Here is a 56,067-nt window from a genome sequence, read left to right as displayed (position 1 = left end):
AATAAAGCGGATAAATCCGCTATAATAGTCCGAGCGCCCCCGGCACAGCCCAATAAAGCGGATAAATCCGCTATCATAGTCCATTCGCTCCACGCTCGCCGGGTTGTGTTAACCGAAGCGAATAAGGACTTTTTTAATTCGAAAATGTCGAAAATCGACAAAATAGCGCCTCTGCCGTCTATCATAGGTTGTTAGGAGAGGCGAACTCGCAGACATTAACTTCCAATCACTCGCAAGGGTGATTTTGTTGTGATTTAGAAAACTATGCATGGCTTCAAACGGAGGATAAAGGAGCAGCATCTGCATAAGTAGAATCGATTGGGAGTCAAACGGATAACCGTGATACAAACGGAAGCCAACGAAAGAACGAAAGAACCAACGAAAGAGTTGACATCAAAATTATAGATATGGTATATAAAAGGAGGGATTAGCACTCCTGATGAATGAGTGCTAACACGAAGTGTCGGACAAGCCGACGACGGAGCCCGATTACATAGTTCCACTATTGAGAGGAGAGCGCATTCATGGTTATGAAGCAATTCCAGGCGGAATCCAAACGACTGCTGGAGATGATGATTAATTCGATTTATACGCAAAAGGAGATTTTCTTGCGGGAGCTGATCTCAAACGCGAGTGATGCCATCGACAAAATTTATTACAAAGCGTTGACGGACGACAGCCTTGTTTTCAATAAAGAAGATTATTTCATTAAAGTGACGGCAGATAAGTCCGCTCGTACGTTGACTCTGACGGATACCGGCATCGGCATGACGCAGGAGGAGCTCGAGAATAACCTCGGCGTTATCGCGAAGAGCGGATCGCTGGCGTTTAAGCAGCAGAACGAAGCAAAGGATGGCCACAATATTATCGGTCAGTTCGGCGTAGGCTTCTACTCCGCATTTATGGTGGCCGACGAAGTAAAAGTAACGACTAGGGCGCTTGGAAGCGACCAGGCATACCAATGGGTCTCCGAAGGCGCCGACGGTTATGTGATTACGCCAGCTGAGAAAGCTTCAGTCGGTACCGAAATCGTGCTTCGCATCAAGGAGAATACGGAGGACGAGCAATACGACGAGTTCCTGGAGCAGTATCGTCTGCGCGCGATTATTAAAAAATATTCCGACTTTATCCGTTATCCGATCAAGATGGATATGACGAGCCAGCGTCCAAAGGAAGGCAGCGAGGGCGAGTTCGAGGAAACGATCGAAGAGCAAACGCTCAACAGTATGGTACCGATCTGGCGCAGGAACAAAAACGAGCTGACGGACGAGGATTACGCCGCATTTTATGCGGAGAAACGTTATGGCTTCGACAAACCGCTTAAGCATGTTCACATCAGCGCCGACGGAGCCGTCGTGTACAACGCGATTTTGTACATTCCGGAGAACGCGCCGTTCGATTATTACACGAAAGAATATGCCAAGGGGCTTGAGCTGTACTCCAATGGCGTTCTGATCATGGACAAATGCGCCGATCTGCTGCCGGATTACTTCAGCTTCGTTAAGGGGATGGTCGACTCCGAGGACCTGTCGCTCAACATTTCCCGCGAGCTGCTGCAGCATGACCGCCAGTTGAAGCTGATCGCGAAGAACATCAAGAACAAAATCAAAAGCCTGCTCCAAGGGATGCAGAAGGATGATCGCGACAACTACGAGAAGTTCTACAAAGCGTTCGGCCGTCAGCTGAAGTTCGGCGTTTACAACGATTACGGAATGAACAAAGCCGATCTGCAAGAGCTGCTGCTATTCCACTCCTCCAAGGAGAACAAGCTGGTCAGCCTCGAAGAATACGTATCCCGCATGCCGGAAGATCAGAAGTATATCTATTACGCGGCCGGCGAATCGATCGCGCGGATCGAAAAGCTCCCGCAAATCGAAGTCGTGCTGGAGAAAGGTTACGAAATTCTGTATCTGACGGACGACATCGACGAGTTCGCGATCAAAATGATCATGAACTTCAAGGAGAAAGAGTTCCGCTCCATCTCCAGCGGCGATCTTGGTTTCGAGCAGGACGAAAAGGACAAGGAGTCCGATACGGAAGCGGACACGAACAAGGAATTGTTCGACAGCATGCAAGAGCTGCTCTCCGGCAAAGTGAAGTCCGTCAAAGCTTCCAAACGTCTGAGAAGTCATCCCGTCTGCCTCTCCGCTGAAGGCGAGCTTTCCATCGAGATGGAGAAAATCCTTAAAGCGATGCCGGACAGCGGCGACGTGAAAGCGGACAAGGTTCTGGAAATTAATGTTAACCACGACGTATTCCAATCGCTTAAGAACGCACACGGCTCTGACAAAGAGAAGTTCAATTTGTATACGCAGCTCCTATACAACCAAGCTCTGCTGATCGAAGGACTTCCACTCCAGGATCCTGTGGAATTTACGAACGATATTTGTAAAGTGATGGTGTAACATCGCGGAGACTCGCACTAACATCATAAATAGGGCTCGCTTGAAGCATCGACGGCACTAAGGCGGGTCCACAAAACAAAAAGAGCTCATTTTCTACGAACCAAAGTAGGAGATGAGCTCTTTTTTCGAAGAAGCAGCATATGCCGAAAAGACCATTTCCCCGGCAATAATTGTCGTTAGGCGGCGCTGCGCTTAGCTGCAGGAATCGGCTTTCTGTTGCCAATCCGCAGTTGCACGATCATCATCACGATGGCGATGGCGGCGAGTCCCGCGAAGGCGAGCGCGAAGCCGCCGGTTGCGTCATGCGTCCAGCCGACAAGAATCGGTCCCATCGCGCCGATCACATAGCCGCCGGATTGGTTTAAGGCAGACCAGGAGCTCGCGGATTCCGCGTCGGAGGTTTCCTCGATCGGCAGCATCAGCGCGATCGGGAACAGTCCCCCGGCGCCAAGACCAAGCAAGATCGTGGAGAACCAAGGGTTGCCGGACATAGCGAGCGTAGCCAAACCAATCAGCTCCAGCGATCCGCAGGCGAGCAGCCATACCAGCCTTCGCGGGAACCGGGACATGAGGAACGGAATAAGCAGGCTGACCGGTATTTGGATGAACGTAAACAAGGTCAACATGGCTCCCGCGAAACCGGCGTCGTAACCCATGCTTTCCACGGTGGGGGCCAGCCATGCAGTGATGGAATAAAATTCGAAGGCCATCAGGCCAAAATAGAGCGTGAGCAGCCACGCGCGTTTATTGCGTATTGGCAGCTTAATGCTGCCAGACGATGATGTCTGGGATACGAGGCCAATACGATTCTTCCTGGTCAGATAGATCCATAAAGGCAGAGCGATGAAAGCAAATAAAGCCCATATTGCGGCAGACGATTGCCAGGACCCTTCGAAAGCGGTTTGCAAAGGTACGGAAAGTCCGGCGCTGACTGCGGCGCCAACGACGAGCGCCATGGAATAGATGCCGACGATGGAGGAAGCTTTGTCGGCGAAGTTTTTTTTGATAAAGCCGGATAGAAGCGGACCGGCCACCGCGATTCCGATGCCCGCAGCAAACGCGCTGGCAAGCAGGATGCCGGACGAAAAGGCAAAGTAGCGGGCGGCCGTGGCGATTCCGATGAGCGTCACCGCGATCATGATCGTGCGCTCCAATCCCCACTTCCGGCTCCAGATAACGGCGGTTGGCGCGAACAAGCCCATGCACAGAACCGGAATGGAGGTGAGCAAGCTTGCGATCGTGCCGCTAATGCCAAGCGCTTGCCGAATCGTCTCCAGCATGGGAGCGAGGGAGGTAATGGCAGGCCTCAAATTAAGGGAAGCGAGAAATAACGCTAGAAGAAGCAATGTTGTTTTGCGCATGATGGCGGTCCTCCTGTATTCATTCATTGTGGAATATGATCTAGTGTATTGCGATATGACCGATTAATCAATACAATGAAAACTATGATGATGATAAGTTTTGACAATGATTGAGGGGGATGACGATGGAGTTTCGTCAGCTGGAATATTTCCTGGCGGTCTGCGAGGAATTGCACGTGACGAAAGCGGCGGAGAAGCTGGGCGTATCCCAGCCGACGCTAAGCTTGCAAATCCGCGCCTTGGAGAATGAATTCGGGGTAACGTTATTCGATCGGATCGGCAAACGAATCGCCCTTACCGAAGCGGGGAGAATGCTGAGAGAGCAGGGCGGAGACATCTTGCGAAGGATGCAATATGCAAGAGACTCCATCCACGATCTGAGAAGTTTTCGGCTGGGAACGGTATCCGTCGGCGTCCTGCCTTCGGATTTGGATTACCGGATCACCCAGCTCCTGATCGAATATTATCAAGAGTACCCTCAAGTCAAGCTTAGCATAACGCCATCAATTGAAATCGAGCAGCTTGTCCTGACCGGACAGGCGGATATCGGCGTCGGGCTTATGCCCGTGAAGGATGAGCGGCTCGTAATGATTCCGGTGTGTACGGAGGAATACGGATTAGTGGTATCGGAGCATCATCCATTGGCAGACCGCCATACGATTGCGTTTGCGGAGCTGGAGGAGGTCGGCATGGTAATGTACCCGATCGGCGCGATTGGAAGAACGCTCGTAGACGTGACCTTTAAGTCGCACGGCTTCGTTATGAAAACGATTATGGAGACAGGTTCGGTCACATCCATTCTGCAGCTTGTAAAAGCCAATATCGGCGCGACCGTGCAGCCCATTGCCCTGATCGAAAGCATAAACGATCCCGCGTTCCGGTGTATAAAGATCGAAAGCGGAGCGCCTGAGAGACATCTCTGCGTCATCTATCAATCGGACCGTTATTTAGGTCAAGCGGCCAAATTGTTCATTCAGAAAACGATTGCTTATTTTGGTGGTCCAAAAGAGTGAGAGCTATTGAATCGGGGATTTTGGCTTGTTATAATGGTTCGAAAAATAGCTAAGAAATCGAGGCGGGCAGTAATGACGGACAATAAATATTGGGTGCCGGCAATCGAGAGAGCAGATCGTGTGCTGCGACTCGTGGCGGAGCATCCAGGCAAGCTGCGGCTTATGGAGTTATCCAAACGAACAGACATTAATAAGAGTTCGATGTTTTCTGTGCTTAACACGCTCGAGAAATTAAATTGGATTCGTAAAGACAAAGACGATACGTATTGGCTGGGCACAGCGATGGGTGCATTCGTGAGCGGATACGTTCAATATCATGATCTAATCGACGTCTTTCATATAGAAGCGGCGATAACGAAAACCGTCATCGAGGAGACGGTACAACTGGCGGAGCTTGCAGGCACAGAGGTTCTGTATTTGGCCAAAGAAGAGTATCCCGGTCCCGTTAAGCTGATGTCCGAGCCGGGCATGCGGTTGCCGGCACACTCGACGGCGCTGGGCAAAGTGCTTTTAGCCGCAAGATCTCCCGGGCAGGTAGCGGAGCTGTATAGCGCCTATGCCTGGCAACAAAAAATGACTCCGAATACGATCGCCGATCTCGACACGTTGGAGAAGGCTCTGGCAATCGTAAGAGAACAAGGGTACGCCGAGGATTTGGAGGAAGCGGTACAAGGTTTCTGCTGCGTCGCTGTTCCGATCACACGAGGCGGACAAGTGGTTTCTGCCGTCAGTTGTTCGATGCTCAAGCATCGGTGGGAGACTAAAGGGGCCGAAGTGCTTAAAGAACTTAAGCAATTATCGGCTAGATTATCGTTTTGACAGTAGACCCATATAGACGGGCGTTTTAGGCCTTTGCCCGGATGCGGCTAAAGTAGGCGTTAGCCCGGTAGCGGATAAACCTGCATCAGCAGGCGTTTGCCCGTTGCCTCAAAGGCTGAGGGTAGGGATTCTTGGATTGCGAAGGCAGAAGGTCATTCGTGCAAAAGGAAGCGGCAAGCATGATCAATAGGTTATAAACGGCATTAGCGCAACGAGCGCGGCGAGCACGGCGTTCAAATTGATCTTTGCGGTTGGCGTCGTCAAGAGTCGGACAGGCGCTATGCAAGCAAGCAAAGAACGCCCATTGCTCCTGTTGCATTGCTTCAGTTGCGAGTTAAGGGAAATGAGGGGGCTTATTTGGGGAATTCTGCCCTTATTTTAATGCTAATGGAACTGAGCGCCGCTATTCGCCTGTTTTACTGGTGATTCCATTTAAATTGAAAGCAATAAAGGCGCTCAGTTCCGCTATGGATCAAAAAGCCCTCTTTTCCGACGAATAACGTCTCTCAGTTCCGCAAGCTTCCACCGGCTTTCCAAGTTCCTCTGCGAATAATAATGTCTCTCATTTCCCCAAGCTCTTATTCTGGTCTTTCATAGTCCTCTGACGGCCCCAGCAGCCCTCCCATATTCAATTGATACGTTCGAAATCTTATGTTTCCGCCAACGACTGTTATTTGTTGCCCCTCAACTAAACGATGAAGCAACATTCGCGCATAACGGTCAGTAATTCGAAGATGTACGGCGAGTTCATTCGGTGTAAACGGCCTGAGCTTCCGTCGAGCAAAGCGTACGGTTTCCGCTTCCAGGCCATTTAACCCGGCATCCACATTGATTGATAGAAACTTGCCAACGAACGATAATATTAACTGCTTGCAAAACTCTGGTTCATCACGGATTGATAAATATGCGACCGGCAAATAGACCCAATCATCGAGCGATAACAAACTTTGTCGTTGACATAAGTCTTTAAATCGACGTGTATCCAAATCTCTGGCGTGGGATCGATAATCTTGTATTTCAATATTGCCCTTGACACCGCCCCGCAAAAAGGCAAAGTCAAGATAACGGTAGCCGTTATTAAAATCACGGACCTCCCATTCGGGATATAAATGATCGAAATTACCGACAACAGGATACCAGATCAGCCGGAGCATCTCAAAGGATCCATGACTGAGTCCTTTCTGTAATAATTCTTTTCTACGATGTTTTTTCTCCTGATTAATCTGCTTCTGCAACCATAATTCGTATTCTTTTTTAAACACAAACCCATCCTCCCACTATTAAGTATATAATCTTATGTTTTCTCGCTTAAACATAAAAATGCCGCTTCGATACACTTAAGTATCAAAGCGGCATGTGCTTCACGACCGTTGGCCTTAGTATAGCATTGACATTTGTTCAGATTCAAGAGAGAGACTTATACAGAGAGGGTCTTATACGGATTCGCTCAACCTGCTGATCTACGAGGCAGCCGTTTGGAACGGTCTCTTTTTTATTGTGGAATCGGAATGACTGTGTTACTATTTTATTATATAAAACAAGGTTTATTATAATAAACAAAAAGGAGATGAGAAGGTTATCATGAGCATAATGGGACATCGATTGCAGCATAAAACAACGTTGATTACAGGTGCGGGATCCGGGATCGGCAAGTGTTCCGCAATCGCCTTTGCCATGCAAGGCGCGACGGTCATTGTTAACGATCTGGATGAAGGCAAGGGAGAAGTGACGGTTGAGGAGATTCGGGCCGCCGGAGGCTCGGCATCGTTGATCGTTGCGGACGTGACGGATCCGTCCTCGGTAGAAACGATGGTCGAACAAGCGATCGAGCGTCACGGCCAAATCGACGTGTTGTTTAATAATGCGGGCATTAGCGGAGTGGGCGCCCTGCACGAAGTGGAGCCGGATGCCTGGGACCGAGTCATGAGAGTCAACATAAGAGGCGTATATCTCCCGAGCAAGTATGTACTACCCTCCATGATGCAGCGCAGGTCCGGAGTAATTATCAATATGTCTTCTTGCGTGGCGGAGATCGGACTGGCTAAACGCGCTTCATATTCGGCGACCAAAGGGGCGGTGCTGGCGCTAACGAAATCGATGCAAGTGGATTACGCGTCTTATGGCATTCGCGTTAACGCTTTGCTTCCGGGCACGATTTTGACACCATTTGTCGAGAATTACCTCAAGCAATCGTATGACGATCCCGAAGCGGCCATTGAGTCTCTCAAAAAACGTCAATTAAGCGGCGAGATGGGGCGGCCCGAGGATGTGGCGCACGCAGCAGTGTTTCTGGCCTCCGAGGAGTCCAAGTTTATGATGGGATCGCCGCTTTATATCGACGGCGGTGCCGTATTTGGCAAAGATGCTTAGCGATAGCAAAACACAATCATAACTTGACAAGGGAGCGAATGGATAATGAAACTGTTAACCTTTTTCGAGGATCAGACGTATAAGCTTGGCGTACATAGCGGGGAAGGAGAGGGAATCCTGGACATAGCTGCGGCAGTGGGCAACGTATCAGACATGGACGTAGAAGACGGAGTACCTGTCACGCTGCAGGCGGTTATCGAAGGCGGTGCGAATGCAATGGATAAGCTTCGGACCTTTGTCGAGATTGCTCACCGCGCGGACAACCGTTTTGCTTATATTCGCCCGGAGTCGACCCTTACGCTTGGACCTTGCGTAACTCATCCTAACAAAATGATTTGCGTCGGACTCAATTACCGCAAACACGCGGAGGAAACAGGCGCAGAGATTCCGACTTATCCCGTCCTTTTTAATAAATTCAGCAATACGCTGGCAAGTCAAGGAGATGAGATTCCGCTGCCGAAGGTATCAAGCGAGGTCGACTACGAGGCGGAGCTGGTAATCGTGATTGGCAAACAGGCCAAAAACGTGGCCAAGGAAGACGCGTTGTCTTATGTGCTTGGCTACTGCAACGTTAACGACCTCTCCGCCAGGGATCTGCAGTTCCGTACGTCGCAATGGCTGACGGGTAAATCCTGTGACAAGTTTTCGCCGCTCGGTCCTTATCTGGTAACGGCGGATGAAGTCGGCGATCCTAATCAGTTGGAGATCAAATGCATCGTTAACGGAGAGGTTCGCCAAGCCTCCAACACGTCAGACATGATTTTTTATTGCGATGAGATTGTCAGTTATATCTCGCAGCTTATGACACTGGTGCCAGGGGATGTCATCTTGACGGGTACGCCTGAAGGTGTTGTGCTTGGCAAGCCAGTCGATGAGCGCGTTTATTTGCAGCCAGGCGACGTCGTGACGATCGAGATCGAAAAGCTGGGTTCGCTAACGAATACAATGGTAGCTGAAATCGAGCAATGATCGCGGCGCCTGTAAGCCGAGAAAATCGGGTTACATCCTGAAGGGAAGCGCCAATGCGAGCTGCACCCCGAGAAATGGGTTGCAGCCTGCCGCGGAGCGCCATTGCGAGCTGCACCCCGAGAAAATCGGGTTGCAGCTTCACTTTGTGGCGGAAATGATGAGAAACATCGGTCGACGTAGCTCGTCCCGCATGCCGGGGATGTCCAGCTTATCCTCTGCCGGCTTCGGTTCCGCGACAGCCGTCACGACGAAGCCGGCTTGGATGACCGCGTTTATATAAGTTGCCAGCGTCCGGTGGTATTTCACGACGTTATCGGTCAGGAATGAGGTGATGCGTTGTCCTTCCGACTGATAGTTATCCAGCGGCCAATACAGCGCCTTGCCATCCTCTCCATACTCCCAGCTTTGCTCTGAACGGGCGGTGAAGACGGGATGTTCGACCGAGAAGAGGAACGTCCCTCCAGGCTTCATGCAATTGTAGATTTTCTCGCAGATTGCTCCAAAATCCTCTACGTAATGAAAAGCCAGAGAGCTGATGACAACGTCGAAGCGATCTGGCGGGAACACGATATCCTCGACAGGCAGCCTCATATATTGTATGCCTGTTCCTTGGGCCAACGTTGACGCCTTCTCCAGCATTTTCGCCGAAATATCAATGCCGGTTACGTCGCTTGCGCCTTGCTCATGCGCGTACAGGCAATGCCAACCATAGCCGCAGCCCAGATCCAGCACGCTTCGGTCACGAAGCTCGGGAATCAGCGTTCGCAGCACATGCCATTCTCCGGCTCCCTCCAAACCTTTCAAGGACCTCTCCATCTTGCCGTAGGCATCAAAAAATTCCGCTTCGTCGTATTTGTTTTGTTTCATTAATAAGGCCTCCTTCATTACAAATGGGAAGTTCGGGACATGCTAGAGGCTTGATTTGAGCGACGGCGAATGTTCCGGCAGCTATAACCCCGGCACCGGCTCAAGCCTAGCCAATCATATGCGATTTTCTGTATTCGGACGGCGTGCATTTCATACGGCTCCGGAACACCTTTACGAAGTAGCTGATATGATCGAAGCCGACGTCCATGGCGACAGCCGCGATCTTGGCGTCAGGCTGGAGCAGCAGCTCGGCCGCCTTTTTGATTCGGTAACCGTTCAAGAATTCGACGGGAGTTTGATGGGTCATGCTTTTGAAGAAGCGGCTGAACTGTCCTTCGCTCATCGGAATCTGCTCAGCCAGCTCGGCGATTCGGATCGGTCGGCCGTAATGTTCCTGCATATAGCCGATGACGGCCTTGAGCCGTTCCAGCTTGATTTGAAGTTGTGCGTTGCCCCCGTGGTCGCTTCGGCTAACGAGCTGCTCCGAGGATGCGAATTGGTGCAGCATCAAATATAACAGCCCTTTCGCCGCGGCTTCGTATCCCGTCTGCTGTCTCTCGCTTGCGTCGATCAAGCCGGACAAGTAACCCAGTGCGGCATCGCTCCAGTCCGTCCCCAGCTTCAGATGGCGGGGGAAGGTGCGGGACTTGTCCCGCAGCGGAACGACGTAACGCTCCTGCACGGCATCGATCGCCGCGCTTGCCAACAGCTCCGTATCGAAGACGACGGCGCAATACGAGCACGGGGAATCCCCAAGCGCATGACCGGCATGTATATCCCCGCCGTCGATGTAGACGGCCTCGCCCGCCCGGACGGGAAAGTAGTCCGTCCCGACCTGAAACAGTACTTCTCCCTCCAGCATATAGAACCATTCCGCTTCCGCATGCCAATGACATTCCAGCACCGGCTCTCCGGGGGGGATGGGACCGATGCGGTATGCCGCCAGAGGGAACGCTTCCGTTCCATGCAGTCGATTCTCCTTGAGCGATTCCTTCTGCGAACGATCCATTATACATCCCCTCACTTGCATCAGAATCGTGCTATAAACAGGCATAATTCTGTTAGATGAAACGCTTACCAGTCAGTATACTGCAAGTATAACATAATTCCATTTTATTATTTGTAGAGGAAATGATGCAACTTCAAGACTTGTGAACAACAGATTAAAACATCTATGTCCGATAGGCGATTTAGTGGCAGAACGCTTAGTTTCGCCTAACTTCGGGTCTCGCGAAAGGAATCGGCATTGGCAGCGAAGCTTGATTGCTTTCGTGGGTAACGGGAACTTGCAATAAACGATTGTTCATCAAAATAAAGGCGGTGCTTTACACATGAAATTTACAGACGGCAACTGGATGATACGCAAAGGGTACGAGGTGCTAAGCGCAGTGCAGGCGCATGACTTCGAGAAATCGGAGGGACAATTGACGGCTTACGCGTCGCCCCGGCCCATTCTGTCGCGTTCCAACATGTTGGATACAATGCTGCTTACGGTCCAGTTCCACTCGCCGATCGAAGGCGTGATCGGGGTTAAGCTGATTAACCATGCGGGCGTGGTGGAACGCGGTCCCGCATTCGAGCTGGCTAGCGACGGCAGCCACGCGGTCATCGAGGAGACGGACGAAGCGGCAACGCTGACGACGGGCAATCTTAGTGTGCGCATTAGCAAGGGAGACACATGGCGCGTTGATTTTTACCGGGGCGGCGAGCGGCTGACGGGCAGCGCCCAGAAGTCCATGGCCTATATCAAAGCCGAAGGCGAAGGCAAGGCGTACGTGCGCGAAGAGCTTGATCTGGGCGTTGGCGAATGGGTATACGGACTTGGCGAGCGTTTCACCTCGTTCGTAAAAAACGGCCAAACGGTCGATCTGTGGAACAAGGACGGCGGCACAAGCTCGGAGCAATCCTACAAAAACATTCCTTTTTACCTGACGAACAAAGGGTACGGCGTGTTCATCAACCATCCGGAGCTCGTTTCGCTTGAGGTTGCGTCGGAAAAGGTGAAGAAGGTGCAATTCAGCGTCGAAGGCGAATCGCTGAGCTACTTTATCGTAGACGGGCCAAGCATGAAGGAAGTGCTGGGCCGCTATACCGACTTGACGGGTAAGCCGGCTCTGCCGCCTGCATGGTCATTCGGCCTCTGGTTGACGACGTCGTTTACGACCAACTATGACGAATCGACGGTTATGTCCTTTGTCGAGGGCATGGCGGAGCGGGATCTGCCGCTTCACGTCTTCCACTTCGACTGCTTCTGGATGAGAGAGTTCCACTGGACGGACTTTCAATGGGACGAACGCGTTTTCCCCGATCCCGTCGGTATGCTGAAGCGTTTGAAGGAGAAGGGACTCAAGATATGCGTATGGATCAATCCGTACATCGCCCAGCGCTCCAGACTGTTCAAAGAGGGCAAGGAAAACGGCTATTTGGTAAAACGTCCGAACGGCGACGTCTGGCAATGGGATATGTGGCAGCCGGGCATGGCGCTGGTCGACTTCACGAATCCGGCAGCCTGCGAGTGGTACGCCTCCTACCTGCGCGAACTGGTGGACATGGGCGTGGACAGCTTCAAGACGGACTTCGGCGAGCGGATTCCGACCGATGTCGTCTACCACGACGGCTCCGATCCGTTTAAAATGCACAACTACTACACGTACCTTTATAACGAAGTGGTATTCGACGTTTTGGTGGATAAGCTCGGCCAAGGCGAAGCGGCGTTGTTCGCGAGATCGGCTACGGCAGGCGGGCAGAAGTTCCCGGTTCACTGGGGCGGGGACTGCTATGCGGATTACGAGTCCATGGCCGAAAGCTTGCGCGGCGGTCTTTCCCTCGGCTTGTCCGGCTTCGGCTTCTGGAGTCACGACATCGGCGGCTTCGAGAGCACGGCGCCGGCGCATGTGTTTAAACGCTGGTTAGCCTTCGGATTGCTCTCCAGCCACAGCAGGCTGCATGGCAGCAGATCGTACCGGGTGCCATGGGCGTACGACACGGAAGCGGTGGACGTGACGAGATTTTTCACTAGGCTCAAGTGCTCGCTCATGCCTTACCTGTTCCGCACGGCCGTGCAGGCAAAGGAAGAAGGCGTGCCGTCCATGCGTGCGATGGTGCTGGAATTCCCCGAGGATCCAAGCTGCGAGACGATCGACCGCCAATATATGCTTGGCGACAGCCTGCTCGTTGCGCCGATCTTTAACGAAGAAGGACGGGTCACGTATTATTTGCCGCAAGGCACTTGGACGCATCTGCTTACGGGCGAGACGGTGCAAGGCGGCTCGTGGCGCAAGGAGACCCATGACTTTATGAGCCTGCCGCTATTCGTAAGGCCGAATACGCTTCTAGCGATCGGCGCGAACGACAACGTGCCGGACTACGAATATGCGGATGGCGTGACGTTAAAGCTGTTCGCTCTGGAAGACGGCAAGTCGGCAACCGCGACCGTGCACGATACGAAGGGCGGCGTCTCGCTAAGCGCCGTTGCAACGCGCAATGGCAATGAAGTCACCGTTAAGGTGGAGCGTTCGGCGGGCCATACGTTCGCGTTCGAGATCGAGGGCCAAGAAGGAAGCAAGGTAGAAGTGCCGGCGGGCGGCGCGAGCGAGAGCTTCGCAGTCACGCTGAAGGGCTAGTCTTACCCTTGGCAGACGGAAGCAACAAGGATAACCCCGCCGTTCTTGGGCGGAGAAGTATATCGCGATTGTAACGGACCGCAGGGACGTTATTGGTCGGTTGAAGCGCGCATAAGCGTTAATCGAAGCAATAGCGGCTCTGTTGTCCGTTTTTTTTTCGATAAGAATAGCGTAATCGTTTCCGTGCTGGCCATGTCTAATTTCCATATGATTTTATGTGGAATGAAAGCGGTATTGCGGTTGGTCGATGTTCGTTATGATGGACTGTAAGGGAAGTTGGACGGAGGTGGTGAAGGCGATGAAATTGTGGCATAACGAGCCTGCCGCGGATTGGAACGAGGCGCTGCCGATCGGCAACGGCAGACTGGGCGCGTTGGCATTCGGCGGTATAGGGACGGAGCGGCTGGATCAGCTTCGAACAGCTGGACGCGGAGGCACTTTCCGGGACGCGGGTGTTTGCCGGTCGAGTTCTCGTTGGTGCTATAGGCGGGAAAGCGGAGCCATCACGGTTATGCTAGAATGGAGGAAATATTAGCCGGCATGGCGGCAAGGAGACGATAGCAGCATGTTCATTGAATTTGTCAGGCGTCTTGCGAACCGTACAAATGATATTCGAATCAAGCCCAAGCTGATCGTCTCCTTCATTCTGGTCGTGTTCGTCCCGGTTCTTATCGTAGGCGTATTTCTGACTCTGGCGTTTCGCCAAAATGTGCTGGATCAAGCCACGCAGCAAGTAGGCAGCAACGTCGACAGGGTGAAGTCGCAGATTGCGAACATCGTCCGCATGCCGCTTGAAGTTTCGGATAATCTGCTCAGCGACGCTCGGTTGATGAACGTCGTTAATACGCAGTATGCTTCAACGTATTCGGTTGTAGAAGCATACCGGGAATACCGAGACATCCGCGATTCCGTCAAGCTGTATAACGAAATTCATAATATCCGCTTCTATTATACGAACCCGACGATGCTGGACAACTGGGAATTCCTCCGACTCACGCCGGAGAAGACGCGCGAACCTTGGTTCCATCAAGCGATGACCGAAGACGGCATCCGCTGGCAATACGTCGAGGACGAGACCAAGAGCAATCAGAAATATCTCAGTCTGGTGCGCAAAGTCAATTTTCCGCTATATCGGACAAGCGGAGTGCTCGTCATCACGATCGACCCCGCGGTGCTGGGCAGCATGATGCGTCAAGAAGCGTTCGACACCATGATTATCGAGGACAATGGCTACATCGTAGCGGCGAAGGACGGCGCGCTTGTCGGCAAGAACATCAATGACGCGACCTTTAACAGTCCCATAGCAGGCAAATCGGAGGGGACCTATGAATTTCGATATGACGGCAAACCTTCCCGCGTCGTGATCGAGAAGCTTATCCCGACTTCGAGCCGAAACGGACTGCGGGTCGTCTCCGTGTTCGCCGTGGACAGCATTGTCGGCGGAGCGAACCGGATCAGCTTGCTTGGGCTGGCCATCATGCTTGTCAGTCTCGCTGTTGCATGGGGGCTTATCTATTTGACCTCAACGTTAATCTCCAAGCGAATGCTGCTCCTTCACAAGGATCTCAACAAGGTGGCGATGGGCGACTTAAACGTCATCTCCTCCGTCAGCGGCAACGACGAGATCGGCATGTTGTCCCGTCAATTTAATAACATGGTCGTTAGCATCAGAGGATTAATGGACGAGGTTGCGGATTCCGAGAGCCAGAAGGCGCAGCTGCTGCTCCGCCAACGGGAGATCAAGCTCAAGATGATGGCGAGCCAGATCAATCCGCACTTCCTGTTCAACGCGCTGGAATCCATCTGGATGAAGGCTCATATGAACGGCCAAAAGGAAATCTCCGTCGTCGTTCGGATGCTCGGCAAGATGATTCGGCAAAACCTGGAGGTCGGCAATCGACGCATCGCGATCCGCGACGAAATCGAGGTCGTGCGGTGTTACCTGGAAATTCAGAAATTCCGTTACGGCGGCGACCGGCTTTCCTTCCTGCTGGACGTGGATGAAAGCTGCGCTTCGGTGGAGCTTCCGCCGCTCGTTATTCAACCGCTTGTCGAGAATGCTGTCGTGCATGGTCTCGACCATGTCGAGCAAGGCGGCTTCGTATCCGTCCGCGTCTATCGGAACGAGGAGGGCGTCGGGATCGAGATCAAGGACAACGGCTCCGGCATCGACGAGGAGCGGATGGGGAGCATTCTTCGTTCGTTCGACGATATGGAAGAAGAAGAACAATATCGGATTGGCCTTCGCAACGTACATCAACGGTTAATCATGATTTATGGCGAATCATTCGGGTTGCGAATAGAAAGCGTTCTTGGCGAGGGAACGTTTATTACGTTCAATATTCCGACGGGGGGATTACGTCATGCATAAGGTAATGATCGTGGACGACGAACCGATGATCCGGCAAGGACTGCAAACCTTGATCGAATGGGAGCGTCTTGGCTTCGAGATTGCGGGGACGGCCGCCAACGGCAAGGATGCCATCGAGCAGCATGCCTTGCTGCGCCCGGATCTGATTCTGATTGATATCCGAATGCCGGTCATGGACGGTCTGAGGGCCATCGAAGGCATCCGGCAAAGCGATCCCGATTGCCGCATTCTTATTTTAAGCGGCTATGCGGACTTTAATTATGCCAAGCAAGCCATTGTTCACGGCGTTAGCGGTTATGTCGTCAAGCCGATTGACGAGGACGAGCTGGAGAGCTATGTCGAGCGTGCCTCGCAGGAACTGGGCTTGCGCAAGGATGTCGGCTCGGGCCTGAGCGAACGTAATGCGTCGCTGCTTCGGGAAGAGCTGCTTCAAGGCTTGGCGGAGGGCAAGGCGCAGTTAGATTTCGATATTCCCAGCCTGTTCGGGTCGGAAACTTCGCTTGCGGGCAGCCGTCTGTTGCTGATCGAGTTATATAGTCGGGAGCATTCTCTCACGATGAAGGCGGTAGCGAAGAAAAAGCTGACGGAGCTGATCGAGGAGCGGGGGCTGGGTTGGGTATTTTCGACGGAACCGTATATCGGTCTGCTGCTCAAGAACGGTCCATGGCTGCGCGGCGACATGACCCCGATAAGAGAGACGCTGGAGGAAACATGCGGCGACCGGATTCGTTACACGGCTGTAGCGGGACCTCCTATGAAGGCGTTAACCCAATTGCCCGGCGCAAGCAGCGAGGCGAAGGCGCGGCTCAGGCGCCGCTTCTTGCTTGGTAGCGGAAAAATCTACAATTCGCAGGCATCGGACGAGAACGGGGCGAAGGCTAAACGCGAGCCGCTAAGCATCGAGGAGATGGCGCAAGTCTTATTTTACAGAGTAGATCTCGGCAATGGACACGACGTGCTGCAGCAGGTCGACGAGTTCGCGGAGGAGCTTGTCCGGCTGGGCGATTCCGAGCAGACGCTCAAAAGCAATTGGGCGCAGCTGCTGACGCTTATGCTGAACAAAGCCGCAGCCTTCCACCCACAGCTGTCGTTGAAGGACGATCTCTATATGGTAACGAGGCTGTACTTGGCCCACCACTACGAAGAAATGCTGGATGAACTTAAGACGCGGCTGACGGAATTAACCGCCAAGATCGGAGGCACAGACAGCAGCGGCACCATGAAGCGGGTTACTGACTTTATCGAGCGCCATTACAGCGAGCCGCTTCGGCTGGAGACGCTTGCCGAGCTATTTAATTACAACAGCGGATATCTCGGCAAGCTGTTCAAAAGCCACACGGGCGAAAGCTTTAACACCTACCTCGACAAGGTGCGCATCGAGCAGGCCATCAAGCTGCTGCGCGAAGGCCACAAGGTGCATCAGGTCGCGGAGCGCGTCGGTTATGCCAATGTCGATTATTTCCATGCGAAGTTTAAGAAGTATAAAGGCGTGTCCCCCTCGTCGTTCAAGAGCGGGGCGGAAAAGTAGTTTGCTTCGGTCGGGAGCGGAACGATAAACCGTCGTTGTACCGTGCTGAGGCTATGGTGCACTCGGATTAGAAAAATGCTGCCTCCGGCTCAGGAACCCTTTCTTGGCGGGAACTCTGGTGAGCTCGATGTCGGAAGCTAGCGTCCAAATCCGCGTGCCGAATCCGGCGCCACGAACGTAATCGGACAGAGGATCAGCCTCGTGCAAAAACTCCATTTTACCCCGTTGGGATAAACGGGTGCTTGTCAGTACCCGTCCGAGAAATCCGCGAACCGATTAAAAGCCTCCAGACCACTCCCAGTGTGGTTTTGGAGGCTTTTTGTATGCTAGAGTTGCCTGCGTCATCATCCAGTCGGATCTTTCGAGACCTGTGTCTTCTGCCGGGATCTGTAACGGAAGCATCGCCGATTTTGATATGATTTTATGACCGATATGGACGGTGTCGGGGGATGTGTATTTTCCGTTAAGATTAGGACAACAACAAAAGCAGGTCGCATGGCGTCAGCAGAGGAGGAAACATGCCAGATGAAAACAATGCCGTCCACGGAACACGGCCGCTCGTCGGCAGTCAATAAGCGTAAGCGTTTTCTCGGGAGGATGATCGAGCACCGGTACTTGTACCTGATGTCGCTTCCTTTCGTAGCGTGGATCATCGTGTTCAGTTACGTCCCGATCTGGGGCTGGCTGATGGCGTTCCAGAACTACAAGCCGAGATTCTCGATCCTGAATCAGAAATGGGTCGGCCTCGATAATTTCATCGAATTGTTCACCGACGAAAGGTTCTATCTCGTATTGCGGAACACGCTCGGCATGAGCATTATGGGGCTGATCGTCAGCTTCACGGTTCCCATCATCTTCGCCCTGTTCATTAACGAAATCAAGAATCAATTCTTTAAGCGTTCGATCCAAACGATCTCTTATTTGCCTCACTTCGTTTCATGGGTCGTCGTCTCCGGTATGGTGTACAAGATGTTATCGACAGATGGCGGCGCGGTCAACCAACTGCTGATGGCGCTTCACATCATCGACGCTCCCATCCAGTTCATGGCCAAGGGCGAGTGGTTCTGGGGCATCGTCACGGCATCGGATGCTTGGAAAGAGACGGGCTGGAACTCCATCATCTTTCTGGCGGCCATGGCGGGCATCGATCAAGAGCAATACGAGGCGGCGACGGTGGACGGAGCGGGACGCTTCCGCAAAATGTGGCACATCACGCTGCCCGGCATCCGGACAACTTTCATGGTACTGTTCATCCTCTCGATTGGCCATCTGATCAGCATCGGCTTCGAGAAGCAGTTCTTGCTCGGCAACCCGCTCGTCAGCAATTATTCCGAGGTATTGGAGTTATACGCGCTGAACTACGGCATCAATCTCAGCCGCTACTCCTACGGTACGGCCATTGGCATCTTCAACTCCGTCGTCAGCATCATCCTCGTGTTTGCGGCGAATTACATTTATAAACGCATTACCAAAGAATCGGTGATATAAGGAGGCCTTAGCATGAATGTTTCACAACGCAGATACGGCGACAAATTGTTCGACATCGGCCTCTATTGTCTAATGGTCATTGCGGGTATCGTCACGCTTTATCCGTTCCTTAACGTTCTCGCCATTTCGTTCAACAACTCGGTCGATACGGTGCGCGGAGGCATTACCATCTTCCCTCGGGAATTCACGCTGGACAACTACGCGACGATCTTCGCGTTCGACGGATTGCTCACGGGCTTCAAAAACTCCGTCCTGCGGACCGTCATCGGCACGATCGTCGGCGTCCTGTCGGCTTCCATGATGGCTTACACGCTGAGCCGCCGCGACTTCCAAGCAAGAAAGTGGATGTCCGTCCTGTTCGCGATGACGATGTACTTCTCCGGCGGCCTGATCCCGGGCTATATGCTGATGAGACATCTGGGCTTAATCGGTACCTTCGAGGTATATATCATTCCGGCTATCCTGAGCGTATGGAACGTGTTCGTTGTCCGCTCCTATATCGATAACCTGCCTATCGCCTTGCAGGAATCGGCCAAAATCGACGGCGCAAACGATTGGACCATCTTCTGGCGGATCATCCTGCCGCTATGCCAGCCGGTGCTGGCGACGATCGCTTTGTTCGTGGCGGTGGGACACTGGAACGCTTGGTTCGATACCTACCTCTTCAATAACATGAAGGCGGAAAATACGACCTTGCAGTACGAACTTATGAAGGTGCTGCAGTCGACGCAATCGGGCAACAACTACCGCGATCCGAACGCGCAGCAAGCTATCGCTTCGGTATCGCCGGAATCCATCAAGATGGCGATCACCATCGTCGTCACGGTTCCGATCCTGCTCGTCTATCCGTTCCTGCAACGTTACTTCGTCAAAGGCATGACCCTAGGCGCGGTGAAAAGCTAATGTTGTGAGGATAGAAGGTTTGAAGGTTTAAAGGCTTAAGGTTTAAAGGTTTTAGGTTTAAAGGTTTGAAGTTCAAATGAAGTTCAAAAAGTCCGGTTTTCAGCACCGAGAAGGTTGGGCGAAGCCGAGATCCGAGGAACGGAGCTTAGCAGCGCTAAGTGAGTACCGGAGGAACCGGCTGAGTTCAAGATTCGACGCCGAATAAGCATCCATGAGATGCTTCGTGATCAAAAGTAAACTTTTTAACCACCTTTATCTGGTAGTGACAGGTATCCTGTTCTATATAGTTAGGTACATTATTAAAAGGGAGGCAACATTCAGATGAAAAAGAAAGCCAAAATGATGTTCAGCACGCTGCTTGTCCTCGTCTTCGTTTTCCTTGCAGCTTGCTCCGGCAACAATGGAGGCAATGGCGGAAATACCGGCGCGGCGAACGGCGGCAATTCGGGCAACACCAACAATGCAGGCGAGGAATCGCTTGAACCGATTACGATTCGCCTTGCATCCGGCGACGTAAACGCGAACTGGGATGACATGAAAAGCGAAGTCGGTCAAGAGATTCTGGCCAAAACGGGCGTTACGCTTAAACAGGAGTTCCCCGTTGGCGGAAGCGATGCCGACATGTTCGCCCTGATGGTCGCAAGCGACGAATATCCGGACCTCGTTATGCCGAAGGGCAACGCGGGCAAGCTGGTTGATGCCGGCGCGCTGATCGATCTTCGTCCGTTGATCGAAGAACATGCTCCGAACCTTAAGAAAATTTATGGCGAATACTTCAACCGTCTTCGTTGGAGCGAGCAAGACGACGCGATCTACGTATTGCCGCAAGATGGCGTAGGCCACACTTATTTCGAAGCGGGCGGCGGCTTCCAGCTGCAGCATAAGGTTCTTGAAGCTGCGGGTTTCCCCGAGATCAAAACGGTAAAAGATTACGAGAACGCAATCAAAGCCTACATCGAAAAAAATCCGAAAACCGAAGACGGACAACCTACGATCGGCATGTCGCTGAACGGCGGCGAATGGCAGATCCTTATCTCCGTAACGAACCCCGCGTTCTACGCGACGGGCGCTCCGGATGACGGCGAATTCTACATCAACCAGGAAACGTTCGAAGCTATCATGCATTACCAGCGTCCCGAAGAGCGCGAATACTTCCGTTGGCTGAACCACATGAACAATATCGGCTTGCTGGATCCCGAGAGCTTCGTCCAGAAGTATGACCAATACAAAGCGAAAATCGCTTCCGGCCGCGTTCTTGGTCTGGTTGACCAACAATGGGACTATGCGGATGCCGAAAACGCGCTGAAAGCCGAAGGCAAATTCGACTCCACGTACGCACGTTTCCCGGTTACGCTTGACGAGACTTACCAAGACCATTCCTTCCAAGGAACGGGTTACCTGTCCGGTTACGGCATTGCGATCACGAAAGACGCAAAGGATCCGGTCCGCACCATCAAGTTCCTGGACTACCTTGCATCGGATGAAGGCCAGGTTCTCGTCAACTGGGGGATCGAAGGCAAGCATTACAACGTAGAGAACGGCAAACGCGTTATCCCTGCCGACGTACAAGCGCAGAAGTCGAACGACAACAATACGTTCAAGAAAACGACGGGCATCGGCAACTACCTGATCTCCGCCCGTTATGGCGACGGCGTTATGGATCCAAGCGGCAACTACTATACAACGAACTTCCCGGAGCAGATCGTCACGGCTTATTCCGAAGCGGATAAAAAGACGCTGGCGGCTTACGGTGCAACGACGTACAGAGATCTGTGGCCGGCTAACGACGCGTTCCCTGAGCGCAAATACGGAGCGGCTTGGACGCTTCCATTTGAGACGGGTTCGCAGGCGAACGTTATTTTCCAGAAGACGCAGGACATTATGAAAAAGCGTATTCCCGAAGCGATCCTGGCGAAGCCGGAAGACTTCGACAAAATCTATGACGCCTTCCTGAAGGATTTGGACGATGCCGGCGTCGCCAAGTTGAACGAGGAATTCTCGAACATGGTCAAAGCCCGCGTGGAACTTTGGTCCAAATAATAGCGGAATACGAGCATCGAGGAACATTTCGAACAGGCAACAAGGTAAAAAGGTAAAAAGGTCGAAGCAAAGGGAACCTCTGCTCGACCTTTTTTAAATTATAAGAAAGTATAAGTTTTCTCCATACTTGACTTATAATTCTCGGAATAAAACGCGCTGCGCCGCCAAAGGACGGCGACAGCCGTTTCACCTTGTCTTTTTCATTTCTTTGACTTACTTGCGGCCGTACAGTTGCACGTCGATAGTGTCGATTCTGCCTCTGCCTCTGCCGCCGCAGCCGCCGGAGTATCCCGTTGAGTATGCTATTATGTTGACATATTTGCCGGGTACCCTGTACGTGTCCGTATACGATTGCCCTGGAGCGAGCCTCACTCTTGCGAGCCTATAGTTGTTGGTTCTGCCGTTCTGCGTGCTGGTCATGACGACATTAACGGACGTCGCGGATGCGCCGCGGTTCTCTGCGAACAGGCGAATGGTTTCATATTTTTTAACTTTGACGCCTTTGTCTTTGTGATGGTGATGATCATGATCGTGATCATGATGATGATCATGATGATGATGGTGGTGGTGTTTATGGTGGTGATGGTGTCGGTCTCGAGTCAATACTCTGCTTGTGCCCGTACGGAGCGATACGCCTTCAGCGGGTGTACTGAACAACAATTTGTTCTTAGCCAAATGCTTTCACCTTCTTCTTGTAAAGTACTATATGCTATGATTTAGCTCTAGCATTTGCTTGTACTTTTGCCGAAGGCGATCTGTCCCGATAGAGCCGTTATTTTAATAGAGTTGATGGAATCAGGTTGCCGGAACGGCGTTAGCGCTGAACAATCACCTTGTCGATGATGCCGTACTCGACGGCTTCTTCCGCGGACATGTAATAGTCGCGATCCATGTCCCGCTCGATTCTCTCCAGCGACTGGCCGGTGCGCTCGGCGGTAATGCGGTTCAGCTTTTCCCTCGTGTTAAGAATATGTCTGGCGGTAATGGCGATATCGCTCGCTTGTCCCCTGGTGCCGCCATGAGGCTGATGAATCATGATTTCGCTATTAGGCAGCGCAAATCGTTTGCCTTTTTGGCCGGCCAGCAGAAGAATGGCGCCGAAGGAAGCGGCAAAGCCCGTGCAGATGGTACTGATCTCTGGCTTCACGTATTGCATGGTATCATAGATGGCAAGACCTGCCGTCACGGAGCCGCCCGGACTGTTGATGTACATATGGATGTCCTTGTCGGGATCTTCCGCCGTTAGAAACAGCAACTGCGCAATGATGCTGTTAGCAACGGCATCGTTAATTTCCGAGCCGACGAAGACGATGCGGTCCTTCAGCAGTCTCGAATAAATATCGTACGATCTTTCGCCGCGGTTCGTCTGCTCGACGACGTATGGTATTGGAATGTTCATGGGGTAACCTCCCGTAGGTTTGAATTGGATTACGCCGGGTAAACGATCCAGGGGGCTGGAAGGATACGCGAGTTCGGGATAGGATATAAGTATAACGAGGAGAGTAACTTTTAAACGTATTCGTTCGTTTACCCCATAAGGACGATATCCGCTTCGCTTGCAGCGGGTGAAGGAGGCTGGACAATGATAAGCAAAGATGGCATTGCGGATAGAGGGATCGAGAGACGGGATGCAAGTATGGAGCTGGAAGCGTTGCAGGCCTCGTTGTACCGGTACTGCATTTCGCTGACGGGTTCTATCCCCGATGCGGAGGACCTCGCGCAGCAGACATGGCTGAAGGCGATACAGAGCCGGAAGATAGAAGGTCACGTTAATCCGGAGGCGTTCCTGATCCGGGTAGCCAAGAACGGCTGGGTCGACGAATGCCGCCGAAGACGGATGCTGCGGGAACGTATCGGGAAGCTGCAAGAGGCTGGCGGTCAGCCGCCTCAGGAGGATACGGAGGAAGCGGATCGGGCCATCGCCGCGATCTATCGGCTGATGTCGCCGATCCAGCGAACCGTATTCATGCTGCGCGACACGCTCGGTTACTCCATCGCGGAGACTGCAGAACTGCTGGATACAAGCGAAGGAGCGGTAAAAGCTGCACTGCACAGAGCGCGTCGTGCGCTTGAGGACGTAAGGACGTCGTTGCTTCAAGATAGCGAATACGATAAGGGCCACGTTATGAGAACGGAAGATTTAGAATCGGAAGCGATGGTGCGGCAAGTCCGGGAAGCCTACGTTTTTGGCCGAACCGACGAGCTAATACGGCTGCTATATGTGCCTCAGACCTCTGCGGGGAGACTGGAGGTTATTGGCTGGAGCGTACAGTCTCCAAGCTACGGTGCAACCTCGATGGGTCCGCAAGCCTCGTATTCCATGCTTATGTCGGCTTGATGTCCGCGGATTTCTGGCCTGATTCGGCGTAAATGCTGTTTCTGTGGCTTGATAACCTGGGCCGGGAAAGCTGCGTAATGGACGTTTCTGTTGACCGGATATATTTCCTTGCTACTAATGAAGCATAAAAGTAAGCTTTGTTGGTCACACTGGTGCTCGTATCGCCGAATTATACTAGAGTGAGCTCGTAGGTTGCCTGAATCGCCGAAAGAAGCATAAAAGTATACTACAACGGGCTCCCTGTGTAGTCTACAATGGTTAAGGCCGGGGCTGATCCGCCCTATATAGCGGAAAAACCCGCTATAATGCGCTGTACCGGGCCTGCCCGGCCCATCCAATGAACTCGCTTTTTCATACACATTCGCTCGTCCTCCCAGCCAGCCAGCGCGGCCCTGATCCGCCGAAAATAGCGTGCAAGCCGCATACAAATAAACCCGTTAAGCAACGTGCAGCAAGCACGCTTCGGCTTAACGGGTTATGTCCCCTCAGGTTCTAGAGCAGCTTGCGCTCCTGTGCGGCAATCAGCGCCTGCGTCCTGGAGGATACGCCGAGCTTGCCGTACAGCGTGGACAAATAGACCTTTACCGTACCTTCTGACAGATGCAGGGCGGCGGAGATTTGTTTGTTGGAGGCTCCCTTTCGCAACTGGCGCAGCAACTCGAGCTCGCTGCGCGTCAGCGGCTCCTTCGAGGCGCGTCCCTTCCTAACCTGCGGGAGAACAGGAGCCGGGCAGGCGGCAATCAGCTCATCCAGGTAGGAGCCGGTTACTCCAGGCAGCACATCTACGCTGCTCTTTCGGCCTCTGCGCGGATAATAAATGCGGCCATGGGCCACGGCGTATTCTTTGTAGCGGTGCAGAAGCTCGGTCATCTCCGCTCCTTCATCCGCGAAGCTGCGGATATATCCGTTCTCGGCGCCAATTATGAGCGCCTCTTCAAGCGATGTAAAGGCCGAGTTCCGGTTGCCGACCTTGTATTCGAAGAGGGCATGCAGCACGGCATGCTCCACAAGACTGCTCAACTGGCCTTCCCTTCTGGCCTGGGGCTTCAATAATTCCAGGAGACGCACCGCCTCCTTCTCCTTGCGTTGACGTCCCAGCAGGCGGGCAAGCGTCAAATATTCGTACTCCTTCGCGTATATCGGAAGCTCCCTGGCCGTTACCGACATATGTTTGGCCGTATCCTTCGCTTGCGACAAGCTGCCAATGGATAATTCCAATCTCGTCCGGAATGCGTATACCACGATAAGCCAATGTTTGTCCTCAAGACCGGACGCGAATCGCAACGCATCCTCGACGACCTGCTCCGCTTGAGCTATGTCCCCGAGCGCCTTATGGATGGATGCTTCGGTAAGCCGATGCGGAATGAGCAGACCGGGAATGCCGCGACTCGCCACCGCTTGCTCGATACCTCTCAACAGGCTGAGGCTGTCCTTCAACCGGTTCCATTCGTAGTAACCTTCCGCCAATGATTGTTTGACGTACAGATTGATAAGGGAGCGGTCCCAGCCGTGGGAATCCAGCGTGCCGCTGAACAGCTCCGCGATCGTCTCGGTCGTCGGCGATAATACGCCGTTCATCCCCATTACCGTTCTACGGACGAAAGGCTCCTTGAGGTTGTAGTTAAAGTTGTAGAAAAGCGGATTCTCCGGGAGAAGTTCATCCAATATGCCAGTGCTGTATGCCAGCCAACGCTCATAATCGCCGCTAATGAATACGAGATTCGATCGGACGAACAGGATGCCCGACTTCAGATCTTCGTTGTTCTCTGATTGCAAGCCGTGGGCCTGCTCCAGCACCCGCTCCAACCGCTGGAGCAGATGCTCCGCCGGCTCAAGCTGTCCCGTCAGCACGAGCGCGAAGGCATGGAGCAGCGACATCTCATGCGAGGGCGAATAATCGTCCGGGAAGCTGCCGAACCATCGGAGCAGCGTTACCAATTCGCCGCGGCGCAGGACATCGCGGATGTGTCTGCCCAGCAGCTCTTCCATCATGTCATATTCTCCGGCAAACGAGGCATGGTCGATGGCTTCATGAAGCATGCCGTGCCTGGCGAACAAGACGCTTGCTCTGCCGTGCGTCCGCCGCCACTCCTCCGGTTGCTCCATCCGGAACGTCTCCGCCAAAAATTCGGAGAAAAGTCGATGATACCGGAAATAACCGGAACGCTCGCCGATCGGAAGCAGAAATAAATTCAGCTCATGGATTTGCTCCAGCATGACATCGCCGTCATCCCGGCCGGTCACCTCGTTGCAATATGACGCATCGAAGTTTGTTAACAACGATGTGCGTAGCAGGAAGTCTTTGAGCTCGATAGGGAGCGAGGCTACAGCTTCCTGAAATAGATAATCGGACACATGGCGCTCGTGGCCCTTGAAGGAGCGTAGCGCATGTTCCATCGTCTGACCGGATCGCAGCATCACCCGGACGAGCATCATGCCGATAATCCAGCCCTCAGTCCGATCTAACAGCTCGATGAGGCACTCGACAGTGCAAGGGGCGGAGTCGCGCAGCAGGAGCTCTGTCTCCTCCAGCGTAAATCGTAATTCGGAGACGGTCAGCTCCGCCGCTTCGCCGCTAATCATAAGCTTCATCGTGGGGAACGGAATCGGCTGCCTGCTTGCTATGGCGAGATGCAGATTATCCGGCATGTATTGAATGAAATAAGCGATGTGCTCGTGCAACTGCTCGCTTGTGATCGCATGATAATCGTCGATAATAAACAGGAGAGGGCGCGAGACCAGGGCGAGCTCGTTCAGCAAAGCATCGATATAGGTTAGCCGGGACACGGAGTTCATTCCCTCCGCGAGCAAATACAAACGTTCTGCGGCAGGATCGTCCACGGAAGCAGCCAGCGCATGCGTCAGGCATCGCCAGAAGCGGTTGCTGTCATTGTCGGCGCCGTCCAGCGAGAGCCATGCGACAGGTCGTCCGACTTGATTTCCCCATTCTGCGAGAAGCGATGTTTTGCCATATCCGGCCGGTGCGCAGACAATCGTCAGCCTGCCGGCGAGGGATCGATTAAGAGTCTGAAGCAGCCGTTCGCGAGTCACGAATCTGCCTCTTCTGGTGGGTAATGTGATTTTGGCCAGAGCCGCGCGATCGTGCATGACAGTCATTCCAATCGTTCCTCCCAACTGCGAAGTAAGGCCGTTCCGTTCGTGTTGCTGTTATTGTCTATTATAAGGGAAAGCTGTCGAAATGTAGAGACGCAACCTTCTAGCGATTGCCGAGCGACAACAGCTCCCGCAGATCCGCCTCCGTCAGCGAGGAGGAGGAAAGGCCGTCCTGCGACAAAACATCGTCGATCAGGGTTAACTTGCGCTGCTGAAGCTCCACCATCTTATCCTCCACGGTTCCTTCGGAGACGAGACGTATAATCTGAACGACATTGCGCTGGCCGATCCGGTGCGCGCGGTCCGCTGCCTGCTGCTCCACCGCCGGATTCCACCAAAGGTCATACAGAATGACCGTATCCGCTCCCGTCAGGTTAAGCCCCGTGCCGCCCGCCTTCAGCGAGAGCAGGAACAGATCGCGTTCCCCTTCGTTGAATCGGCTGCATAGCTCGACGCGTTCGGCGGCTGGCGTGCTGCCATCCAGGTAGAAGTAGGGTACGCCCTTGTAGCCAAGCTCGCGGCTGATCAAACCGAGCATCTCCGTGAATTGGGAGAACACGAGCGCGCGTCTGCCCGCGCTGCGGCATTGATCGACGAGCTCCAGAAGCTGCTCGAACTTGGCCGAGCTGCCCTGATAACCCTCGACGAACAAGGCGGGGTGGCAGCATAGCTGTCGAAGACGCGTAATGCCCGCCAATATGCGGATACGGGCTTTGCCGAATTCGTCGCCGTTGTCGAGATGCTTGAGCGAATCCTCGCGCAGCTTGGCGAGATAAGCCGCGTAAAGCTTTTTCTGCTCCGGCAGCAGCTCGCTGCTCTGAAGCGTCTCGATCTTCTCGGGCAGCTCCTTTAGCACCTCGGACTTAAGCCGGCGCATCAGGAACGGACGGCTGCGTCGCGCGACTTCCTCGCGGGTTAGCTCTCCGAAGCCTCGAGGATCCGGGAAGAGCGCGGGGAATACGGCCCGGAAGATCGACCACAGCTCGTCGAGCCGATTTTCGATCGGCGTGCCCGTCAAGGCGAAGCGGTATTCGGCTTTCAGCGAACGTACGGCTCCGGCCGTCTGCGTATTTACGTTTTTGAACGCCTGGGCTTCATCCAGGATGAGCGTATGGAACGAATGCGCGGCATACGTCTCCCAGTCACGCCGCAGCAGCGGGTAAGAGACGATAACGACGTCAGGCCTACCGTCGCCTTCGCCGTCCTTATCAAAATCGGGCTTTCCACGACTGACGCCGCCACCAGCACTGTCACCGCCTGCAATCGTCCAATCCAAGGCGTCCAGCCGTTCCTCCTTGCTCCCGTCCGCGATGACCGTGCGCAAGCCAGGTGCAAATCGCGTCAGCTCGCCTCGCCAGTTGTACATCAGGGAAGCGGGGCATACGATCAGAGCCGGCCGACCGGAGGCACGGATGTCATCCGCGACGGACAACAAGAAGGCGATGCTCTGAATCGTCTTGCCGAGTCCCATCTCGTCGGCAAGAATGCCGCCGAACCGATAGGCGGCGAGCGTCTTCATCCACTGATAGCCGGTCTTCTGATAATCTCTCAAGATGCCGCCGAGAGCTTCCGGCAAAGGGAAATCGAGCCGCTCGGGATCGCGCAGGCTGTCCAGCAGCTCCTTAAGGGAGCGCCCCAGCTTTACCGCATCGGACCCCGGCATATCCAGGAGCGCGGCAGCTTTGCCGATCGGCACCCTGGCCATATCGCCATGAAGGGCAAGATGATGCAGACCGACGCCGTTCATGACGCGCAGCATCGCTTCGAACGCCTCCGTCCTAAGCGGCAGCAAAGCGCCTGTCGCCAGCTTGTAATAAGGCTTTTTCGCTTCGACCGCCTCTACGACCGCTTTGATTTCTTGCGCGGAGATGCCGTCCATCTTGAATTTGAATTCCAGCCAGTCCGTTTTTTCATCCCAGGTAAGAGACAGCTTGGGCGGGATCGTTTCGTTAAGGATGCGGAGCTTAACGGCCGCCGTTGCATAGACGGTCAACAGCTTTTCCAGTTGCGGGACGATCTCGTGCAGGAACAGAAATTCGTCGTCGTCCCCCTCCATTACATATCCGCCTTCTGTTTTTACGAACCCCTCCTGCTGGAACAACCTCAGAATTTCCTTCTCCTTCTCGGAATCTCGCATTAGAATGCGCTCGGATCCACGGGGCTTGTCCCCGTTCTCAAGCGGGTTGATGATGATATCGCCGTACTGAAATTCCAGCCCGGCCAGCAGTCTCCCGCGAATCCGATCCAGATAGAGACGCGCCTTCAGCGGCTGTACCCAGATTCGATCCGCGACAGCAGGGGCAAGCTGCAGCTCCCCAAGCTTCGTTAAGCTGGGCACGACTTTGTCCATAAAGCGGTCGATCTGCTCCGCAGCGATTGTTACCGACTCATCGTCGGCCGTATCGCGGATCCCGGAAAACAGCAGCCGCTTCAGCTTGGCCAGCTGAACAAGGCGGGCGGAGGGGAGCGGATAGAATACGCCTCCCATAAAGGCCATTCCGTAAACTTCCAGCACGATCGCTTCTCTGATGCCGCTGGCCGTAAGGGAATAACCGTCATCCTCATGGGAACGATCAAGCTTGAACTGTAGAGGCAAGCGGCCATGCGAAGGACCTGGCACAGGCTTGCCGAAGGTCGATGGCCTGGAGCGTTCTCTTCCTTGAGCGCCAAACACTTCCGTTTTTGCGTTTGATGCTTGGGATAACACGGTCAGCAGTCTCGCCCAGCTATGCGGCGGAACGACAAGGAAACGCTCGTTGCCCTCCTGTCCCTGTCCCAAAGAGGGAAGAGCCCCGGACGCCATGGCGGAGCGGTATCGTTCGTCCTCTCTTAATGAAGAAACCAGCGCTTCGATGACAGGCTCGTCCTGGGGAGAGAAACGATGCTGCTTGGGGGTATATCGGAAGGACTTGGCCGTCTGGCACTCCCGTTGTTCTTCGACGCTGCTCAGAAATCCCGCCAAATGCTGGACGGGGTGAAGCTTCTGCAACCCGATCTTCATATCCAGGCTGATCGTATGCCTGCCGTCCCGGGCGGGGAGCAGCAGGATGCCGAATTCGACGTTAAGCGCCATCCGATCGTCTCGCAAGGGGCTTCCGAAGCTGACGGGTACGGAGGTATCTTCGCCAAACAGCCCAAGCAGATGCTCGACGAGCTCGCGATCCGGGGCGCTTTGCAAATAGATTTTGGCGCCTGCGCTCTCCGCGGGCTTTGTACGAAGCCGGCCTTTTCTCGATGCTTCGACGATAGAGATAAGCGCTGCGGCAATATGCTTGCAATGCTGATCCTCCGCCAGACTGGACAAGCAGCCGCATTCCGGCTCGACGCTGCCGCCCGTTCCAAGCCTGACATGCACGACATAAGGCCTACTGGCCGATACGGTCGCCGAATAACGGCTGCCGGAGCGTTCTACGGAAACCTTGCCTTCGCTTGCATAGGCGGCGCCTTTCTCATAGTTGTCCAGGCCGCACAGGTTTATAATTTGATTTCGAGTAAGTGAAACGGACATGATGTTCTCCTTTGACGCTTCGTTCGTTAATGGATATGGATTAAGGCATTCCGCCATCGCAACAGTTAATCTCATTATAGTACAATGAGAGGACAATAAGGAGACAGGCATCACATTCCCGGGAGGTATGATATGCCATTTACGTTCGCGCATCCGCTGTATGCGGCTCCGCTCAAGCTGGTAAAGCCCGGCTGGTTTAGTTTGACTGGACTCGTGCTGGGAAGCATGTCGCCCGATTTCGAATATTTTTGGGCATTCGAGCCAAGAGAGACGATCGGGCATTCGCTGGAAGGGCTTTATCTTTTTGCGCTGCCTGTCAGTTGCGTCTTGGCGCTACTTTTCCATTACCTGATCAAAGAGCCGCTGGCGACTTGTCTGCCAAGCCGATTCGGATTAGATCGCAGAGCGAGGAATTTGATTCGGGAGAGAGAATGGCGTCTACGGAAACTCGGGGATATCTTGAAGCTTCTCGTTTCCATTGCGATCGGCTTTTTCTCGCATGTGTTTGTGGATGCCTTTACGCACCAGTCCGGTTTTTTCGTATCCAGGTGGGGAGTGCTGAGGGAGGAACTTCTCGGATTCCCTATTTATAAGCTATTGCAGCACGGAGGATCGCTGCTTGGCCTTAGCGTTATTATCCTAGTTATGATTGCAACATTAAAGAAAGCTTCTAGCGACGTTCCCTTCGAACCTTCCGTCTCGCGAGGCTTGAAAACGGGATACTGGTGCGTGGTCTTTGCGGTCGCTATTCTCGCCATAATTGTTAAATGGACTTACTTCGGCAGCACGAATCAGCTAGGCATGTTCGTGGTTTCGTCCATCTCCGGCACTCTGCTGGGCATTATCGTCGCTTCGATTCTGTTCGCTCCCTGGATTCCGCCTGTAAGGAAAGTCGTTAAGGAAAATTTGACTTCATAAACTGTATATAATAAAATTACAGTATTCTAAAGTCAGCAGGTGATCATGATAATGGCCAAAAAAGAACCTCAGTCGCAGCCTAACAAGCCGCACGCTTCCTATGGCATCCCGTTTTCCGTTCTGGACGTTGCACCGATCGTGCAAGGCGGGACGGTCGCGGAGTCGCTTCGCAATTCGCTAGATTTGGCGCAGCATGCCGAGAGCTGGGGCTACAATCGCTACTGGCTGGCGGAACATCATAACTCGCCAAGCATCGCAAGCTCCGCCACATCGGTCGTCATCGGCCATGTGGCGGGCGGCACTTCGCATATTCGCGTCGGCGCCGGCGGCATTATGCTGCCTAACCACGCGCCGCTTGTCATTGCCGAGCAATTCGGAACGCTGGAGGCGCTGTTCCCGGGACGCATCGATCTCGGGCTGGGACGCGCTCCAGGCACGGATCAGCTAACGGCAACCGCTCTTCGGGGAGAGAGAGGGACCAATGGCGGCAACTTCCCGGATCAGCTGGAGCAGCTGCGAGCGTTTATGGACCCGCAGAGCTTCGAAAAAGCGATGGCCGTTCGCGCCATCCCGGGCGAAGGCGCCGACATCCCGATTTGGCTGCTCGGCTCCAGCGATTTCAGCGCGCAGCTGGCGGGGCAATTGGGCCTTCCGTTTGCATTCGCTGGCCACTTCTCTCCAACGTTTACCGTGCCGGCCATGAAGTTGTATCGCAGCTCCTTTAAGCCGTCAGCCGTGCTGGACGAACCGTATGGGATGGTCGCGGTAAACGTCGTGGCAGCGGACACCGACGAGGAGGCCGCTTATCTGGCTACCTCCATGCAGCAGCTGTTTCTGGGCTTTGTCAGAGGGCGGCCGGGACCGCTGCCGCCGCCGGTCAAAGATATGGAGTCGCTGTGGACGCAGCAGGAGAAATACATGCTGCAGCAGCAGTTGGGCTCCTCCATCGCGGGCAGCCCCGCGACGGTGAAGGTGAAGCTGTCCCAATACATCGAAGCGACTGGCGCAGACGAGATTATGATCGCCGCCCATATCTTCGATCACGCCGCGCGCGTTCGGTCGTACGAAATTATTGCGGGGTTATAAGAAGAAGAGGCTGTCCGAAAGTGAACTTTTAAGGTAGCCCGTTGTCCTTATGGCTCGATTATTCGGAGGCTTGTATACAAAATTCAACACAAGTGGTTTCACCGGGGTAAGTGTGTATGATAGGCCGGCTCCTGGCTGACCAAACGTGTATGAAAATTCATATACAATTCACCGAAAAGGCCGGCTCCTGGCCAAACGTGTATGAAAATTCATATACAATTCACCAAACAGGCTGGCACCTGGCAAAATGGCTATCCAAAAAATCAGTGAAAACGGAATGCTGGACACCCCGTATTGGTTGAATGTTAAGTGGCAGACACCAACATCGCCACTTTCCTGAAAAAGCAGGCACACAAAAAGGTTGTGCGGAAAACCTTGCGTTTTCTCGCCCAACCTTTTTATTTTTGAGACTTATTGGAAAGCTCCTTTTTTAATAGTTTTCCCCATACTTGACCTATAATTCTCGAAATGAAACTTACTGCGCCACTAAAGGATGGCGACAGCCGTTTCACCTTAGGCTTTTAATATGGTGGAGCAATAATCGCAGGCTGCTTCTTGTCCGACGACCATATTTTTGGATGCGCCGCAGTTTCGGCATATGACCGTCTTAGGAGGCGCAGTTACTTTCGGTACAACCAGCTTCGGTGCGGTTTGCGGAACGTTATGTTTGTTCTGCATGGTCTCCATAGCCGGTCGGCGTACAGCTTGCCTTGCCCTGTCGCCAAATGCAGCGTATTCCGACGCACCGTTTCGCAATTGCTGCTGACGGAAGTTTTCTTCTGCTGCCAGTTGCCCTTTACGGCGAAGCTTTCTCCCATACAGAATAAGAAGAAGGGAGGGAACACCGAAGAAAATAACCGTAAAAGTTAAATAATAGTTGACGTTTTGCGTGTCCTTTTCGGTAATAAGAACGCCGATGAATACAGGAAGAAAGATCAGAGCTCCTATAATAATGCCAATCGTTAACATAATCGTGCCCCATACGCGCATGATGTCCCTCCTCTCTCAGATAGCGCCATTTAGCTCAGGACAGTGCCGCAATAATCGCAAATGGCCTTTTCTCCGCCGGCCACATTTTTGGAGGCGCCGCAGTTTTTGCATACGGCCGTCTTTGGCTCGGGAGGAGGAGAAGGGGCTGCCGAAGTCTCCGAAGTCGACCTGGAAGATGCTTTTCGTTGTTGGTTCAATTCCTTGGCCCGCCTGTTTAAAGTGTCCAACCACTCATCCACTTGATCCGGTGCGTTATTGCTATGTTCATAGCTCGAATAAGAGTCGGATGGAGGCGCCGGTGCCGGTGCCGGTCTTGCAGGCCGAGCAGCCGTCGGAGGCTCCGGAACGTAGGGACGAGGAGCTTCAACTGCTGGTTTCTTTCTTCGAAACAATCGGACTCCGAAAAAAATAAGCAGAAAACAGGGGGTTCCTAAAAAAATCAATAAAATAATAGCTGCCGCAACTTTAGTAGCCATGTCGTCATTTTCAATAAAAATAAATATGAGCACGGGCAGAAACATCGTTACGGTCGCCAATACCCCAACGATAAACATAATAGCTCCGAGAACGCGCACGTCGTTTCTCCTTTCCTAACCTTTGCTTGCCGCTAGCTGCCGGTTTCTTTGTTTGATGTCATTATTAAGACCGATGATGGCGCGGCGCAGCTCGGGAACGGAGGCGGCTTGCTCGGCGGCGCTCCCTCCGCTTCGGGATTCTAGTTTATCCGTCAGCAGACGCAAGTCGATCTGAAGCGTATATTCGACGGTAGCAAGCTCGGTCACGGTCGCAGGATCGCTATAGCGGATGGAGTCGACCAGTTTGTCCATCTCCTTCGCCAGCAAACGTCGCTCTCCCTCGTTCCATAGCTGAAGCATATCTCTGGCTCGCTGAGCGTCGCTTAGCAGCTCATTCCAATCGGCGGTGCGACGTTCGTCCCTGCGCTCGCCGCCGCTGATGTGGTTGTTCGATAAATACAGAATGGCTCCCGCTAAAGCCGCTCCAACTAGCAGCAGCGCCTGGATGCTCAAGTAGAGCACGGCCGGAAGAAAGACAAGAAAAGCCGCTATAATGGTACCCAGCCAATAAGCCGCAACCACATAGCCGAATGCCGCAAAGGCGGCGATTGAGGAGCGAAGCTCGCCTCGAAGAAGCCGCGAGACGTACAGCCATGCGGCTGTCTCTGCCAACAGCAAGGCGAATAATGCGGCCAGTGACCGCACATCTCCCGTCGGAAGCGGGCTTGCGGTCCATACGATTACCAATGTAAGGACGGCTATGGCAATGAAGACGATAAACGCCGCAATCGGCGCATAGTTTCTGGACCTCATGTCGGCTTATCCTCCCTGCGTTTGAGCGGCGCCGCAATGATTGCAGAAGCGCGCGCCGCCGTCAATCGTCTCTTTGCAGCTCACGCAAGGCTTGGGCAGGGAAGTTCCGCACTCCCTGCAGTGGGAGCTGCCCTCTGGGGTATCGGCGCCGCAAGACGGACAGGCATGGTATCGGTCGCCGCAATGCGCGCAGAACTTCGCTCCCGCGACCAGCGGCTTGCCGCATTTGTCGCAATTGTGCGGAAGCACCGTAAGAGGGGGCGGCGTCGCAGGGGCTGTCAAGCTTTTGCCGCAGCCGCTGCAGAACATCGCGCCTTGCATATTCGTCGTGTGACAGCCCGAACAGGATATCCCGGGCGGTGCCACGTCCATGGCTCCTGCCACTTGCGTCATTTGGGGGCCAAATGCGTTGCCAAGCGAATCTCCTATTCTGGCGCTCATAAATAACGGCTGCATGCCGCCGGAGTTGTTTGCGGCTCCTTCCAATATGCTCAGAGAGCGGTCTTGCTGATACGAATAGCCGACGACATCCATCTCCAAACGTTTGTTCAGCACCTTGCGCAGTTGAGAGATGGAAGGATCGTCCTCGGGCACGTTAATATTTTCAAAGTAAAAATTATGTACTTTAATGCCGAAATCCTGGAGCTCCACCGCAATCTCGTGCTCCACGTGCGTGGAAAGATCCCGTACGAACGCGTTGATCTCGAGCGTGCTGATTCCCTTCTGGATCAAATAACTCGTCAGAATCCCCGTAATGTTCATCATGACGACGCCGCGCAGATGGCGGCTCAGCTCTTCCCTGTTAAATTCTCGCATCGTGCCGACCAGCTTGAGCAAAAACTTGCGGCTGTCCTCGATGGTCAGTCCGAACTGGCCGAATGCGCGCACCGGAACGATAATATTGTATTTCGGATCTTTAATCTGGAGCGGCGTACTCGTTCCCCACTTAATATCGATCGAGCTGGCCTTGTTGACATACCAGACCTCGGCCGTGAAAGGAGATTTGCCGCCGAAAGGCAGGTTAATGACATGATTAAGAATGGGAATGTTCGCCGTGCTTAGCGTATGCCGGCCAGGCCCGAAGCTGTCCAGCGCTTTGCCGCCTTTAAACAGGATGGCTTCCTGGGATTGATTAACGATTAATTGGGTCCATGTTCCCAACTCTTGATCCGGGAATTTCCAGGCATACACATCGGAAGGACCATCATATTTGACAACATCGATTAATGCCATTACTGTCACCTCTTTAAATAGTTGGAGAATCGTCCCAACATAATCTCCTACTATAGTAATCGAAATCGAGGCTGAGGGCTATAACTTTGCTGAAAACCGGACTTTTTGAACTCGTATTTTTGAGGGTTTTATAGGATTTACGGCCGATACCCTCTCTGCAGCTCGCTGATCGAATAATCGAAATCCATCTGCAGGTGAGGATAGTCCTTGAAGCCCTTCCAGTCGCCGCCCCAGCTGAACCCCAGCCCCTTTGCTATGTTTACGACCTCAAGCCAGTCTGGTTCCCCATTTCTGTTTCCGTCATATTCCATATCCCAGATGACCTGTCCTTTCTTTGTCTTCAAAGCAAAATCGATCGCGAGTCCGTAGTTGTGATAGGACTCGCCACCGCGCGCATGAGTGACGACGGGACCTTTTGCCGTCCGTCCCTGCTCGAACAGCGTATCCTGATCGGCATGGCTTCTGAAGTCGTCGGTAATAAGAATTCCGATGCCGATCTTTGCGCTTTCTTCCACAAGTTCTTTGCTCTTGGCTAATACGACGGGATGAAGACCCGTGACGGGCGGTGCGTCTTTTTGTACAAACGGCAGTATTCTGCCGAGTTCGTCTGTGCGGACTGCAAGCATGGAGGCAACAAACATCAATAGGAAGAGAAGAACCAGCCAATTGCGAATTCTCCTGCTTTTTCCTCTGGTGCTGCGACGATGCGGCGGCGGCCATGGGCCAGAAGGCTGGAGATGTTGCGTGGGCTGCGGTCTGTATTCGGGCATATCGTGAATCTCCTAACTGTTAGCTGTAATAGTGACTCTTTTACTATAAAGGTTTGAGGGTGGAGGATACAACTGAACAAAGGTTGGGGATTGCAAGCGGCAGTGATAGAACGAAAAAAAGATCCACGAGAAAATCGACGAGGAGAAGGTGATTTTATTCAATTTAGATAGAAAGCGGGAGTAAAAGTGAAGTTGGAAAAACGAGGAAGTAACTGGATGTTGAAAGGTTGAATGAATAGTTCAATAGTCAGGCGATGTCTTTGTGACGAGGCTTAACCTCTTCTTGCTCGTATTTGGAGCCTCTCATCATGCGAAAGCTAAGCAATAAGCACATTATAAACAGCAGGCCGCCGAGTGCGTTCCATAAAATAAAAAGCATCGTGAATTCCACCTTTTCAACACCAAAGCTTCGAGCCATTTCCCTACAATATTGGCGTTATCGACATTTTTTGACGTTCTCTGCTTCTATCATACACGAGGCCGTTAAACATATTCTGAACACTTACAGAGACTTGGAATCCGCTTTTATTCAGATTAAGTGCGACAGATTGTCTATTCCTTCGTCGGAAAGGCCGCCGGTCCGTGATCACCCTCGCGCGCGATCACCTTTTCAATTCGACAAAAAAAATTTTGATTAAGTTCTAAAAAATAAGAAAAAACCGCTAAAATCCGTGTCTATATACCCAGTTGTTTAGGATGTGTTCAGTGGTGCCTGATACAATTGCAGTAAATAGTCGTAAAGTGCCAGTTTCATTGGAAAATTGTCAAAATGAGTCGAGGGGAGATTGTTTTGTTAAGAGCGTAGCTGAACATCATCGAGTTCTAATCGTTATTTGTCGTCCCGGTAAGGAATTTTAGACGGAGGTTATGCGCGATGCAAAGGAAAAGAATACATAAGTACATAGCAATGGTGTTGACGATGTCAATGCTGCTTTCGTTGCTGCCGGTATATTCTCGGACTGCTCAAGCAGCTGCAAGAGCGGCGGATTTGGAGGTTCGAGTAGGTAACGTAGGGGTTATCGGGAACATGAGTCATGATGCAACCAATACGTTTATGAACTTCATGAACAGTGCAACGCCGGGATTCGCACACACCGACCGGTCCGGAACGAATATTGGCTGGAGTTCAGGACCAGTCGATATTTATTCAGGAAAAGACGGCTGGACGACGGATACATTCGTCCTAGATGTTTCTAAGAATCCGGCGTTGCAGGCATTCGCACAGAGCGACCACGCGGAAGCACTTGTAGGTTTCGATAGGCTGGTTGATCACGAAGATTGCATCTTGGGATTTTGCAAGACTCGGATTACGGACATAAGAATTACGCATGATCCCGGAACGGGAGAAGAAGTGATTATATCCGGGCGTAACCTTAGCGCGAGACGCTCTGTTTTCAAAATAAAGCCTAATTCCATTATTAAAATAAGCGTTACAGGAGAAGGGGACGATTTAGGTGCTACTGGCGTAAGGGGACTTTACCTTCAATTTGAAGACAAACAGCGTCCTGTCCTCAACAGCTATACGTTTACAGGCAACGGTAATGAACGAATGAATACAAAGGCCATACCTAACCGCAAGGAGCTTTACGTGAAGCAGCAGGAAAACATTACACTTGCCTACAACTTCTCGGAGCCGGTTCGGCCGACTGCGGTAACCTCGGCCTCAAGCGATTATTTTCTTCGCCACCCATTGTTCACGAACGTAGACGGCACGGGGCTTCCAGCGGCGGGTCAGCAAATGTACCTGACCAATCAAAGTTATACGGCGAACAACCTGACCACGCTACACAAAGATATCGTGTACAGATATACAGGCTCCAGGTACCACAACAGCGGAAATAACGCCTTGCAACCGAAGCTTGTCGGGGAAGCCAGCGGAGTCTCGCAGATGGATCAGACCATGGAGCAGAAATTCGCCGGAGCGGTATTGGCCGACGGCGCCGGCAATGTGGCAGATATCCAATTCCCCAACCGTGCCAGCGTTGCGAGCAATTCGTATCTGGCCGGCCAAACGGTGGATCCTTTTGATTTTCGAAACGGCGGCTATTACGTCATCGTCGACGGCGTAGCGCCAAAGTATACAAAGACGGGCAACGGCATTACGCCGGAGATTGTGACTGGCGTTACCCTTAATAAAAACGATCACATCATATTTACGATTAAATTTACGGAAGAAGCCATGATCCGTGAAGGATGGGAAGTCGAAGACACCTTTATCCATCTAAACAACGGCATGAAAGCGAAGTATCAATCGGGTGAAAACACGGATACTTGGACGTTCCGCATGGATATTACGGATGAACTAATTCAGGAGACACCGCTGCTGAAGGTCATTGCGCTTACAAATGAAAGTAAGCCGGGATATACGGATAAAGACGTAATATCCGACTACGCGGGCAACCTGCTCATTCAGCCTGCCAACCTGCTTGGCGAACACACGGACGGTGATACTTCGCTCGTCAACTCTACGATCGACTGGGCGAAGCTTGCGATCGACAATACGAAGCCGATCATCGGCTTCCGATTCGAGGATGGCGGCGCGACCGATCAGCTCTATAAGAAAAACGGAAAAGTGACGATCGATGCCAACGATCCAACTATTCTTATTCCGCATCTCGACCCGCTTACCAACATACGCGGCGAGGAGAGGCCGAGCCAAGGGATATATCGTCCGTCCAACATGACGGGTTCATCCTCGCCGGCAGTCGGGCTTGTCTATTATTATTGGAGCCAGAATCCGGTGGATCCGTTCCTCGAAAAGGCGGGCGACCAGTGGGCTGCGATTAAACGTTACTCGCTGTCCGCTAAGCAGCCGAGCGAAGATCTTTATTCGACAGGCTTTGAGGATGTCAGATTGAATGTCGCCAACAACAAAACGAACATGATCGCTCCGCCTTCACAGGCCGTAACGCCGGAGAATAGCGGCATATGGTACCTGCATAGCTGGACGGCGGATATGAGCTGGGATTCGGCCCGAGAGCTGATGCAATATGAAAAGAAAGCCGAATTCTTAAGCTCCGAATCTGGGAAAGCACAATACGAGGTTTGGAAAAGCGAGCTGCCGAACGGTTCCGAGGCCGACCGGATCTTCTACGCCGACAACAAGGCGTTGGCCGCCGTCGGCCAATACGGTGATCTTTCTATGTGGCCGCTGATCGATTTCAAAAATGAGGATTCCAACTGGACATACAATATGACCCCGTTCCGTTTGGACAACAAGGCGCCTACGATCGTATTCGAAGAATATTCCGGCGATGGCACAATGGATGTTCATCTTACTACCGGAATTTCGGACGAGCACAGCGGGTTGAACGAAATGTTCTATCAATGGGTAGCTGCGGGCAATGCGCCGGCAGAGATCGATTGGAGGCCAGTCACGCTAACGAACGGCAAATTCACGGCTTCTACATTAAATGAAGTATTCGAGGACGGGCAGTACCAACTGCATGTGAGAGCAAGCGATCTTGCAGGTAATACCGTTGAACAAGCAACAAGCACGGTGGCGGTCGTCAACTCGGCATCCAACGTGTCGGCAGGATTCGACCCGGATTCCGACGAGGATTATGTTCCAAGCCATGACGTAAACTTCTGGATTAACGGCATCGTGCCGGATAAAGTGGCTTACGCGTTCAGCCAAAGCTCGGTTCGACCGGGTTCGGAATCGGCTTATACCGTTCTGAATGCAGTAACAAACGATCTCGTAGTCGGCATCGAAAGTTTTGACGGCGAAGAGACATCGGCCGGAGGTTTGGAAGAAAGTGGGAATGGTCAAGAGCAACCCGTAGAAGAGCCAGCGGGTGAACTACCTGTCGACGAACAGTTGGAGTCTGGGTTGAATACGATAGCGGCGGAGACGTTCAACTACCGGATTCCGGCGGCGACCGACAGAAACGGTTTGCACTACATTCACGTTCTCGCCAAAGAAGGCGATCGTTATTTCTATTATTCCAAAGCGTATTATTTCGATAATCTGCCTCCGACGGTAACGTTCAGCAAGAGCGGCGTAGCCTACCCGCTGGAATCCCACAACGTGACGGTCACCGTTTCGGAACCATACAGCGTTTCGGGCTTGACCAAGCAATACCAATGGGTAAAGGAGGGACAGCCTGTTCCAGATGCGGCATCGGCCGGCTGGCTTGAACTTCCTGCTAATGGCTTGGTCGAGATCGACAACACAAGCCTGGAAAAAGGCAAGATCGCTGATTTCCGTCTCTACGTCAAGGCTGTGGACGGCGCAGGCAATGCGATTGTCAGCAGTACGTCGGATATATTCAAAGTATCTAAACCGGGAGGAAGCGACACGCCTCCGGCCGATTTGCCATCGGAGCTGATCTACCTGTACGGCGACGAGTGGGACGGTTATACGGCGGTGCTGAAACTGATCCTCGATACGGCGGACAAGAGAGGATACGAATTTTCTATCTCTCCCGACGATGGAGAGACTTGGCAGAAGTGGCGGCCATACACGAACTTCGCGGCGGTCAAGGTGCCGACGAACGTACCGTCCGCTCTGCAAATTAAAGTAAAATTCAGAACGCCGGGCGGCGTAATCGGCGATGCCAAAGAATTGAAGTTATCGACGCTACAGACGGAAGAACCCATATATGCGATCGCGACTCTGGGCACGACGAGACCCGTCAAACCGGATACCGGCGTAGAGATTCAGATCGCGCCTCCGCTGGGAGTCCGCGTAACGGCATCCCAGGTCAACCCGACGGTTCCCGTTCGCAAGGGCAACAACTTTACGGTTCGCCAGAACGGATATTATTCGTTCGACCTTGTCGACCTGAACGATCCGTTGCGCAAAGAGACGCTTTACGTCGTCGTGAACAACGTCGACGATGTCGCTCCTCAAGGCACGATCGAATATCGGGTAACGGAAAAGACGGGCGGCAATGTACCCGTGCAATTGGCTTCCACCTCGGAGCCCGTCGTGATCCTGAACAACTCGGGCAAGTCTACGTTCGTCTTCACCGAGAACGGCCAGTTTACGTTCCAGTTCCGCGACGAAGCTGGCAATATCGGGACGGCGACGGCGACGGTGAACAATATCGACAAAGAAGCGCCGCAAGTTCAAATAGTAAGGTCTTATTCGCATGGCGCGAACAATGCGGAGACATTCGGTACCATTACGGACGACTCGGGTAATGTCCTGCTGGCATCCGGCGTCAAGCTGACGGTAGAGAAGGTTGCAGGCTCCACCAAAGAGATTACGGTAATCGGCGGCAACGACAATGTCATTCTCCGGGAGAACGGCACCGTATCGTTTACGGTAGCCGACGAATATGGCAATACTTCGGTTGTAGAAACAATGGTAGACAACCTTTCATCCAAGGCAGTCGTGCCAGAAGAAATTACGTATTCCTTTGTGGACGACGAAGGCAACCCTCTGCCGGAGGAAAATATCGTAACCGTCAACGGACAGCGTTATGCCAAAGGAAAAGTTCAAGTGACGTTAAAAGGGACTACTCAGTCTCCTAATGCCGTATTTGCCGGCGTAAGGCCGGTATCGGACGATAACGGCGAGTACACGAATCAAATCAGCGGCCAAGACGGAGCCTTCTCGTATTCCAGAATCTTCTCTTCAGATGGGACGACCACGGTCGCCTTATCCGATCTGCTGGGGAATGTGAACAGAGTGCCTGTAAAGATCGCGGGGCTAGACAACAAATCGCCGGAGCTGTCGCTCAATATGGCAGCCACCGCCATTGTGCTCAACAAAGCGGACTTTGACTTCCGCCGCGACTTGGGCGGTTACACTGTCAGCGATAACGTGTCGACGGCCGGCAATATTAACGTCACGATTACCGGACTGAATCTGGATCAATTGGGCGAGAAGACGGTTATCTATCGTGCGACGGACGAGGTGGGCAACTGGGTTGAAGCTAAACAACAGGTCGTGGTCGTCAACGATGTCGGCATGCTGATCTTCGCTAACGGTACGTTGATCTCTGGAGACAGCGGACAATCGGCCCTATTCGATACGAACAAGCTGACCTTCAACATTAGCCGCTACAACGTGATGGATGTCGGCGGCCAGGATATGATCAACGAGTGGGGCACTTACGATTTGCTCTATTATTCGGGCTTATACCGCGAAGGACAGATGAAGCTGATCGCTACCAAACTGACCTACAAGCAATTGATGGATGGCAACTTCGAGGTCATCTTCCCGCAGACGGGCTGGTATACGATAATCGTGCGGAATCAGGAACGCGAACGCGTCTTCGCTACGTTCTTCGTCGGGAACAAACAATGAGCTAGTCTTTAATGGCATTCCCTCTGATGCAAGCAACTTGCTTCGGAGGGAATGGCCATGGCTTTTCCGTTAGCGCCAATCTATAAAACTAGCAATGAACAGGCAAGAGGATAGGAGGCCATGTTGTGAAACTGGTAAAAAAGGCATTTGCATTACTAGTCGCGTTAACCATAGTGGTCGGCGCCTTGTCAAGCGGCATCAATACGGTAGCCGCGGCCGTCAGCGGACCCAAGACGACCGTCCTGCAAAATGATTTTGTTAAAATTACGGTCGACAATGCGACAGGGCGTTTCGGCATACGCACCATCGAAGGGCAGCCGATACGCAAAAACGACCAAAACGTCGATCTGATGTTCCGGGGGGACGATCCCGAAACGTCGTTTACGACGTTCCGCATCGACGGAACGGACTACATATTCGGTAATCCATATAAATTCGGCGTTAACCTCTTCTCCGAGATTACGCCGCCGAAAATTGTCAATTTGACAAACGGAACCAAACAAATCGAAACGATTTGGAGCATCAAGGGTGTCTCCATCAAACAGATTCTAATGCTGTATGCGGATGCCAACGATGTCAATAACGCGGGCAACGTCAATATCCGTTACGAGGTTCTGAACCGAAGCGGCGCCAACGTCCAGCTAGGTTCGCGAATCTTGTTGGATACGATGGTGGGCGGAAATGACGGACCGGCGTTCCAGATCGGAACGACTTACCGTTCTCCGCTGCTTGTCGAGCGCAGGCTTGTACACGACCCCGCTGCGATCGGCATTCCTGAAGAGGACGTGCCTGTCAACAAGCTTCCTCCGTACTGGGTAATGAGAGACACATTTAACCTGAACGATCCGCAAGCAACAAATGTAATGGCCTACGGATTCAATAATTTCGCGGAACAGAACATTAATATCGTGGACGAAATGATCGTGGGACACTGGAATAGTCTTGCGAATACGAAGTGGGATTACACACCGAATCCCAATCTGGATTTCACCAGAGACACTAACGATTACGGAACGGCCGACTCGGCGGTAGCGTTTTATTGGGAGCCGGCTCCGATAGCCAACGGGCAGTCGCAAAGCTTTGAGACGGTATACGGCTTAGGTGAACTCGTCCAGCCGGACAAAGTATTCTCGATCCGCTATATGGATACCGTTCAACAGCTTGCCACATTGCCCGGCAACGAGGGTTATGTCGATGAGGGCGTATTCAGAATCATTGCCGAAATTGAAAATCTGGCTGCTTTTAATATGAAGCATGAGCTTGTTAAGGTCCAATTGGAGCTGGAAGGCGGTTTGAATTTTGTAAAGCTTGACTCCGATGGGAATCCCATGCGTGATGATAATGGCAAAATTTTGACGGAAGCTTTTCGAAGCAAGGAATTGGATAGGATAAAACCACTTACGCCAGAGCAAGTCGCAAATGGAGACGACCCTAAATATCAGCCTGGCGATACGTTTACGGTAGATTTCCTCGTACAGGCAAATGGAAAACCATGGCCGACGACCCGTCAATATATGATGACAGTAAAAAGCGAGGCTACGGAAAAAGCACTGGAAGGCATTGCGGATGAGGGCATTAAGGCTCAGTACCAATCCGTCAAATCCAACTTTATTATGCTGCCGCCAATCGGAGAAGCGGTGCCGACCTACGTTTATTCAATGTCGCCGGGCGAATTGTACAATGAGGACGTCAAATATTTGACGGTCAACCTCTCCAATATCGAGGCTTACAACACGGGCACCGATACAAAGCCGGCTAACTTCGACCTTTATCTGGAGGAAGTGGTGACGGGACAACGCTACAAAGTTCCCGTCCAGCAATCCGTACTGATGCAACCAACCGACGACGGCTTCTCCGGCGATATGCGAATTACCTATCGCAATGGGGAATTGGTGGACAAGAACGGCATCACCGTCAAGGAACTTGAGGGGCCGGAGCTGCCTCTGGGCGAATACAGAGTGCAGATAGATTTTAGAGACGACATCGAAGTCGATGAAGAGACTTCGGAAGAAGACACCGAGCTCAAGAAAGAGATCATGGCCAAGTACGACATCAAAACAACTCAAACGTTTATGGTGACGGATAACGAAGAAACCCGGATTCGGGAAGCTAATTTATTGGCGCTTTACAAACAATCCGTAGATTTGAGCAGCCAAGCGTCCTTGGGTGATATCAAGCAAGAGTTGGCCGATGAGTTAAATAGCCTTTTTTCCGGTGAATTGTTTGAGGTTGGGGATTTGCTGTTTGACAAAATTTCAAAGTTTCGTGAAGCCAGAGCCTATCTAGGCATCGCTAATAAGGCTCTTGATCCAGAATTCGATCTTGGAGAATTTACAAGCGCTAATTATTTGAAAGAGGTTCCTCTCTATCAATACAAGATGTTCGAGTCCGACGAGGATTTAGAAGAATTTATCGGCGACGAGGACTTCGATCGCGAGCTCCTTGTTACCGTTCGGGGCATGGTGAAGCAGGTCGGTACGGGATTGGACCAGCAAATCATTGTCGACACGGAGACTGAACCTGCGATTATTAATGACGCGGTAGCCTACAAAGGCAAGGACATGGTATTCGTCCGTGGTAATCTGGACGTACTGGGTATGGGCTCCAAGAATAGCGACTTTAAACAGCTGCCATTCTTCCAAACCGTGTTCATCAAAGGCGAAGGAACGCTTAGCGTGGCAAGCAGCGGCTTCGTCTTCCACAAAGGCGAATGGACGCTGGATTTCTTCAATGGTTTCCAGAAGTCTCTCGGCGATGGTTATACGGTTGACCGCGGCGAGATTCCGAAGAGCGAGGACAACGAGGAAGACGACAGCTTGAACGGCAGCTTGCGCTGGGCGGTAGGGGCGTTTGGAGATCGACTCAATCCGCTTCGCCAAGTCATGCTGGAGACGGTCTATTTCAACCGTCACAGTTTATTCGCGCCTCCTAGCTTTACCGTAGACGGCTTTGGTCTAACCTTTAACGACTTTATCCTTCGGGAGGGCGGCATCTCGTTCGGCGGCAAGTTGTCGATGAAGGTTATCGAAGCCGAGGTCAACAACGTCATCTTCAACGACAAAGGGTTCGTCGGCATTGAAGCCAATCTTGGATTTGATCTGAACAAGGATATGGGCTTGTTCAGCTCCAAGAAGAAGGAAGAAGACAAGAAGAAGAAGGGCGACGAAGAGGAAGAAGAAGGCGCGCCGAAAGGCAAAATTACAGTCGTCCACTACGTACAGGAAGTGGAAGACGTTAATAATCAATACGGCTTGGAATTCGAAGCCGACATCAAAAACATCGGCGTTTCGATTGAGTTCTCGCTCAAAAAAGTAGACGATGGACGAATCCTGCCCGACGTCATCGCATTCGGTGCGGATCTAGGTCAACCGGGCATTCTGTTGACCGGAGCGACTTATTTGACTGGTATCCGCGGCGCGGTTCGCGAATTGGCCGATACCATCGCCGGAGGCACCAAGGACGATCCGTTCCCGCTGACCATTGAGGCGGGCGTTAGCTTGAAGTTTGGCGTATCGCCCGCATTTTTCCACGGCGATATTGATCTGACGGTCAAGCGTACCGGTATCAAGGTGGAAGGGAAAATGGACTTCTCTATGGTTCCGGAACCGGAGGACGATGATCTGCTGCCAATGCTGACTCACGCGTTGATCGAAGCGCAGTGGGTTACGCCATGGTTCGTCCGACTTGAGGCTGAAGTAGACATCGGCGGCTGGGATATTATTATTGGGGAGGCTGGCATCTTCGTTGGCCAGAACCTGGAGAAAAACCGAATCGACTTCGAAGGCTTCATTGGCTCCAGGGTTCAGATTCCATCCAGTGTCCCTATCGTAGGCGGATTGCCGCTCGCGAGCATGTTCTTCGGCGTCAACAACGACAAGATCTGGGGCAGCGTCGGCATATTGTTCATTTCGCTGGGCGTAACCTATTATTGGGGCGGCGGCCTTGAGTTCGGAACCTCCGGAGAAGACTTGCCTGAAGGCTTCGCTCATCTCCTAATAGAGGATCCAGAGAGGGGTCCGAGATTGGTCGTTATCGGCCAAGGCGTCGAAACGTTGGCGACATCGTGGATTAATGCGGAGCAAGAGTCGCATGGTATCGTTTACCGCGAAATCGAAAAAGGCGTTCAGATGATTGAAAATGGCGCGACTAGCATTGGCATAGGCGGCATTACGTCCAAAAACGGCGGCAGAGTGCATGAAATTCCAATGGGCGGCGTTACTGGTAATGCCATTATTGAAGTCGAATACGATTCGAAGACCATGCCGGAGCTGTCGTTGAAGGATGGATCGGGCAAAAACTACCCGCTTGTATTCGACAACACAAACTCTAAACCAAACGCAAATGCGTTCACGCAGCACATTCCGGCTTCGAAATCGACCGACGGAGTCGATGTAAGAAAAGCATATATTATCGTTCCGCAAAATAAAGCAACGGGAACTTGGACCCTCACGGCTCTGTCCGGGGTGGAAACGCGTTTGATGAATGCGCCGACAACGCCTGAGCTGACGGAAACGAAGCTGACAAAAAATCCTGCTGATCCTAATGTTTTCACCGCATCGTGGAAAGCGGCGAATGCCAAAGCAGGAGATACCGTCAACCTGTACCTGACGAAGGACGCCGTTACGAATGAAACGACGAAACTGGAGAACGGCGACGAAGTACTGAAGCCGGGAGATCCCGGTCTGTTGATTGCCAAGGAGCTGCCGATTGCGCAGAACGGCGGCGTTAGCGGAAGTATTACGAGCGGCAGTGCATCAATCAATGTATCTGAGGTTCAACTGCTAGGCGACGTAGAGGATATTCGCGGGCTGCTTGCTCAAGGCAACTACTACTTGAGAGCTGAGCTGCGTTCGCAGATGGGTTTCAGCACCAAAACGTCAGCTGAGCGCATCGAGCTGATCGATCCGCTTGCTCCCGCTAAAGTAACCGATGTTGTCATCGAGCCTGCCGGCAATGGATTGTTCTCGCTCTCGTTCAAGCCGGGTGCTCGCAAAGCCGGCCATGCAGACTTTGAGCACAGCTACGCTATCGAAGCGTTTAGTGAAGTGAACGGCAAGCTGGAGTCATATCCGAACTTCGGCGAAGTGCTCTTTACGGCTGAGGAGCTTGCTCCTTATTGGAACCAATCAACGGGCAAATACGAAGGCATTCTTCTAGGAGGCTGGACGGCTGTTTCGGCTAACGATGAAGTGAACGGCGATAGCCTTGCAGGAACCGTTATCGCTGAGGAAGATATCAAATATTCCGGACTGCAGGTCGGCAAGGAATACGTTCTTGGCGTATCTGCCGTCACAAAACCTACGAAAGCAGCGGATAAAAACGAGAACTATCATTTTGCGGACCGGATCGACAGCACGAAGAAGCTGCTTCCGGTACCTGTAAAACCAAAGCTCAACGTACCGGCTGGTTCGGACGTTACCGTGCTTCCTCATGCTATGGAGCTGTTGACGAACGTGACCGAGCAGCGCATTGAATTGACTTCGAATCAGAAGGATATCGAAGTTGAAGCCTTCTACGCCGAGCAGTCGCTTGGCAAGACGGCGTTCGTTAATGGAGCGAACGGAAGCAGCGGAACGCTAACGTTCGACCAATTCGAAGCTGACGGGCCTTATGCGATAGAGCTCAAGGCGCGCAACAAGAAAACCGGAGATATCTCGGTTACGATGCTTTATCTCACGGTAGACACGATTGCTCCGGTTCTTTATATCGACGAGCCTGTAACCGGCGCTCGCACGGAAGTCGTATCGGGTAGCAACAAGCTTAAGGTCAAAGGAACGACAAGCACCGACTTACAGTCGCTTAAGGTCAATGGACAATCCATTGCGGTAGCTGACAACGGCGCTTTCGACGGAACGATCAATGTTGCTGAAGGCGAGCCTACTGTCAATCTCGAGTTTGTATCCATCGACAAGGCAGGCAACTCCAACACGGCCGTTGTACGTGTAACCAACGCAGCTTATCAAGTTCCTTCCGGGCTGGTGCTGGAGCTGCCGAAGCTTAAGCCGGGAGAGAGCGGCATGATCAAAGCCTCCTTAAAGGTCGCGGACGGCAAGGATGCGCAAGGTCGTCCAACGTTCAAAGAGGTTGCGATTAAGCCGCAGGATATGTCCCGTCTAAGCTACACAATCTCGATGGGCGATTCCGTATCGATGACGGAAGCCGGCAAAGTGACAGGTCTGGTTACCGGCGCCAGTCTGATCGAGGCGGAATACCGAATTTCGGACGACGTCTCGATAACGGGGATGGTCGCGGCATCGGTAGAAATTCCTAAGCCGACGAAGCTAGGTGCATTATCGGCTTCCGCTACAGAGATTTCGGGCAATAGCGGCAAGACGAGAATTAACGTTACGCTGCCGCAGGATACGACGGGGCAGCAGCTTGTGTACAAGCTGTTCTCAGCCGGAACAACGGCAGCTGTACCAGCATTCGAAGAGGATTTGAGCCAGTGGGAGTTTCTTCCTGCTGATGGCGCGGTGAATGCCAAAGCAGGCGATACGATTATTGTCGCCTTGAGAACCTCCCTGGACAAAAAAGCTTGGTCGGCTTCCTCTAAACTATCGGCTAAAGTGTGGGCCCAGACGGGAACGCCACCGATCATTCCAGGTCCAGGCGGTGGTCCGGGAGTGATTATTCCGGAGCCGGAAGAAGAGGAAGAAGCGCCTTCCGAGGAAATCAGGCTTACCGTTAACGGCAAAGAAGTTGCCGCAGAATGGAAAGGCACAACGGCGGTTATTCGCGTGACGGAAGAGGATGTCGCATCCGATATGACTGGAGACATCGTCATCGCCGTGCAATCGGCCGCTTCGGCCAAAGGTTATGCATTCACCGTCGACAAGGCGGTCGTGAAGCAAGCGCAGGACGGCAAGAAAACGATCAAGCTTGACTTGCCTGGCACAAAGCTGGATATTACGCCGGAAATGCTGAAAGGTCTCGAAGGAGATCTGAGCATTCAACTGGCGGACAACGGCAGCGCGGCGAAAAGGCAGCTAGACGCCATCGCGAAACAAATCGGAGCTTCCGCGTTGGGAGCTGGCGACGGAGTCGCCATTGACACGAATTTGCCTGACTCAGCTTGGAACAAGTATGTAAGCTTGAAAGTCGCGGTACCTGCTACGGTGGATCCGAAGAACATTACCGCAATGGTGCTGAAAGGCGCCGACGGTAATTGGACGACAGTGCCATGGAAGCTTGAAAAGATTGGCGGCGAAAGCTTCGTCCATATCCTGTTGACCGGGGAAGGCAATGTCGCCTTTATTCAGAGCGGAGGAACGTTCAAGGACGTCCCTGGCACTCACTGGGGAGCAGTAGGCATAAGCAATGCGGCGTCCAAGCTGTTCGTATTAGGAAAAGCAGCCGATCGCTTCGATCCGAATGCCAAAGTAACCCGTGCGGAATATCCGACGATTCTTTTGCGAGTTGCCGGCTTGATGAACAGAACGGCCGATAACGGCTACACGGATGTCGCTGAAGGCATCTGGTACGAACGCAGCGTGGCCGTAGCTTCCGAGCTTGGCATCGTCAACGGATTTGAGGACGGATCCTATGCGCCTAACGCGACGCTTTCCAGACTCGAAGCCATGGTTATGGTAGGCCGACTGATCAACGCTTTGGGTCTCGGCGCCGAGCTGAGCGAAGAAGAGACGAACAGTTTGCTAACACCGTTTGGTGATGGTTCGGCAATTCCAGAATGGGCCAAAGCTGCCGTAGCACTGACTATCAAATATGGCATCATCTTGGGTGAAGACGGCAATGTCAATCCGAAAGGCGTATTGAACAGGGCGCAGGCCGCTGCGATCGCCGTTCGTCTGGATCAACTGATTACGAAGGAATAGGCCGAAGGGCCCGGCGCATGTTTCCCGCGGGAGGCATGCGTTCGGGCCCGCAAGCCATTCTTGCAATCAATAAGTTCAACTAGATTACATACTTATCTATGAGGCGGTGTAGAGATGGTACGAAAGCAAAAATCAATCATCGCGATTGGCTTTGCTATTCTATGTGTGGCCGCTGTTCTTGCTGGCGGGTTAATCGTGAACAGCGATTCCAGCCGCTGGACCAGTCATGCGGACACAAGCTGGTTCGTCGACAATGACTTGGGTCAAAGCTTTACGATAGACACGCCGGCCAAGCTTGCAGGCGTGGCGAAGCTGGTTAACGAAGGCGTGACCGAAGACGGCATTGCCATTAACGGGTTTGAAAACCAAATCTTCGACATCGACAGAAATCTGGATTTGTCGGCTTATCTCTGGGAGCCGATCGGCACGCCGGAGAATCCGTTTAAAGGAACGATGTACTCCAAGAACGGAGCGCAATTCACGATTTCCGGCCTGAAGCTTGCGCCGGAGACGGTGTACGCTGGTTTAATCGGAGTCATGGACGGGGGCACGTTCGGCGGATTCGTATTCGCGAACTACGGCTCGTTCTCTCTCCACAACAGCTGGCAGACATTGCACGCCGGCGTCGCGGTGGGCAAAATGATCAACTACAGCACGGTTTACAACATAACCAACTATCTACCCATTCAGGCAGGCTCCATTAACGCCAGCGTGTATGCCGGCGGCATCGTGGGTTATAGCAGCGGCGATGCGGATATTTCCAATTCGTTCAACCATGCCAATTTGACGATTAATGGCTCTTCCGTCTATGCCGGAGGCATTGCGGGATATACGGAGGGTACGGAACTGGTCGTCAAGAAAGTGAGCAATACCGGTGCGGTTACGGCAAACGGCTTTGACGAGAAAGGCGATATTTACGCAGGAGGCATCTTGGGTCTCTCCAATGGTCCATTGTTTATGCACGATGATGCTACTCCTATCGAAAACACGGGCGCGATTGCCGCGACAAACGGAAAATACAGCTATGCCGGCGGCATCGTGGCGAAAGCCGCTTCCGACATTACGTTCTCTAACGCAACCTCCAATAGCGGTTCCGTTACGGTGAATGCTGCGCAAGCTGTCGGCAGCTACGCTGGCGGTTTGACGGGCTCGATTGCCTTGGAACAAGCCGTTACGCTTAACACGGTAACGTTCGCAAGCTCGGGTTCTATCGTCAATAACGGCGGTACCGGGGTATACACGGGAGGAATCGCAGGGTATATCGGCGGTGCTTTCCAATGGGCCAGTCCATTCACCAATCCCGCTGCAGTCTCCGCTTCGGGTTCGTCCCAAGTCTACACGGGCGGATTGGCAGGTTATGCGGCAGGGGAGCTCAGCTTCCAGGCCAATGCGCGCAATTCGGGCGCCATTACGGTAACGGGCTCTCCTAACGATGCCTATACGGGAGGCCTGATCGGTTATTCCGCAAGCCGCGTTCATTTGCTCGGCACCTCCGACGGTGCTTACGGCAATAGCGGAGCCATAACGGTAACGGGCGGAACGGGCGTGTATACGGGCGGTATCGCGGCCAACAGAATCTACTCGGGCGCGCTTGGAGCAGCGGCTTCCAACGTGCACAGCACGGGCAATATTACGGTGAACGGCGCAGCGAAGCTGCACACCGGCGGATTCGTCGGCCAAGCGACGGATGGCGTGAATCGCTCCTTAACCTCTGCTTCGTATGCCAATACGATTACCGTAACGGCTACGAATCCGACGACGGAACAACCGGTTCGCACGGGCGGCGTCATCGGTTATGCCAACGGCGTTCAAGCGACCGACAGCGAGTTCGGCGGCATCATACGCGCGACTGGCGGCGACGCCATCTTCACGGGTGGCATCGCGGGCGCTGCGGATGGCGGCAGCGCGTTTACGAACGTTTACGCGGGCAACGCTCCGGAGCTGTACGCAACCATCGACTCCGACGGTTTCGCGGGCGGCATTGCCGGTGATTGGAAGGGAACGATGAACGGAGCTACAGCGGAGTCTATTGCGATTACTTTGACCCGAGACGGCGGCGTGGCCGGCGGTATTGCGGGCAAGGCGCAGGGCGAGATCGTCAATGCCGCGGCAGGCAACGCGGACTACGAAGGCAACGACAGCGTTCGAATCGGCATGGCGGAGGAAGTGGACGCCATTACGGCAGGCGGCATCGTGGGCACTAGCGAAGGGGCGTTTCACTTAGTATCCGGCACGTCTACCAAAGTAGCTTTGATCAGCGAAGAGAACGGCAGCGGTCACAAGCTGGGCGGTATTGCCGGAAGTCTGGCCGCGGAAGCCAAGGTTGGCGTGAATGGAGCTCCAGTCATAGCGGAAGCCATCGTGATCGAGGCGAAGTCCGGCAATAGCGACATCGGCGGAGTAATCGGTCAGAACCATGCAGCCGAGCTCTATTTGCTGGCGGACGGCATTCAGCTTACGGTGGAAGGAGACTCCGTAAACGCCGGACTTATCGCGGGTCGCAACGACGGAGCGATAAGCGAGACGGCAAGCGCTGTGACGGCGCGGGACGGACGCATTGTTTCCACCGGACAAGCCGCTTCGCTCGGAGGCTTGGTGGGCGAGAACAACGGCCAAATCTCCACGAGCCTGACGGAGAACGTCACGATAGCGGCTGATGGAGCGCAGAGCGAAGCCGGCGGCGTCGCAGGCAAGAATACGGGCGCTTTGAAGAATAACCGCGTATTCGAACTGGCTGTAGAAGCCAGGGGTGACCGGTCGTCGATCGGCGGCGTTGCGGGACTATCGGTACTTGCGGATGGCAAGCCTGCTCCGGTCATTGTCGGAGCATCGGTCGAATCCAAATTGTCTTCGCTTCTAACCGCGCACGCGGCCGACGCGAATGTCGGCGGCATCGTCGGTTCCGCGAACGGCACGGAAATTCTGCAGTCTATCGTGACGGCAGAAGACGGCTTTAATGTCATGATCGGGTTGAGAGCGCCAGGCGCTGCGGCAGGCGGAATCGCTGGCCGGGCAGTAGCGAGCAAGATCGTCGGCGATACGGTGGCGATCAACGTACAAAATCTGTTGCTGACGACTAGCGCGGCCGCGACGGATGCCGTTGCAGGCGGTCTGGTCGGTTACGGAGACGCTACGCGGGTTGATCAAGCGGTCGGCCGAGGAGTCAATCTGCTGCTGAGCGGTAGCCGCGCAACGGCCGGCGGCATGGCGGGGTACAATCGCGGCACGGATACGGCCATCATAGCGAATGTTTATGTGTCGGGTTTGCATATCCGGGCCAATGCAGGCGCGGAAGCGTCAATCGTTGGCGGTTTCGTCGGATTGAACGACAAGCGCATCGGGGAGTCGACTATTAGTCCTGCGGAAGCGGTCAGCACGATCCAGAAGAGCCGTTACGTGGGAACGGTCGGATCGGGGTCGTCTCCAGCCATTCTGGTTCAGGCTCCAAACGTCGTTGTCGGCGGCATGGTCGGCGAGAACAGAAGTTTGATTGCAAACAATAGCATCTCGGACAAAGTGCCGGTCACTGTCGCAGGCGAAGGAGGCACCTTGGGCGGTTTGGTCGGCGTTAATGCCGACGACGGCGTGCTGTATTACACGTACTCCAATGTCAATATGAACATTCAAGGCGCCAGAACGCTGGCGGGCGGACTGGTTGGCAGCAATAGCGGACAAGTACTTTCCTCCTACGTGGAATCGGATCTGACGGGCCATTCGAGCGGCACATCCGGTCAAGTTGTTGCATTGGGCGGTCTAGTCGGACGCAACAGCGGCATTATTGACAAATCCTACACATCCGCGGTCGTCACGGCTAACGGTGCATATTCCGTAGCAGGCGGTTTGATCGGGGAGCAGTCGTCGGGTACGGTCAGCAATTCCTACGTGGTCAAAAATGTTGCCGTAACGGGCGAGCATTCTTACGCGGGCGGACTCGCGGGACGTATCGTCAACGGCAAAATCAGCAATGTTTATTCAACGGCCAACGTCACTGCGGTGGGCGGCTCTCTAGCAGGCGGATTCGCGGGACGTTACGACAATGCCAGCAAAGAACTGCTTATGAAGACGTTTTATGCCATGGATGAAGAGAAAGGCATCAACGTCGATTTGTCCGACTTTGCGGAAGGCAACCATAAGTGGATGAATTCGACGCCGCGGCTTAACACGGTTACGTTGGCAGGACTAAAGAATCGCGCGGAATTCCCGACTCAATCGGGATGGGATTTCGACTCGGTTTGGAAGTACGGCTCGCTGCAGGCAGAATTCCAATATCCGGAATTGGTCCGCAGCGCCAACACCGGCGGCGACGGAGGCAGCGATGTCAATGCCAATATCAACTGGTACATGAGAGATCAATATGCGGTTCGTTACGAATTGCATTCCGAATCCGAGCTGGCAGGACTGGCGGCGATCGTGAACGGAGATGTTCCGGGGCTTGAGCCGTTCGACTTTTCCGGAAGAGAGATCCGAATCGTCAACCCGATCCATATCCAGTCTACGCAATGGGTGCCGATCGGCATGGACGAAAGCCGTCCTTTCGAAGGCAGTTTCAATGGCGGCAAACACCTGATCGACGGATTTACGCTGATCCCCGACTACGATTATTCCGGCTTGTTCGGCGTGATCGGAGAAGCGGGCGAAGTAAGCAATATGTTGCTTGAGCCGCTTAATGTAGCGGGCAAGATGCACACGGGCGTACTGGCCGGCTTCAACAAAGGCGTTCTCGACAATATCGACATCCATCTGCTTAAGGGCGCCAAAGTAAGCGGCGGCATCGCGGGAAGCTTCCTGGGCAGCAATACGGGAACGTTCGATAACGTAACCGTAACGCTTGAGAACGGCAGCCGCATCGAAGCGGCATATGCATCTTCTATCGCAGGCGGCTTGATTGGTCACAATGCAACCGCGCTTACTCCGGACCCGTTCGAGTTCCGGGT

General features: G+C 53.1%; 29 protein-coding genes and 1 pseudogene. 18 read left to right on the top strand and 12 right to left on the bottom strand.

Annotation, left to right across the window (positions count from 1 at the left end; translation table 11 throughout):
* The first annotated feature begins 524 nt into the window (after positions 1–524).
* The gene (gene htpG / locus PAT3040_RS18955) at positions 525–2,405 is read left to right on the top strand and encodes a molecular chaperone HtpG (RefSeq protein WP_108993954.1); all 1,881 of its coding nucleotides are present in this window, start codon (positions 525–527) and stop codon (positions 2,403–2,405) included.
* A 176-nt stretch (positions 2,406–2,581) separates the two neighbouring features.
* On the opposite strand, the gene PAT3040_RS18950 is transcribed toward htpG, so the two are convergent.
* Complete coding sequence (locus PAT3040_RS18950; RefSeq protein WP_108993953.1) at positions 2,582–3,766, bottom strand: MFS transporter; 1,185 nt, start codon at positions 3,764–3,766, stop codon at positions 2,582–2,584.
* Between the two features lie 125 nt (positions 3,767–3,891).
* On the opposite strand from PAT3040_RS18950, the gene PAT3040_RS18945 reads away from it, so the two are divergent.
* Together PAT3040_RS18945 and PAT3040_RS18940 are read left to right on the top strand one after the other, a co-directional pair.
* Complete coding sequence (locus tag PAT3040_RS18945) at positions 3,892–4,779, top strand: LysR family transcriptional regulator (RefSeq protein ID WP_108993952.1); 888 nt, start codon at positions 3,892–3,894, stop codon at positions 4,777–4,779.
* A 72-nt stretch (positions 4,780–4,851) separates the two neighbouring features.
* Positions 4,852–5,598, top strand: coding sequence for an IclR family transcriptional regulator (locus tag PAT3040_RS18940; protein ID WP_108993951.1), 747 nt, complete (start codon positions 4,852–4,854; stop codon positions 5,596–5,598).
* A gap of 578 nt (positions 5,599–6,176) precedes the next feature.
* Here the strand turns inward: PAT3040_RS18940 and PAT3040_RS18935 are convergent.
* Entirely contained in the window at positions 6,177–6,860 is a 684-nt protein-coding gene (locus PAT3040_RS18935) for a transcriptional regulator (RefSeq protein ID WP_108993950.1), read from the bottom strand.
* A gap of 319 nt (positions 6,861–7,179) precedes the next feature.
* Between PAT3040_RS18935 and PAT3040_RS18930 the strand changes: the two genes are divergently transcribed.
* Both PAT3040_RS18930 and PAT3040_RS18925 read left to right on the top strand, forming a co-directional pair.
* Positions 7,180–7,968 (top strand): SDR family NAD(P)-dependent oxidoreductase, encoded by a 789-nt coding sequence (locus PAT3040_RS18930; protein ID WP_258235055.1) that lies wholly within the window; start codon positions 7,180–7,182, stop codon positions 7,966–7,968.
* 45 nt (positions 7,969–8,013) lie between these two features.
* Positions 8,014–8,937, top strand: a complete 924-nt coding sequence (locus tag PAT3040_RS18925) for a fumarylacetoacetate hydrolase family protein (protein ID WP_108993949.1) — start codon at positions 8,014–8,016, stop codon at positions 8,935–8,937.
* A gap of 138 nt (positions 8,938–9,075) precedes the next feature.
* On the opposite strand, the gene PAT3040_RS18920 is transcribed toward PAT3040_RS18925, so the two are convergent.
* Both PAT3040_RS18920 and PAT3040_RS18915 read right to left on the bottom strand, forming a co-directional pair.
* The gene (locus PAT3040_RS18920) at positions 9,076–9,804 is read right to left on the bottom strand and encodes a class I SAM-dependent methyltransferase (protein ID WP_108993948.1); all 729 of its coding nucleotides are present in this window, start codon (positions 9,802–9,804) and stop codon (positions 9,076–9,078) included.
* 106 nt (positions 9,805–9,910) lie between these two features.
* Positions 9,911–10,813, bottom strand: coding sequence for an AraC family transcriptional regulator (locus PAT3040_RS18915; RefSeq protein WP_108993947.1), 903 nt, complete (start codon positions 10,811–10,813; stop codon positions 9,911–9,913).
* A gap of 322 nt (positions 10,814–11,135) precedes the next feature.
* Here PAT3040_RS18915 and yicI point away from each other — a divergent pair, with 322 nt between their 5' ends.
* The 7 genes and pseudogenes from yicI (at position 11,136) to PAT3040_RS18875 (ending at position 21,757) form a co-directional block, all read left to right on the top strand.
* Positions 11,136–13,427 carry an alpha-xylosidase gene (yicI, locus tag PAT3040_RS18910; protein ID WP_108993946.1) on the top strand — a complete coding sequence of 764 codons (2,292 nt, stop codon included), beginning with the start codon at positions 11,136–11,138 and terminating at the stop codon, positions 13,425–13,427.
* Between the two features lie 298 nt (positions 13,428–13,725).
* Positions 13,726–13,833 (top strand): annotated as a pseudogene (locus tag PAT3040_RS40045) (glycoside hydrolase N-terminal domain-containing protein); the annotation flags it as partial.
* A gap of 159 nt (positions 13,834–13,992) precedes the next feature.
* Entirely contained in the window at positions 13,993–15,798 is a 1,806-nt protein-coding gene (locus PAT3040_RS18895) for a sensor histidine kinase (protein ID WP_108993944.1), read from the top strand.
* Positions 15,791–17,326: a response regulator transcription factor gene (locus PAT3040_RS18890; protein ID WP_108993943.1), complete on the top strand. Its 1,536-nt coding sequence runs from the start codon at positions 15,791–15,793 to the stop codon at positions 17,324–17,326. The genes PAT3040_RS18895 and PAT3040_RS18890 overlap by 8 nt, the downstream gene beginning before the upstream one ends.
* Before the next feature lie 597 nt (positions 17,327–17,923).
* Positions 17,924–18,814 (top strand): ABC transporter permease, encoded by an 891-nt coding sequence (locus PAT3040_RS18885; RefSeq protein WP_373271239.1) that lies wholly within the window; start codon positions 17,924–17,926, stop codon positions 18,812–18,814.
* A 12-nt stretch (positions 18,815–18,826) separates the two neighbouring features.
* Entirely contained in the window at positions 18,827–19,717 is an 891-nt protein-coding gene (locus PAT3040_RS18880) for a carbohydrate ABC transporter permease (protein ID WP_087565964.1), read from the top strand.
* A gap of 321 nt (positions 19,718–20,038) precedes the next feature.
* The gene (locus PAT3040_RS18875; protein WP_087565965.1) at positions 20,039–21,757 is read left to right on the top strand and encodes an ABC transporter substrate-binding protein; all 1,719 of its coding nucleotides are present in this window, start codon (positions 20,039–20,041) and stop codon (positions 21,755–21,757) included.
* 213 nt (positions 21,758–21,970) lie between these two features.
* Here PAT3040_RS18875 and PAT3040_RS18870 read toward each other — a convergent pair whose 3' ends face one another.
* Together PAT3040_RS18870 and clpP are read right to left on the bottom strand one after the other, a co-directional pair.
* Positions 21,971–22,432, bottom strand: a complete 462-nt coding sequence (locus PAT3040_RS18870; protein ID WP_108993942.1) for a hypothetical protein — start codon at positions 22,430–22,432, stop codon at positions 21,971–21,973.
* Positions 22,433–22,571: 139 nt separating this feature from the next.
* Positions 22,572–23,156: an ATP-dependent Clp endopeptidase proteolytic subunit ClpP gene (gene clpP / locus PAT3040_RS18865; protein WP_108993941.1), complete on the bottom strand. Its 585-nt coding sequence runs from the start codon at positions 23,154–23,156 to the stop codon at positions 22,572–22,574.
* Positions 23,157–23,339: 183 nt separating this feature from the next.
* Between clpP and PAT3040_RS18860 the strand changes: the two genes are divergently transcribed.
* Positions 23,340–24,095 (top strand): RNA polymerase sigma factor, encoded by a 756-nt coding sequence (locus PAT3040_RS18860; RefSeq protein ID WP_108993940.1) that lies wholly within the window; start codon positions 23,340–23,342, stop codon positions 24,093–24,095.
* 492 nt (positions 24,096–24,587) lie between these two features.
* Here the strand turns inward: PAT3040_RS18860 and PAT3040_RS18855 are convergent, their stop codons facing one another.
* Both PAT3040_RS18855 and PAT3040_RS18850 read right to left on the bottom strand, forming a co-directional pair.
* Positions 24,588–27,212 (bottom strand): winged helix-turn-helix domain-containing protein, encoded by a 2,625-nt coding sequence (locus PAT3040_RS18855; protein WP_108993939.1) that lies wholly within the window; start codon positions 27,210–27,212, stop codon positions 24,588–24,590.
* Positions 27,213–27,312: 100 nt separating this feature from the next.
* A complete protein-coding gene (locus PAT3040_RS18850; protein WP_108993985.1) occupies positions 27,313–30,717 on the bottom strand; it encodes a DEAD/DEAH box helicase in 3,405 nt (1,134 codons plus the stop codon).
* A gap of 132 nt (positions 30,718–30,849) precedes the next feature.
* On the opposite strand from PAT3040_RS18850, the gene PAT3040_RS18845 reads away from it, so the two are divergent.
* Positions 30,850–31,635 carry a DUF4184 family protein gene (locus PAT3040_RS18845; protein WP_108993938.1) on the top strand — a complete coding sequence of 262 codons (786 nt, stop codon included), beginning with the start codon at positions 30,850–30,852 and terminating at the stop codon, positions 31,633–31,635.
* A gap of 51 nt (positions 31,636–31,686) precedes the next feature.
* Positions 31,687–32,721 carry an LLM class flavin-dependent oxidoreductase gene (locus PAT3040_RS18840; protein WP_108993937.1) on the top strand — a complete coding sequence of 345 codons (1,035 nt, stop codon included), beginning with the start codon at positions 31,687–31,689 and terminating at the stop codon, positions 32,719–32,721.
* Positions 32,722–33,234: 513 nt separating this feature from the next.
* On the opposite strand, the gene PAT3040_RS18835 is transcribed toward PAT3040_RS18840, so the two are convergent.
* From PAT3040_RS18835 to PAT3040_RS18815, 4 genes are all read right to left on the bottom strand, one after another.
* Positions 33,235–33,711, bottom strand: a complete 477-nt coding sequence (locus PAT3040_RS18835; RefSeq protein ID WP_108993936.1) for a hypothetical protein — start codon at positions 33,709–33,711, stop codon at positions 33,235–33,237.
* Between the two features lie 590 nt (positions 33,712–34,301).
* The gene (locus PAT3040_RS38770) at positions 34,302–35,039 is read right to left on the bottom strand and encodes a hypothetical protein (protein WP_258235054.1); all 738 of its coding nucleotides are present in this window, start codon (positions 35,037–35,039) and stop codon (positions 34,302–34,304) included.
* A gap of 6 nt (positions 35,040–35,045) precedes the next feature.
* A complete protein-coding gene (locus tag PAT3040_RS18820; RefSeq protein WP_258235053.1) occupies positions 35,046–36,272 on the bottom strand; it encodes an SPFH domain-containing protein in 1,227 nt (408 codons plus the stop codon).
* A gap of 137 nt (positions 36,273–36,409) precedes the next feature.
* On the bottom strand, positions 36,410–37,042 hold the full coding sequence (locus tag PAT3040_RS18815) for a M15 family metallopeptidase (protein WP_258235052.1): 633 nt from the start codon (positions 37,040–37,042) through the stop codon (positions 36,410–36,412).
* A gap of 874 nt (positions 37,043–37,916) precedes the next feature.
* Here PAT3040_RS18815 and PAT3040_RS18810 point away from each other — a divergent pair.
* The 3 genes from PAT3040_RS18810 to PAT3040_RS37195 form a co-directional block, all read left to right on the top strand.
* Positions 37,917–43,301 carry an Ig-like domain repeat protein gene (locus tag PAT3040_RS18810; RefSeq protein ID WP_108993933.1) on the top strand — a complete coding sequence of 1,795 codons (5,385 nt, stop codon included), beginning with the start codon at positions 37,917–37,919 and terminating at the stop codon, positions 43,299–43,301.
* Between the two features lie 125 nt (positions 43,302–43,426).
* Entirely contained in the window at positions 43,427–51,133 is a 7,707-nt protein-coding gene (locus PAT3040_RS18805; protein ID WP_108993932.1) for an S-layer homology domain-containing protein, read from the top strand.
* Positions 51,134–51,247: 114 nt separating this feature from the next.
* On the top strand, positions 51,248–56,067 hold a 4,820-nt coding region (locus PAT3040_RS37195; protein WP_181376712.1), incomplete at its 3' end, for a beta strand repeat-containing protein.

Source organism: Paenibacillus agaridevorans, from assembly GCF_003112455.1.
In the GTDB taxonomy this organism is placed as follows: domain Bacteria; phylum Bacillota; class Bacilli; order Paenibacillales; family Paenibacillaceae; genus Pristimantibacillus; species Pristimantibacillus agaridevorans.
Note: the sequence above shows the minus strand (reverse complement) of the source record. Positions and strands in the feature narration are given on the sequence as shown.

Excerpts from the sequence above, each read along its gene's own strand:
- PAT3040_RS18845 (WP_108993938.1), top strand. The coding sequence starts at position 30,850 with ATGCCATTTACGTTCGCGCATCCGCTGTATGCGGCTCCGCTCAAGCTG.
- PAT3040_RS18895 (WP_108993944.1), top strand. The coding sequence starts at position 13,993 with ATGTTCATTGAATTTGTCAGGCGTCTTGCGAACCGTACAAATGATATT.
- PAT3040_RS18860 (WP_108993940.1), top strand. The coding sequence starts at position 23,340 with ATGATAAGCAAAGATGGCATTGCGGATAGAGGGATCGAGAGACGGGAT.
- PAT3040_RS18915 (WP_108993947.1), bottom strand. The coding sequence starts at position 10,813 with ATGGATCGTTCGCAGAAGGAATCGCTCAAGGAGAATCGACTGCATGGA.
- PAT3040_RS18815 (WP_258235052.1), bottom strand. The coding sequence starts at position 37,042 with ATGCCCGAATACAGACCGCAGCCCACGCAACATCTCCAGCCTTCTGGC.
- PAT3040_RS18855 (WP_108993939.1), bottom strand. The coding sequence starts at position 27,212 with ATGACTGTCATGCACGATCGCGCGGCTCTGGCCAAAATCACATTACCC.
- PAT3040_RS18890 (WP_108993943.1), top strand. The coding sequence starts at position 15,791 with ATGCATAAGGTAATGATCGTGGACGACGAACCGATGATCCGGCAAGGA.
- PAT3040_RS18930 (WP_258235055.1), top strand. The coding sequence starts at position 7,180 with ATGAGCATAATGGGACATCGATTGCAGCATAAAACAACGTTGATTACA.
- PAT3040_RS18835 (WP_108993936.1), bottom strand. The coding sequence starts at position 33,711 with ATGCGCGTATGGGGCACGATTATGTTAACGATTGGCATTATTATAGGA.
- PAT3040_RS18820 (WP_258235053.1), bottom strand. The coding sequence starts at position 36,272 with ATGGCATTAATCGATGTTGTCAAATATGATGGTCCTTCCGATGTGTAT.
- PAT3040_RS18885 (WP_373271239.1), top strand. The coding sequence starts at position 17,924 with ATGATCGAGCACCGGTACTTGTACCTGATGTCGCTTCCTTTCGTAGCG.
- PAT3040_RS18925 (WP_108993949.1), top strand. The coding sequence starts at position 8,014 with ATGAAACTGTTAACCTTTTTCGAGGATCAGACGTATAAGCTTGGCGTA.
- PAT3040_RS18880 (WP_087565964.1), top strand. The coding sequence starts at position 18,827 with ATGAATGTTTCACAACGCAGATACGGCGACAAATTGTTCGACATCGGC.
- clpP (WP_108993941.1), bottom strand. The coding sequence starts at position 23,156 with ATGAACATTCCAATACCATACGTCGTCGAGCAGACGAACCGCGGCGAA.
- PAT3040_RS18920 (WP_108993948.1), bottom strand. The coding sequence starts at position 9,804 with ATGAAACAAAACAAATACGACGAAGCGGAATTTTTTGATGCCTACGGC.
- PAT3040_RS18950 (WP_108993953.1), bottom strand. The coding sequence starts at position 3,766 with ATGCGCAAAACAACATTGCTTCTTCTAGCGTTATTTCTCGCTTCCCTT.
- PAT3040_RS38770 (WP_258235054.1), bottom strand. The coding sequence starts at position 35,039 with ATGAGGTCCAGAAACTATGCGCCGATTGCGGCGTTTATCGTCTTCATT.
- PAT3040_RS18940 (WP_108993951.1), top strand. The coding sequence starts at position 4,852 with ATGACGGACAATAAATATTGGGTGCCGGCAATCGAGAGAGCAGATCGT.
- PAT3040_RS18850 (WP_108993985.1), bottom strand. The coding sequence starts at position 30,717 with ATGTCCGTTTCACTTACTCGAAATCAAATTATAAACCTGTGCGGCCTG.
- PAT3040_RS18810 (WP_108993933.1), top strand. The coding sequence starts at position 37,917 with ATGCAAAGGAAAAGAATACATAAGTACATAGCAATGGTGTTGACGATG.
- yicI (WP_108993946.1), top strand. The coding sequence starts at position 11,136 with ATGAAATTTACAGACGGCAACTGGATGATACGCAAAGGGTACGAGGTG.
- PAT3040_RS18875 (WP_087565965.1), top strand. The coding sequence starts at position 20,039 with ATGAAAAAGAAAGCCAAAATGATGTTCAGCACGCTGCTTGTCCTCGTC.
- htpG (WP_108993954.1), top strand. The coding sequence starts at position 525 with ATGGTTATGAAGCAATTCCAGGCGGAATCCAAACGACTGCTGGAGATG.
- PAT3040_RS18840 (WP_108993937.1), top strand. The coding sequence starts at position 31,687 with ATGGCCAAAAAAGAACCTCAGTCGCAGCCTAACAAGCCGCACGCTTCC.
- PAT3040_RS18945 (WP_108993952.1), top strand. The coding sequence starts at position 3,892 with ATGGAGTTTCGTCAGCTGGAATATTTCCTGGCGGTCTGCGAGGAATTG.